53 protein-coding genes and 2 pseudogenes (2 of these 55 cut by a window edge) are annotated in these 56,013 nt (G+C 71.8%); 22 read left to right on the forward strand and 33 right to left on the reverse strand.

From position 1 onward, the window contains the following. On the forward strand, positions 1-512 hold the 3' portion of the coding sequence (locus ACFY5B_RS30730; RefSeq protein ID WP_389975600.1) for a hypothetical protein. Its footprint begins 136 nt before the window's first position; 512 of the gene's 648 nt are visible here — the last part of the coding sequence; its start codon lies beyond the left edge, outside the window; the stop codon is at positions 510-512. Positions 513-617: 105 nt separating this feature from the next. Here ACFY5B_RS30730 and ACFY5B_RS30735 read toward each other — a convergent pair whose 3' ends face one another. Beyond that, positions 618-1,007 carry a DUF192 domain-containing protein gene (locus tag ACFY5B_RS30735; protein ID WP_389975603.1) on the reverse strand — a complete coding sequence of 130 codons (390 nt, stop codon included), beginning with the start codon at positions 1,005-1,007 and terminating at the stop codon, positions 618-620. Positions 1,008-1,319: 312 nt separating this feature from the next. Between ACFY5B_RS30735 and ACFY5B_RS30740 the strand changes: the two genes are divergently transcribed. The 4 genes from ACFY5B_RS30740 (at position 1,320) to ACFY5B_RS30755 (ending at position 5,101) form a co-directional block, all read left to right on the forward strand. Continuing rightward, the gene (locus tag ACFY5B_RS30740) at positions 1,320-1,979 is read left to right on the forward strand and encodes a hypothetical protein (protein WP_389975606.1); all 660 of its coding nucleotides are present in this window, start codon (positions 1,320-1,322) and stop codon (positions 1,977-1,979) included. Between the two features lie 11 nt (positions 1,980-1,990). Then, on the forward strand, positions 1,991-3,004 hold the full coding sequence (locus ACFY5B_RS30745) for a hypothetical protein (protein WP_389975609.1): 1,014 nt from the start codon (positions 1,991-1,993) through the stop codon (positions 3,002-3,004). A 258-nt stretch (positions 3,005-3,262) separates the two neighbouring features. After that, on the forward strand, positions 3,263-4,141 hold the full coding sequence (locus ACFY5B_RS30750) for an LLM class flavin-dependent oxidoreductase (protein WP_389975612.1): 879 nt from the start codon (positions 3,263-3,265) through the stop codon (positions 4,139-4,141). 66 nt (positions 4,142-4,207) lie between these two features. Further along, entirely contained in the window at positions 4,208-5,101 is an 894-nt protein-coding gene (locus ACFY5B_RS30755; RefSeq protein ID WP_389975615.1) for a methyltransferase domain-containing protein, read from the forward strand. An 18-nt stretch (positions 5,102-5,119) separates the two neighbouring features. On the opposite strand, the gene ACFY5B_RS30760 is transcribed toward ACFY5B_RS30755, so the two are convergent. Beyond that, positions 5,120-6,280, reverse strand: coding sequence for a winged helix DNA-binding domain-containing protein (locus ACFY5B_RS30760; protein ID WP_389975618.1), 1,161 nt, complete (start codon positions 6,278-6,280; stop codon positions 5,120-5,122). 842 nt (positions 6,281-7,122) lie between these two features. On the opposite strand from ACFY5B_RS30760, the gene ACFY5B_RS30765 reads away from it, so the two are divergent. The 4 genes from ACFY5B_RS30765 (at position 7,123) to ACFY5B_RS30780 (ending at position 12,141) form a co-directional block, all read left to right on the forward strand. Continuing rightward, a complete protein-coding gene (locus ACFY5B_RS30765; protein WP_389975621.1) occupies positions 7,123-7,896 on the forward strand; it encodes an isoprenyl transferase in 774 nt (257 codons plus the stop codon). Positions 7,897-8,250: 354 nt separating this feature from the next. Then, the gene (locus ACFY5B_RS30770) at positions 8,251-9,576 is read left to right on the forward strand and encodes a PhoH family protein (RefSeq protein ID WP_389975624.1); all 1,326 of its coding nucleotides are present in this window, start codon (positions 8,251-8,253) and stop codon (positions 9,574-9,576) included. Positions 9,577-9,995: 419 nt separating this feature from the next. Next, positions 9,996-10,697 (forward strand): transglycosylase SLT domain-containing protein, encoded by a 702-nt coding sequence (locus ACFY5B_RS30775; protein WP_389975627.1) that lies wholly within the window; start codon positions 9,996-9,998, stop codon positions 10,695-10,697. A 136-nt stretch (positions 10,698-10,833) separates the two neighbouring features. Then, positions 10,834-12,141: an AI-2E family transporter gene (locus ACFY5B_RS30780; RefSeq protein ID WP_389975630.1), complete on the forward strand. Its 1,308-nt coding sequence runs from the start codon at positions 10,834-10,836 to the stop codon at positions 12,139-12,141. 73 nt (positions 12,142-12,214) lie between these two features. Here ACFY5B_RS30780 and ACFY5B_RS30785 read toward each other — a convergent pair whose 3' ends face one another. Both ACFY5B_RS30785 and ACFY5B_RS30790 read right to left on the reverse strand, forming a co-directional pair. Continuing rightward, positions 12,215-12,748, reverse strand: coding sequence for an alkyl hydroperoxide reductase (locus ACFY5B_RS30785; protein ID WP_031103031.1), 534 nt, complete (start codon positions 12,746-12,748; stop codon positions 12,215-12,217). Between the two features lie 6 nt (positions 12,749-12,754). Beyond that, positions 12,755-13,309 (reverse strand): peroxiredoxin, encoded by a 555-nt coding sequence (locus ACFY5B_RS30790; RefSeq protein WP_030842656.1) that lies wholly within the window; start codon positions 13,307-13,309, stop codon positions 12,755-12,757. 133 nt (positions 13,310-13,442) lie between these two features. On the opposite strand from ACFY5B_RS30790, the gene ACFY5B_RS30795 reads away from it, so the two are divergent. Next, a complete protein-coding gene (locus ACFY5B_RS30795; RefSeq protein ID WP_389975634.1) occupies positions 13,443-14,393 on the forward strand; it encodes a LysR substrate-binding domain-containing protein in 951 nt (316 codons plus the stop codon). 146 nt (positions 14,394-14,539) lie between these two features. On the opposite strand, the gene ACFY5B_RS30800 is transcribed toward ACFY5B_RS30795, so the two are convergent. The 5 genes from ACFY5B_RS30800 to ACFY5B_RS30820 form a co-directional block, all read right to left on the reverse strand. Next, positions 14,540-16,873, reverse strand: a complete 2,334-nt coding sequence (locus ACFY5B_RS30800; RefSeq protein ID WP_389975637.1) for an ABC transporter permease — start codon at positions 16,871-16,873, stop codon at positions 14,540-14,542. Further along, entirely contained in the window at positions 16,870-17,559 is a 690-nt protein-coding gene (locus tag ACFY5B_RS30805) for an ABC transporter ATP-binding protein (RefSeq protein ID WP_352095684.1), read from the reverse strand. Before ACFY5B_RS30805 ends, ACFY5B_RS30800 begins: the two co-directional genes overlap by 4 nt. Continuing rightward, positions 17,556-18,080: a PadR family transcriptional regulator gene (locus tag ACFY5B_RS30810; RefSeq protein WP_361946296.1), complete on the reverse strand. Its 525-nt coding sequence runs from the start codon at positions 18,078-18,080 to the stop codon at positions 17,556-17,558. Before ACFY5B_RS30810 ends, ACFY5B_RS30805 begins: the two co-directional genes overlap by 4 nt. A gap of 239 nt (positions 18,081-18,319) precedes the next feature. Next, positions 18,320-18,580, reverse strand: a complete 261-nt coding sequence (locus tag ACFY5B_RS30815) for a hypothetical protein (protein WP_389975642.1) — start codon at positions 18,578-18,580, stop codon at positions 18,320-18,322. Then, positions 18,577-19,512 (reverse strand): SPFH domain-containing protein, encoded by a 936-nt coding sequence (locus ACFY5B_RS30820; protein ID WP_389975645.1) that lies wholly within the window; start codon positions 19,510-19,512, stop codon positions 18,577-18,579. The genes ACFY5B_RS30815 and ACFY5B_RS30820 overlap by 4 nt, the downstream gene beginning before the upstream one ends. Before the next feature lie 261 nt (positions 19,513-19,773). On the opposite strand from ACFY5B_RS30820, the gene ACFY5B_RS30825 reads away from it, so the two are divergent. Next, positions 19,774-22,062 carry a transglycosylase domain-containing protein gene (locus ACFY5B_RS30825; RefSeq protein ID WP_389975648.1) on the forward strand — a complete coding sequence of 763 codons (2,289 nt, stop codon included), beginning with the start codon at positions 19,774-19,776 and terminating at the stop codon, positions 22,060-22,062. A 71-nt stretch (positions 22,063-22,133) separates the two neighbouring features. Here the strand turns inward: ACFY5B_RS30825 and ACFY5B_RS30830 are convergent, their stop codons facing one another. The 4 genes from ACFY5B_RS30830 to ACFY5B_RS30845 form a co-directional block, all read right to left on the reverse strand. Continuing rightward, positions 22,134-24,278: a SpoIIE family protein phosphatase gene (locus ACFY5B_RS30830; protein ID WP_389975651.1), complete on the reverse strand. Its 2,145-nt coding sequence runs from the start codon at positions 24,276-24,278 to the stop codon at positions 22,134-22,136. A gap of 322 nt (positions 24,279-24,600) precedes the next feature. After that, positions 24,601-25,293: a DUF402 domain-containing protein gene (locus ACFY5B_RS30835; RefSeq protein ID WP_389975653.1), complete on the reverse strand. Its 693-nt coding sequence runs from the start codon at positions 25,291-25,293 to the stop codon at positions 24,601-24,603. An 83-nt stretch (positions 25,294-25,376) separates the two neighbouring features. Further along, positions 25,377-26,780, reverse strand: a complete 1,404-nt coding sequence (locus ACFY5B_RS30840; protein WP_389975655.1) for a class II fumarate hydratase — start codon at positions 26,778-26,780, stop codon at positions 25,377-25,379. A gap of 77 nt (positions 26,781-26,857) precedes the next feature. Then, complete coding sequence (locus tag ACFY5B_RS30845) at positions 26,858-28,552, reverse strand: fumarate hydratase (RefSeq protein ID WP_389975657.1); 1,695 nt, start codon at positions 28,550-28,552, stop codon at positions 26,858-26,860. 164 nt (positions 28,553-28,716) lie between these two features. On the opposite strand from ACFY5B_RS30845, the gene ACFY5B_RS30850 reads away from it, so the two are divergent. Together ACFY5B_RS30850 and ACFY5B_RS30855 are read left to right on the forward strand one after the other, a co-directional pair. Then, positions 28,717-29,427, forward strand: coding sequence for a DUF1707 domain-containing protein (locus ACFY5B_RS30850; protein ID WP_389975659.1), 711 nt, complete (start codon positions 28,717-28,719; stop codon positions 29,425-29,427). Positions 29,428-29,540: 113 nt separating this feature from the next. After that, positions 29,541-29,918 carry a WhiB family transcriptional regulator gene (locus ACFY5B_RS30855; protein ID WP_389975661.1) on the forward strand — a complete coding sequence of 126 codons (378 nt, stop codon included), beginning with the start codon at positions 29,541-29,543 and terminating at the stop codon, positions 29,916-29,918. 169 nt (positions 29,919-30,087) lie between these two features. On the opposite strand, the gene glpX is transcribed toward ACFY5B_RS30855, so the two are convergent. Beyond that, a complete protein-coding gene (glpX, locus tag ACFY5B_RS30860) occupies positions 30,088-31,122 on the reverse strand; it encodes a class II fructose-bisphosphatase (protein ID WP_344458566.1) in 1,035 nt (344 codons plus the stop codon). Between the two features lie 127 nt (positions 31,123-31,249). Here glpX and ACFY5B_RS30865 point away from each other — a divergent pair, with 127 nt between their 5' ends. After that, entirely contained in the window at positions 31,250-31,774 is a 525-nt protein-coding gene (locus ACFY5B_RS30865) for a DUF4245 domain-containing protein (RefSeq protein ID WP_389975664.1), read from the forward strand. A 67-nt stretch (positions 31,775-31,841) separates the two neighbouring features. On the opposite strand, the gene ACFY5B_RS30870 is transcribed toward ACFY5B_RS30865, so the two are convergent. The 4 genes and pseudogenes from ACFY5B_RS30870 to ACFY5B_RS30885 all read right to left on the reverse strand — a co-directional run. Next, a complete protein-coding gene (locus ACFY5B_RS30870) occupies positions 31,842-32,432 on the reverse strand; it encodes a malonic semialdehyde reductase (RefSeq protein WP_389975667.1) in 591 nt (196 codons plus the stop codon). 147 nt (positions 32,433-32,579) lie between these two features. Beyond that, entirely contained in the window at positions 32,580-32,825 is a 246-nt protein-coding gene (locus tag ACFY5B_RS30875; RefSeq protein WP_389975670.1) for an exodeoxyribonuclease VII small subunit, read from the reverse strand. 9 nt (positions 32,826-32,834) lie between these two features. Next, positions 32,835-34,043: an exodeoxyribonuclease VII large subunit gene (gene xseA, locus ACFY5B_RS30880; RefSeq protein ID WP_389975672.1), complete on the reverse strand. Its 1,209-nt coding sequence runs from the start codon at positions 34,041-34,043 to the stop codon at positions 32,835-32,837. 55 nt (positions 34,044-34,098) lie between these two features. Then, a pseudogene (locus ACFY5B_RS30885) lies at positions 34,099-34,358 on the reverse strand (amino acid permease); the annotation flags it as partial. Between the two features lie 176 nt (positions 34,359-34,534). Here ACFY5B_RS30885 and ACFY5B_RS30890 point away from each other — a divergent pair. Together ACFY5B_RS30890 and ppgK are read left to right on the forward strand one after the other, a co-directional pair. After that, a complete protein-coding gene (locus tag ACFY5B_RS30890; RefSeq protein ID WP_352095700.1) occupies positions 34,535-35,560 on the forward strand; it encodes a 4-hydroxy-3-methylbut-2-enyl diphosphate reductase in 1,026 nt (341 codons plus the stop codon). A gap of 91 nt (positions 35,561-35,651) precedes the next feature. Then, positions 35,652-36,398, forward strand: a complete 747-nt coding sequence (gene ppgK, locus ACFY5B_RS30895; protein WP_344458571.1) for a polyphosphate--glucose phosphotransferase — start codon at positions 35,652-35,654, stop codon at positions 36,396-36,398. Positions 36,399-36,557: 159 nt separating this feature from the next. Here the strand turns inward: ppgK and ACFY5B_RS30900 are convergent, their stop codons facing one another. Beyond that, positions 36,558-37,151, reverse strand: coding sequence for a DUF6542 domain-containing protein (locus ACFY5B_RS30900; RefSeq protein WP_389975676.1), 594 nt, complete (start codon positions 37,149-37,151; stop codon positions 36,558-36,560). 197 nt (positions 37,152-37,348) lie between these two features. On the opposite strand from ACFY5B_RS30900, the gene ychF reads away from it, so the two are divergent. Then, positions 37,349-38,437 (forward strand): redox-regulated ATPase YchF, encoded by a 1,089-nt coding sequence (ychF, locus tag ACFY5B_RS30905; protein WP_389975679.1) that lies wholly within the window; start codon positions 37,349-37,351, stop codon positions 38,435-38,437. A 229-nt stretch (positions 38,438-38,666) separates the two neighbouring features. Here the strand turns inward: ychF and ACFY5B_RS30910 are convergent, their stop codons facing one another. The 6 genes from ACFY5B_RS30910 to ACFY5B_RS30935 all read right to left on the reverse strand — a co-directional run bounded on the left by ACFY5B_RS30910 (position 38,667) and on the right by ACFY5B_RS30935 (position 41,981). After that, the gene (locus ACFY5B_RS30910) at positions 38,667-38,930 is read right to left on the reverse strand and encodes a type II toxin-antitoxin system RelE/ParE family toxin (protein WP_389975682.1); all 264 of its coding nucleotides are present in this window, start codon (positions 38,928-38,930) and stop codon (positions 38,667-38,669) included. Next, positions 38,923-39,192, reverse strand: a complete 270-nt coding sequence (locus ACFY5B_RS30915; protein ID WP_069977861.1) for a type II toxin-antitoxin system Phd/YefM family antitoxin — start codon at positions 39,190-39,192, stop codon at positions 38,923-38,925. Before ACFY5B_RS30915 ends, ACFY5B_RS30910 begins: the two co-directional genes overlap by 8 nt. A gap of 181 nt (positions 39,193-39,373) precedes the next feature. Then, on the reverse strand, positions 39,374-39,757 hold the full coding sequence (locus tag ACFY5B_RS30920) for a hypothetical protein (RefSeq protein ID WP_389975686.1): 384 nt from the start codon (positions 39,755-39,757) through the stop codon (positions 39,374-39,376). After that, positions 39,745-40,458, reverse strand: coding sequence for a class F sortase (locus ACFY5B_RS30925; protein WP_389975689.1), 714 nt, complete (start codon positions 40,456-40,458; stop codon positions 39,745-39,747). Before ACFY5B_RS30925 ends, ACFY5B_RS30920 begins: the two co-directional genes overlap by 13 nt. Continuing rightward, positions 40,451-41,278, reverse strand: coding sequence for a DUF4397 domain-containing protein (locus ACFY5B_RS30930; RefSeq protein ID WP_389975692.1), 828 nt, complete (start codon positions 41,276-41,278; stop codon positions 40,451-40,453). Before ACFY5B_RS30930 ends, ACFY5B_RS30925 begins: the two co-directional genes overlap by 8 nt. 97 nt (positions 41,279-41,375) lie before the next feature. Next, complete coding sequence (locus tag ACFY5B_RS30935) at positions 41,376-41,981, reverse strand: sigma-70 family RNA polymerase sigma factor (RefSeq protein WP_389975695.1); 606 nt, start codon at positions 41,979-41,981, stop codon at positions 41,376-41,378. 161 nt (positions 41,982-42,142) lie between these two features. Here ACFY5B_RS30935 and ACFY5B_RS30940 point away from each other — a divergent pair, with 161 nt between their 5' ends. The 3 genes from ACFY5B_RS30940 (at position 42,143) to ACFY5B_RS30950 (ending at position 45,524) form a co-directional block, all read left to right on the forward strand. Continuing rightward, a complete protein-coding gene (locus ACFY5B_RS30940; RefSeq protein WP_389975698.1) occupies positions 42,143-43,360 on the forward strand; it encodes a MerR family transcriptional regulator in 1,218 nt (405 codons plus the stop codon). 206 nt (positions 43,361-43,566) lie between these two features. Further along, a complete protein-coding gene (locus ACFY5B_RS30945) occupies positions 43,567-44,796 on the forward strand; it encodes a lycopene cyclase family protein (protein WP_389975700.1) in 1,230 nt (409 codons plus the stop codon). Beyond that, complete coding sequence (locus tag ACFY5B_RS30950; RefSeq protein WP_389975703.1) at positions 44,793-45,524, forward strand: class I SAM-dependent methyltransferase; 732 nt, start codon at positions 44,793-44,795, stop codon at positions 45,522-45,524. The genes ACFY5B_RS30945 and ACFY5B_RS30950 overlap by 4 nt, the downstream gene beginning before the upstream one ends. Here ACFY5B_RS30950 and ACFY5B_RS30955 read toward each other — a convergent pair. Further along, positions 45,499-45,747: a hypothetical protein gene (locus ACFY5B_RS30955; RefSeq protein WP_389975706.1), complete on the reverse strand. Its 249-nt coding sequence runs from the start codon at positions 45,745-45,747 to the stop codon at positions 45,499-45,501. The two genes, ACFY5B_RS30950 and ACFY5B_RS30955, sit on opposite strands and share 26 nt — an antisense overlap. 46 nt (positions 45,748-45,793) lie before the next feature. Between ACFY5B_RS30955 and ACFY5B_RS30960 the strand changes: the two genes are divergently transcribed. Then, positions 45,794-47,302 carry an FAD-dependent oxidoreductase gene (locus ACFY5B_RS30960; protein ID WP_389975847.1) on the forward strand — a complete coding sequence of 503 codons (1,509 nt, stop codon included), beginning with the start codon at positions 45,794-45,796 and terminating at the stop codon, positions 47,300-47,302. 239 nt (positions 47,303-47,541) lie between these two features. Here ACFY5B_RS30960 and ACFY5B_RS30965 read toward each other — a convergent pair whose 3' ends face one another. From ACFY5B_RS30965 to ACFY5B_RS30995, 7 genes and pseudogenes are all read right to left on the reverse strand, one after another. After that, on the reverse strand, positions 47,542-48,564 hold the full coding sequence (locus ACFY5B_RS30965; protein WP_389975709.1) for a DUF5914 domain-containing protein: 1,023 nt from the start codon (positions 48,562-48,564) through the stop codon (positions 47,542-47,544). Continuing rightward, positions 48,557-49,537, reverse strand: coding sequence for a phytoene/squalene synthase family protein (locus ACFY5B_RS30970; RefSeq protein ID WP_389975712.1), 981 nt, complete (start codon positions 49,535-49,537; stop codon positions 48,557-48,559). The genes ACFY5B_RS30965 and ACFY5B_RS30970 overlap by 8 nt, the downstream gene beginning before the upstream one ends. Next, positions 49,524-51,086 (reverse strand): phytoene desaturase, encoded by a 1,563-nt coding sequence (locus ACFY5B_RS30975; RefSeq protein ID WP_389975715.1) that lies wholly within the window; start codon positions 51,084-51,086, stop codon positions 49,524-49,526. Before ACFY5B_RS30975 ends, ACFY5B_RS30970 begins: the two co-directional genes overlap by 14 nt. After that, positions 51,083-52,240 (reverse strand): polyprenyl synthetase family protein, encoded by a 1,158-nt coding sequence (locus tag ACFY5B_RS30980; protein WP_389975718.1) that lies wholly within the window; start codon positions 52,238-52,240, stop codon positions 51,083-51,085. The genes ACFY5B_RS30975 and ACFY5B_RS30980 overlap by 4 nt, the downstream gene beginning before the upstream one ends. Before the next feature lie 170 nt (positions 52,241-52,410). Then, positions 52,411-53,784, reverse strand: coding sequence for a cryptochrome/photolyase family protein (locus ACFY5B_RS30985; RefSeq protein ID WP_389975721.1), 1,374 nt, complete (start codon positions 53,782-53,784; stop codon positions 52,411-52,413). 4 nt (positions 53,785-53,788) lie between these two features. After that, complete coding sequence (locus ACFY5B_RS30990) at positions 53,789-55,372, reverse strand: SDR family oxidoreductase (RefSeq protein ID WP_389975723.1); 1,584 nt, start codon at positions 55,370-55,372, stop codon at positions 53,789-53,791. Positions 55,373-55,484: 112 nt separating this feature from the next. After that, a pseudogene (locus tag ACFY5B_RS30995) lies at positions 55,485-55,770 on the reverse strand (MMPL family transporter); the annotation flags it as partial. A 218-nt stretch (positions 55,771-55,988) separates the two neighbouring features. Here ACFY5B_RS30995 and ACFY5B_RS31000 point away from each other — a divergent pair. Beyond that, positions 55,989-56,013, forward strand: partial view of a septum formation family protein gene (locus ACFY5B_RS31000; protein WP_389975726.1) — the beginning only. The gene runs 1,133 nt beyond the window's last position; only the first 25 of its 1,158 coding nucleotides appear in the window; it begins with the start codon at positions 55,989-55,991; its stop codon lies off the right edge, out of view.

The raw sequence follows: 56,013 nt of genomic DNA on the forward strand, positions 1-56,013 counted from the left end.
ACCCGGCACTGACCCCGCAGGTGCCTCAGCCGCCGTCGCCCGGCCTGCTGTGGCACGTGTGGGAGGACTTCCACCGAACCGTCGGGGAGCGCATGCCCGGCCCGGACCAGGTGACCTGGTCCGGGGTGGACGACCTGGTCCGCGAGTGGCGGGCACTGCGGACGCAGCTGTCTCCGCTGCATCGGCACGTCGTGCGGCACGTCGAAGCGGCGATGCCGGCCATGGTCCCGATGCTGCGGGCCGACATCGCCGACTCGGTGTTCCGGTGGCTGGCCCTCGACCCTGATCCGGGGCGCTTCGCCCCCTGGGCGGTGGATTTGGCCGAGCGGTGCGTGATCGCGGACCTCGGTGCCGACTCGGCGATCGAAGCGCTGGGCGCGATGGCCGGGCCGGCGGCCAGGGCGGCATGGGAACGCCTGTCGGTGAAGCCGGGCGGCCCGGCGAGCTGGGCCAACGCGGAAGCGGCCCAGAGCATGCTCTTCGACTTGGGCGGCGAGGGAACGAGCCTCTAGCGGGACCGGATCATGCGAAGCCCCGCGAGGACGGTCCCGTGGCGCCCCCGCCAGGCCTCACCCCGAGGCGCCCCGCTGGGCCTCCCTCCGAGGCGCTGACGCCCCTCACTCTCCCTCCCTCACTCCTGACACGACGACCTCAACCCGAGCCCATTCCCGCACCCCCCACCCACCCATCGCCCCGGCCTCGGCCTCCACCACATGCCGGGCCCGCAGCCGAGGCATCCCCAGCCGCCCGGGCCGCATGGTGCGTACGGCGACGACGCGAAGGTGCCGATCGAGATAGGCGACGTCGATCGCCATGCGCATCCGAAAGGTGTGCACACTGTTGGCGGGGGAGAGCAGGATCGCCCCGTCGAGGGAGTCCCGCCCCAGCAGCCCCCTGGTCCGGGCCCGATAGGAGGCGGCGATCTCCAGCGGCACCCGGACGGGCGCCTCGCCCACACCCCCGTGCACGACCAACTCCCCACGCCCGTCCCGCCAGCGCCGCCCCATCCGGACCCCCTCCGACCGTGCCGCATGCCAACGGCTCTCCGCCCCCGAAGGTATCCGCAGGCAGCAGCCCACACATGGGCCCACGGACCCACGTCCTTTGCTGATTCCTGACTGAAACGCCGTACAGGTCACCACTGTTGGCGTTCGCCCATGGCGCGTTATGCAACCGTTACGGCTCGAACCGGACGACGAAACGCCGATTCCTCCCCATTCACCCCGCCAGTTGACAACCTTCACCCTGGTGCGGCCGCACCCCGCTGTATAGCTTTGGTTCGCTCAAGAGAAGCCCTCGCCACCTCCCGGGAGCCGACCGTGACCCGCCGCCCCACCCTCCTCGCAGCGCTCACGCTGACCGCCGCAGCGGCCCTGACGCTGTCCGCGTGCGGGAGCGATGACAGCTCCAAGGGCAAGGACAACGACAAGATCGCGGGAGCGGACACGGGGGACAAGGCATCCGCCTCCCCTTCACCGAGCGCCGCGGACTCGGCCGACCGGCCGAAGATCGACCCGCCGTCTGACCTCTCCTACACCTTCGACTGGCCCGAGACCGGAGACAAGGACAAGGACGCGATCCTGCGCGACGGCGAGCAGTCGATCAAGGCCGTCGACCTCGCGATCGTCAACCAGAACGCGCTCGACAAGGCGTACATCTACTACTACGAGGGCGAAGCCGCCGCCAGCACGCAGAAATTCATTCAGAACTACGTCGACCACAAGGCAGCCATCACGGGCGCATACCGGTTCTACGCTCCGCAGGTGGCAGTGGACAAGGACGGCACGGCGTCCTTCAGCTACTGCGAGGACCAAGGCAAGGCGTATGTGAAGGACCTCAAGACCAACAAGGCCAAGAAGACTGAGGTCACTGCCAAGAGCTACGTCATCTACCACACGTCGCTCAAGAAGAACGACAAGGGTGTCTGGGTGATCCAGAAGATGGTCTCGCAGAGTGGGAGTCCCAAGTGCCAGCCATGAAGCGTTTCTGGATGACGCTCACTTCGGTGGTTCTGGCCGGTACGTGCTGCTCGTTTCTGGCCCTTCCCGGAGTAGCGACCGCTGATGACACCTTGGGTGGTGACACGCAGGGCACCAAACAGGAGGCCAACGCAGGCGATGACGGCACCGTCTCCGTCACCGTAGGCGGCGTCGTCTTCGACCGTTCGAAGAACGGCAGCGGCAACTCCGCCGGTGCGCTCACGTCGACCACGTCCTGGTCCCCGCCCCCCTGCTGGTACGCCCCGAAGTACACCCCGGACCAGCTGAAGAAGTACCTCGAGCCGACCTGGGAGGCCGGTTCAACGGGCTACGAGTGGGACGCCGAGCAGCGGGACCGCTACGTCAACGGGCACCCGTACAAGGACTTCAACAAGGACAAGACCGGCAAGGGCTACTTCTGGGACTCCTTCGTCAACAAGGACTTCCCCCCGGGGTGGGACTCCTGTACGAAGCCCATCTTCTGGGTGGACCAGGGCGACCCCCCGCCCGCGGACATCGAGAACGCCGTCACTCCGAAGGTGCTCGCCGAACTCGCCTACGCCGAGATCCGCGTCCCCAGCACCAAGGTGACCCTGGCCCCCGCCGCACAGACCAAGGTCAACCTCCCGACCTGGGCCTGGCTGGACGCCGCCGACTTCAAGCCGGTCTCCGTCACCGCGTCCGTACCCGTGATCGGCATCAGTGCGACAGCGACCGCGACACCCGAATCCCTCCGCATCGAGCCGGGCACGAAGGACGCCGTCACCTACCCGGCCTCCGGCGTCTGCGCGCTCGACAACGACCGCATCGGTGAGCCCTACGCCCCAGGCAAGGCCGACCGCACTCCACCCTGCGGCGTGAAATACCTCCGCTCCTCGGGCGACGGCACGTACCCGCTCCAGGCCACCGTCACCTGGAAGATCACCTGGACCGGCAGCGGTGGTGCAAGCGGGGACCTCACCGACGGCTCCTTCGGCGCCACCCAGGACGTGGTCGTACAGGAGATCCAGGCCGTCAACCGCTGAGCCGAGCCACAGCTCCGACCGGCGAGCGGCCACCCGTGCGGGTGGCCGCCCTGTCCGCTCACAAGCGGCGCGGAGAGGCACTTGGGGTCATGCCCGACGGGTCACCGCCCTGCTGCGGCGTCTCGGAGGCGACTGCGCGGCGTCGGCTCCCAGATCCGGTCCAGAGCCGGGGTGGGGCCGGCTGCATGACAACGGTCTTCACCGGCTCGACCACCAAACGTGTTGCCCGTCGTGCCCAGACCTGGGTAGGAAGCCCTCATGACTCCTCTAGGCGCAGTGTTCCGCCCCCAGTTGGCCCCCGAGCGGCTTCGGGCCGTTTGTGACGTTGCTGAGGGGGCCGGGCTCGAAGAGCTCTGGCTCTGGGAGGACTGTTTCAGAGAAGGCGGGATCTCCACCGCCGCGGCCGCTCTCGCGTGGACCGAGCGGGTGCGGGTCGGGGTCGGGCTGTTGCCCGTGCCCTTGCGGAACGTTGCCATCACCGCCATGGAGGCCGCCTCCCTGCACCGGATGTTCCCCGGGCGGGCGATCCTCGGTGTGGGCCACGGCGTGCAGGACTGGATGGGGCAGGTCGGCGCCCGGGTCGAGTCGCCCCTCACCCTGCTGCGGGAGCATCTCCTCGCGCTCCGGGCCCTGTTGGGCGGCGAGCGCGTCACCGTCGACGGACGGTACGTCAAGCTCGACGACGTCGCCCTCGACTGGCCGCCGGACGGCCCGCAGAGCGGTGTGCTGGCCGGGGCCACCGGGCCGCGGTCGCTGCGGCTCAGCGGAGAGGCCGCCGACGGCACCCTCCTCACCGCCGCCACCGACGCCGAGGGAGTCCGCCGAGCACGGCAACTCGTCGAGGAGGGGCGCGCGGCGGCCGGCCGTGAGGCCGGACCCCACCCCCTGGTCGTCTATCTGCTCACCGCCACCGGTCCCGACGCCGCCGCCCGCCTGCGCGCCGAACTCGTCGACGAAGGGCTCGCCTCCGTGCCGGACCTCGGGGTCGCAGGAGACGCCAAGGCCGTGGCCGATGCCGTCGCGCGACTCGTCGAGGCCGGCGCCGACAGCGTCGTACTCCAGCCGACCGCGGACGAGCCCGACCCGGAGGGGTTCGTGCGGTTCACAGCCGAAGAAGTGCGTCCCCTCGTCCCGTGAGTGCCCGGGCGGCCGCCGACACACAAATGCCGAGCGCCCCCGCCCGTCCGATGCCACCATCGCCCCATGTCAGAACTCCTGGAACCGGAACCGCACCCCTCGCGCCCCGCCACCTACCAAGAGCTGCTCGCTGAAGGCGCCTCCGTCCCGACCGAAGGCTGGGACTTCTCGTGGTTCGAGGGGCGGGCGACGGAAGCGCGCCCCTCCTGGGGGTACGCCGTGTCGATGGCCGAGCGGCTGGGCCGGGCGAGTGCGGCGCTCGATGTGCAGACCGGGGGCGGAGAGGTGCTGGACTTCGCCCTCGCCAGGATCGCCCACGACGCCACCGTCAAGGACGCCCCCGACGCCACCCCCACCCCCGACGCCACCCCCACCCCCGACGCCGGCACCGCAGCCCTCAAGCCACCCCTCCTCACCATCGCCACCGAAGGCTGGCCGCCCAACGTCGCCAAGGCCACCGCCCTGCTTCGTCCGCGCGGCGTCGGCGTCGTCGCCGCTGCCGACGACGCCCCCCTGCCCTTCGCCGACGGTGCCTTCGACCTGGTCGTCAGCCGCCATCCCGTCCGTCCCCAGTGGGACGAGATCGCCCGCGTCCTCCGGCCCGGCGGGACGTACTTCGCCCAGCACGTCGGCCCGCGCAGCGTCTTCGAACTCGTCGAGTACTTCCTCGGGCCCCAGCCGGACGAGGTGCGCGGCGGCCGCCACCCCGACCGTGAGCGTGCCGACGCCGAAGCCGCCGGGCTCGACGTCGTCGGTCTGCGGGCGGAGCGGCTGCGCATGGAGTTCCACGACATCGGCGCCGTCGTGCACTTCCTGCGCAAGGTGGTCTGGATGGTCCCCGGCTTCACCGTCGAGGCGTACGAGCCACAACTCCGAGAACTGCACGAGCGCATCCAGGCCGAGGGGCCCTTCGTCGCCCACAGCACCCGCCACCTCTTCGACGCACGCAAGCCCGGCTGACGCACACCCAGCCGGTGATCAGGCGTGCGGACCCACCGTCACCTCTCCCACCACCAGCTCCGGCGTAGCCTCCAGCACCTCGCCCACCCGCTCCACCTGCTCGTCCAGCTCCCGCCGCTGCCGTGCCGTCAGCCGTACGAGCGGCTCGACCGTGACGGTCGTACGGCGGCCCCTGCGCCGCTGGTGCCACACCCCCGCCACCACACCGTCGACGAGCAGCACCGGGTAGTTGCCCGCCTGGCCACCCCCGAGGGCGCGCGCGTACGCCGCCCCGGGGAACAGCCGCTCGCGGGGCTGCCCGGCGATGACATACGCGTCGAAGTAGGGGAGCAGGCGCACACCCGGCGGCGGGCCCTGCGGGAAGTCGGTGTCGTCCGCCGCCACCCACGCCGGTGTTCCCTCGAACAGGACCTCCTCGATACGGCCCGCTGCGGCCAACTCGCCGAACAGCGCCGTGGCCCAGCCGGGCGGCGCCGCCAGCCACCGCGCGAAGTGCTGCGGCGTCGCCGGCCCGTACGCGTGCAGATAGCGGCGGACGAAGGCAGCCAGTGCGTCCCCCGGGTCCGCCTCCGGGCCCTCGGGCAGCGGCCGCGTGTACGTAGCCTTGCGGCCGCGGTTCGGGCCGAAGCACAGGGCGCCCGCCCACCCGGCCCGGTGCATCACCTGGCGCCAGCGCGGCCACAGGTCCTGAAACGCCGGCATCACGCGCTCACCGGCCCAGGGGCCCGTGCGGGCGACGACCTCCTCGGACAGCTCGTCAAGGGTCAGGTACCTGCCGTCGAGCGCGTCACCGATCGCCGTCACGACCTGGTCCGCCTGCTCTCCGGTGAGCCGCACATCGGGCGGGAACGGGCTCGGCCCGGTCGGTACCGCGCTCAGGGCCGCCGAGAAGAGGGGGAATTCACGGGCCGGGAGAAGGTGGACCGTGCCGCGTGGGCCGTACGTCTTGATCAGGGTCCGGTCGTCCCAGAGCGCGGCCCGTACGTCCGCCCGTGTCACCGCGTCCTTCCGCATCCCCACCGACAGCTCGGCCGCGGAGAGCACCTGCGCGTGCGCCCCCAGCATCGCGCCCACCACGTCGGCGACCGGCGTACCGGTCGCGGCCGGCCTGGTCAGGAACTGCCGCCGCGCCCGGCGCGCACTCGCGGCGTCCCACGTGATCCTCACGGTCGTCGTCATAGAACGACGTTAGACGTGAACGAGGACAGTTTCCGTCCTAGATCTCCTTCTGGATCGTCGTCCTGGAACCCTGCCCCCCACCCGGCCCCACCCCGCCCCTTCCACTCACCGCACTTGCGCATCATCCGACGAGGGTTTTCACATCGTTATCGCCCGCAGCTCGCCTCCGTGCGGCCACTCACGTAAATTCGGACGAGGGTTATTCGCGTGAGCAAAGCTGCGCGGGCGGTACCGCGCAGTGGAGGGGGCTGCGCGGTGCCAGGGACCATCCGTCGAGCCGCAGCGCATCGACGTCCCGGCGGCAAAGCATCGGCGGGCGGGCGGCACGCGGGCGATGCGCGGCCGTTCCCCGGTCAAGCGGGCGTTCACATGCGCGTCACCCGTCGGGGGGGTGTCGGGACAAGTCGCCCGAGTGGGCGTGAGGTGCGGCAAATCCTCCGGTTCCCGGCCGCGGAACGCCTGATTCCCCAGGTTATGCGCCAAGTTTCGGCGAGAGGCGAGCTCTGAATGAGGGACTCCGCTTGCCTCACCGCGTCGCCGGGTGGCTCCGGAGAGTAGTTGTGGCCCGCCGATGCACGCAGCAGCACTCACGAAGGGTTATGGTGGAAACCCCCCCTCGGGCCGGTCCGTCTCCCCCCCACGGACCGGCCCGTTTTTCTTGCCCCGCCCGGCGGCTCGAACCATCGGCCGGAACCGTTCGTTCCGCCCCCGTGGGCGGCCCACGGCCGTGGCGAGGGTAGGCTTCGCCTTCGGGGACTGCCATACGGGCAGGGACCGCCCGCGGCCACGACCGGGCCGCAAGCCGCGGCCTGTCCGATCCGTACGGAGGGGCTGACAATCACGTGAACCTGCGCGACAAGCTGCGTGGCCTGCTGGTCAGGCTGTACGCACGCCGGGTGGAAGGTCACCTGGACCACGCTCAGGTGCCCAAGCACATCGGCGTCATCATGGACGGCAACCGGCGCTGGGCGAAGGCCGCCGGTTCCAGCACCGTCGACGGCCACCGGGCCGGGGCCGGGAAGATCGAGGAGTTCCTCGGCTGGTGCAGTGAGACCGACGTCGAGGTCGTCACCCTCTGGCTCCTGTCCACGGACAACTTCGACCGCCCGCAGGAAGAGCTCGTCCCCCTGCTCGGCATCATCGAGGACGTCGTGCGCACCCTGGCCGCCGACGGCCGCTGGCGCGTGCACCACGTCGGCACGCCCGACCTGCTGCCCTCGGGGATGCAGACGATCCTCAAGGAGGCCGAGGAGACCACCGCGCACGTCGACGGGATACTGGTCAACGTCGCCATCGGCTACGGCGGCCGTCAGGAGATCGCCGACGCCGTGCGCTCGATGCTGCTCGACGCCCGGGACAAGGGCACCTCGATGGAGGAGCTCGCCGAGGCCGTCGACATCGACATGATCGGGCGTCACCTCTACACCAGCGACCAGCCCGACCCCGACATCGTGATCCGCACCAGCGGCGAGCAGCGGCTGTCCGGATTCATGCTCTGGCAGACCGCCCACTCGGAGTACTACTTCTGTGACGTGTTCTGGCCGGCGTTCCGCAAGGTCGACTTCCTGCGGGCCATGCGCGACTACGCGGCCCGCCACCGGCGCTACGGCGGCTGACGTACCCCCAGACGGGCACCCGGACGCAGGACGTCCCACGTCACAACACCTCCCGGTACCCCCTTGGCGACGCCTGTAACGCCGAGTTCACCGGCTCGCCGTCATATGCCGTGGCATGGCGACGCTCGTTCGAGGGCATAACCCAGACAGGTCGACGCCCGAACCACGGGTGTCGGATCTCAGCGGACGGCACGGGGCCGTCCGCCCGGGAGGCCCTTTGCACCAGCCCGATCGTGCGGTCACAGCACGGACGAAGAGGCGGAGGGCCGGTTCTCGGCCCGCGCAGGGCGGCCGACGACCGGTCCAGCTCCATACCGTCGCTCCCCGACCTCATCCGAGGGGGTACGTCCTTCCGTGGTGACCAGCACAAAGCGCCACAAGCCCGACCGGCGCACCTATGTTCTCGACACCAGCGTCCTGCTGGCCGACCCGCACGCCCTGAACCGCTTCGACGAGCACGAGGTCGTGCTCCCCATCGTCGTGGTCACGGAGCTGGAGGCCAAGCGGCACCATCCCGAACTCGGCTACTTCGCCCGGCAGGCCCTCCGCCTGCTCGACGAGTTGCGGGTCCGGCACGGTCGCCTCGACGCACCCATCCCGACGGGAGACCTGGGCGGGACCGTCCGTGTCGAGCTCAACCACTCGGACCCCAGCGTGCTGCCCAGCGGCTACCGCCTGGGGGACAACGACTCCCGCATCCTCGCGGTCGCCCGCAACCTGCAGGCCGAGGGTTTCGACGTCACCGTCGTGTCCAAGGACCTCCCGCTCAGGATCAAGGCGTCGTCCGTCGGGCTCCTCGCCGAGGAGTACCGCGCGGAACTCGCCATCACGGACTCCTCCGGCTGGACCGGAATGTCCGAACTGACCCTGCCCGGCGAGCAGGTGGACATCCTCTTCGAGGAGGGGCACGTCCATGTCCCCGAGGCCGCCGACCTCCCGGTGCACACAGGCCTGACCATCCAGTCGGAGCGCGGCAAGGCGCTCGGACGGGTCACGCCCGAGGGCAACATCCGGGTCGTGCGCGGGGATCGTGAGGCGTTCGGCATCAAGGGCCGCAGTGCCGAGCAGCGGATCGCGCTCGACCTGCTGCTCGACCCGGACGTCGGGATCGTCTCGATGGGCGGCCGGGCCGGCACCGGCAAGTCGGCGCTGGCGCTGTGCGCCGGTCTGGAGGCGGTGCTGGAGCGCCGTCAGCACCAGAAGGTGATGGTCTTCCGTCCGCTGTACGCGGTGGGCGGGCAGGAGCTGGGGTACCTGCCCGGCTCCGAGGCCGAGAAGATGAGCCCCTGGGCGCAGGCCGTCTTCGACACGCTGTCGGCGGTCACGTCCCGCGAGGTCATCGAGGAGGTCACCGCGCGCGGGATGCTGGAGGTCCTGCCGCTCACCCACATCCGGGGACGCTCGCTGCACGACGCGTTCGTGATCGTGGACGAGGCCCAGTCGCTGGAAAGGAACGTGCTTCTTACCGTTCTGTCCAGGATCGGGGCCAATTCACGGGTGGTTCTCACCCATGACGTGGCCCAGCGGGACAACCTCAGGGTCGGCCGGTACGACGGTGTCGTCGCCGTCGTCGAGAAGCTGAAGGGGCATCCGCTCTTCGCCCATGTGACCCTGACGCGGTCCGAGAGGTCCCAGATCGCCGCCCTTGTGACCGAAATGCTCGAAGACGGGCAGATCTGACCGGCCGCGGTAAGTAGTAGCGCTTATGCGATAGTTGGCGCCGTCCGGAAAAGGCCAAGAGCCTAGCCGGGCGGCGCCTTCGCGTGTGGCCGTTCCGTGGAATTACCTGCGCCAAACGGGATGTGAGCTTTCACACGCAACTCGGAATTGCCTTGCCCCGTCGTGTTACGGCAGAGTCTCACTCCTGTCAGGCCCCGCATACGACACACCTGTACCCCCAGCGGTACGGCACCACAAAGCAACAGCACCAACTGCATAGCGATGTCGTATGCCGCCCGAGCGATACGCGGCGCTCCCCCCGGGGGAGTTGCCCACCGGGCCCGCGCCTCCCGTGACCCCGCAGTTGGGGAGGCCAGTGCCAGGGGCACGATTGCGTCCGCGAGGGTCACCGAAGCGGGCGATGCTGGAAGGAAAACCGTGTGAGCCGGATCTCGGTCCGGGGATTCGCAGTGGCTTCGGCCACGGCGGTCACCGCTGTCGGAAGCGTCGTCGGTGTTGCCTCGGGCAGCACCGCGCAGAACAACGACGCCGAAGCGGCAGCCAGCGGCGCCACCCTGCTCGCGGACATCCCCGCGGGCCAGCAGGCCCAGGTGCAGACCGCGTCCCTGACGCAGCAGGCCGACGCACAGGCCATCCAGGCGGACGCGAGCGCCAAGAAGGACGCCGAGGAGGCAGCCCGCAAGGCCGCCGCCGAGACGGCCATCGCCAAGAAGGAAGCCGCCGAGAAGGCCGCCAAGGCCGCCGAGGAGGCAGCCAAGGAGCGCGCGGAGGTCAAGGCCGCCGCCAGCCGCTCCAAGGACATCTCCGACTTCCCCGTCGCGAGCTCCTACAGCATCGCCCAGATCCAGGCGATGGCGAGGCAGCTGGTGCCGTCGGGCCAGTTCCAGTGCTTCAGCAACATCGTGGACCACGAGTCCGACTGGAACTACAAGGCCGTCAACCCCTCCTCCGGGGCCTACGGCATGTTCCAGGCGCTGCCCGGTTCCAAGATGTCGTCCGCCGGCGCCGACTGGCAGACCAACCCGGCCACCCAGATCAAGTGGGGCCTCAACTACATGAACGACCGCTACGGCAGCCCGTGTGACGCCTGGTCGTTCTGGCAGGCCAACCACTGGTACTGAGCCGACCGGCCCCCGGCCGATCCCGCACTTCGCGAGAGCCCCGCACCGTCGTCCGGTGCGGGGCTCTCGCCATGTACGGTCGGACGGACGGCTCCCCGGGGGAGTGGCGCGCCAAGACGGGGGAAAAGGACGGATCATGTCGCGAGTGCCAGGGTGGCTCGGCCGGCTCGGTGCCGGGCTGACCGAGATGAGCGAGCGGTACAACGAACGCCGCGCCGAGGCCGAACGGGAGCAGGACGACCCCGAGCCCGGGACGCTCGCCGGTGACCACGTGCCGCCGCCCCCGGACTACGCCCCCGACGTCGCAGCCCGCCCCGATCCCGCGCTGGCCGTGCCGTGGGGGGTGCGGGTCGCGGCCGAGGCCGGCTGGCGGCTCCTCGTCCTCGCGGGCACCCTCTGGGTGCTGATGCGGGTCATCAGCGCCGTCCAGCTCGTGGTGCTCTCGTTCGTCATCGCGCTGCTCATCACGGCGATCCTGCAGCCGACGGTGGCCCGGCTGCGGCGCCACGGTGTGCCGCGGGGGCCGGCGACCGCGCTGACGGCCATGTTCGGCTTCATCGTCATCGGCCTCATCGGCTGGTTCGTGACCTGGCAGGTCATGGAGAACATCGACGACCTCTCGGGCCAGATCCAGGACGGCATCGACGAGTTGCGGAACTGGCTGCTGAACAGCCCCTTCCACGTCACGGACAAGCAGATCAACGAGATCGCCACGAACCTGCGCGAGGCGGTCGGGGCGAACACCGACCAGATCACCTCCGCGGGCCTGGAGGGCGTGACGGTCGTCGTCGAGGCGCTCACCGGGATCCTGCTGTCGGTCTTCTGCACGCTGTTCCTGCTCTACGACGGCAAGCGGATCTGGGAATGGACGCTGAAGCTGGTGCCGACGGCGGCGCGGCCGGGGGTGGCCGGGGCCGGTCCCGCGGCGTGGCGGACGCTGACGGCGTATGTGCGGGGCACGGTGATCGTGGCGCTGATCGACGCGATCTTCATCGGTCTCGGCATCTACTTCCTCGATGTGCCGATGGCCGTGCCGCTGGCGGTGTTCATCTTCCTGTTCGCGTTCATCCCGCTGGTGGGCGCGGTGGTGTCCGGGGCGCTGGCGGTGGTCGTCGCGCTGGTCACCCAGGGGGTGTTCACGGCCGTCATGACGCTGGTGGTGGTGCTCGCGGTGCAGCAGATCGAGGGCCACATCCTGCAGCCGTTCATCCTGGGGCGGGCCGTGCGGGTGCACCCGCTGGCGGTGGTGCTGGCGGTGGCGTGCGGGGGAATGGTCGCCGGAATCGGCGGTGCGGTGGTCGCCGTGCCGCTGGTGGCGGTGACGAACACGGTCGCCGGGTATCTGCGGTCGTACTCGCAGAAGTCGGCGCTCCGGCACTCGGTGCGGCCCCGCGGGGCCACGGCGGTGAGCTCGGAGCCGACTCCGCAGACGCCGTCGGAGTAGCCGGAACGCCCACAGGGCCCCGTCCACCGGTCAGGTGGGCGGGGCCCTGTGAGGTGAGGCGGGCGGCCGGGGGTTACTCGGCCAGAACCGCCTCGGCGTCCAGCGTGACGCCGACCGCCTGGATCACGGAGGCGATCTTGAACGCCTCCTGGACGACCTCGCGGTCGAGGCCCGCCTTGCGCAGGACCTGCTCGTGGGAGTCCAGGCACATGCCGCAGCCGTTGATGGCCGAGACGGCGAAGGACCACAGCTCGAAGTCGACCTTGTCGACGCCCGGGTTGCCGATGACGTTCATCCGCAGACCCGCGCGCAGGGTGCCGTACTCGTGGTCCGACAGCAGGTGACGGGTGCGGTAGAAGACGTTGTTCATCGCCATCACCGCGGCGGCGGCCTTGGCGGCCGTGTACGCCTCCGGCGACAGGTTCGCCTTCGCCTCCGGCTCCAGTTCGCGGAGCACGATCGGGGAGCGCGAGGCGATCGCCGTCGACAGCACCGTGCCCCACAGCTGCTGGGCCGGCAGGTCGGAGTTGCCGATGACCGAGCCCAGGTTGAGCTTCAGGTCCTTGGCGTAGTCCGGTATGGCGGACTTCAGGGCATCCAGCGACATGTCAGATCACTCCCCGGAGAGCAGCGCGACCGGGTCGAGGGTCTCGTCGCCCTTCGACCAGTTGCAGGGGCACAGCTCGTCCGTCTGGAGCGCGTCCAGGACCCGGAGGACCTCCTTCGGGTTACGGCCGACCGAGCCCGCGGTCACCATGGAGAACTGGATCTCGTTGTTCTGGTCCACGATGAACACCGCGCGCTTGGCGAAGCCGTCCTCGCCCTCGATGCCGAGGTCGCGCATCAGCTCGTGCTTGGAGTCGGCCATCATCGGGAACGGCAGGTCGCGCAGGTCGTCGTGGTCCTTGCGCCAGGCGTGGTGGACGAACTCCGAGTCACCGGAGAAGCCGAGGACCTGCGCGTCGCGGTCCGCGAACTCCTCGTTCAGCTTGCCGAAGGCGGCGATCTCGGTCGGGCACACGAAGGTGAAGTCCTTGGGCCACGCGAAGATGACCTTCCACTGACCCTCGTAGGTCTTGTGGTCGATCTGCTGGAACTCCTTGCCCTTCTCCAGCGAGACGCAGGCGGTCAGGTCGAACTCGGGGAACTTGTCACCGACGGTGAGCACACACACTCCTTGCAGCGAAGAAACTCCCGGATCGCGGGGGTTTCCCATGGGTTGGACTGTGTTGATGTTGGCACAGGCTCGATTGATTACGGAAATAGCTACACTCGGTCGGGTTGATCGGAGGTAGTTATCAGTGACTGTCGGTAATAAGCGCAGGCGGCCCAGTCTCGCCCAGCTCCGTGCCTTCGCGGCGGTCGCCGAGCACCTTCATTTCCGCGACGCGGCAGCGGCGATCGGCATGAGCCAGCCCGCCCTCTCGGGCGCCGTGTCGGCCCTGGAGGAAACACTCGGAGTGACGCTCCTCGAGCGTACGACGCGCAAGGTGCTGCTCTCGCCCGAGGGGGAGAGGATCGCCGTACGCGCCAAGGCGGTTCTGGGGGAGGTCGAGGCGCTCATGGAGGAGGCCGAGGCGGTCCGGGCGCCCTTCACCGGGGCGCTGCGGCTCGGCGTGATCCCGACGGTCGCGCCCTATCTCCTGCCGACCGTGCTGCGGCTCGTCCACGAGCGGTATCCGCACCTCGACCTCCAGGTGCACGAGGAGCAGACCACCAGCCTGCTCGACGGTCTGACGAGCGGGCGGCTCGACCTGCTGCTGCTCGCAGTGCCGTTGGGTATGCCGGGCGTCCTCGAACTGCCGCTGTTCGACGAGGACTTCGTGCTCGTCACGCCGCTCGACCACTGGCTCGGCGGGCGGGAGGGCATCCCGCGGCAGGCACTGCGCGAGCTGAACCTGCTGCTGCTGGACGAGGGGCACTGCCTGCGTGACCAGGCCCTCGACATCTGCCGGGAGGCCGGCCGCGACGACGTGCCGGTCACCACGACCGCCGCCGGGCTGTCCACGCTGGTGCAGCTCGTCGCGGGCGGACTCGGCGTGACGCTGTTGCCGCGCACCGCACTGAAGGTGGAGACCTCCCGCAGCAACCAACTGCTCACCGGGTACTTCGCCGACCCGGCCCCCACGCGCCGGATCGCACTGGCGATGCGGGCGGGGGCCGCGCGCGGCGCGGAGTACGAGGAACTGGCGGCCGCCCTGCGGCAGGCCCTGCGGCCGCTGCCGGTACGGGTCCTGGATTGGGACGGCTGACGGCACGGGCCCCGGGCGGGGCCCGTGCCTTGACGGGATTCGCCCCGGCCGGGGCCCGCGCCTTGACGGGATTCGCCCCGGCCGGGGCCCGCGCCTTGACGGGATTCGCCCCGGCCAGGGCGCCTGAGCCCGTGCCGGACCCGGTCCTACTCGGTCCGCAGCCCGTCCGGCCGCAGCAGCTTCAGCAGCGGCGGCAGGCTCAGCAGAGTCACCACCAGGACGACGCCCGCTCCGATGCCGGTCATCGACAGCACGCTCGGCCAGTCCACCCGGACCGACGTGCTGGTCATCCGCAGCAGCACCGCGCCCAGGGCCATGCCCACCGTCGCGGCGAGCAGCAGACCCAGCCCGATGGGGATCGCCGTCTGCCACAGCACCGACAGGCCGAGGGTGCGGCGCCGGGTGCCGAAGGCGACAAGGGACGACAGCAGCTTGCGGCGTTCGCGCAGCTGCTCCAGCTGCGAGACCAGCAGGCTCGCCCCGATCAGCGCCAGCACGCAGGCGGCGCCGACGGACAGGCCGGTGCGGATGGTGGCGTAGCGGTCGTTGCTCTCGACGCTGTGCCAGGTCATGGGCTGGACCACCGGGTCCAGCCGCGCCGCCGTGTTGCGCACATGGTCGTACGCGTCCGGCGCCGAGGGGTCCAGGCTCAGGAAGAGCCGCGTGGAGATGAGCGTCTTGAGCTTCCCGGGCAGCGCGCCGGGGGTGATCAAGATGCCGCCGCGCTCGTAGCCGGTGGGGTCCTCGCGGGACTCGGCCTGCCGGATGCCCCGCGGAACGGTCCAGGAGACCGTACGGTCGCCGGCGCGGCCGGATTCCTCCGATTCGGCCCACAGGGGCGTGCCGGGCACGGCCAGGCGCTCGCTGTCGCTGTCGTACTCCGAGTCCTTGGCCGCGAACACGTCACCGTCGCGGCAGTCGGGGAGCGTTGCGACCTCACGCAGCGACACGCAGTCGGCCACGGTGATCTGGATGAGGGCGTCCGCCTCGCGCCGGTCGCCGAGATGGAAATCCGACAGGACGGTGACCTTGCGCACGCCCTCGGTGTCGCGGTACTTCCCGATGACGGCCGCGGCGTCGGCGCCGTCCGGCACGTCCGCGCTCATCTGGGCCCGGGAGACGTCGTACTGTGACGCCTTGGTGTAGTTGCCCTCCACCCCGGCGAACAGCATCTGCAGGGCGATCGCCCCGGCCACCGCCACCGCGATGCCGTTGACCATCCGGGCCGCCGCGCCACTGCTCAACTGAAGCCTGCGCACGGCCAGTTGCCAGGCGACCCCACCCGATCCGAGCCGGGCCACTACCGTCTCCACCACCCAGGGGAGCAGTGCCGTGACGCCGACCAGCAGGAGCATCACGCCGCCCACGACGAGGTACTGGTTGAAGTCCCCGCCGTCGTCGCCCTGCCCGATCATCGGGTAGAGCATCGCGAGCCCGCCCAGCGGCAGCAGCAGCCGCCACCACAGGCGGCGCCGCGAGGGCTTGGCCGTGCGCACCACGCCGAGGGGCTCGATGACCACGCCGCGCAGGGCGAGGATCGTCACCAGGACCGCGGCCGCCGGCACCGCCAGCGCGATCAGCACGGCCAGCAGGGGAGAGGGGTTCAGATAGCTCGGGAACACGCTGACGCGGAACACCTCGACGGACGCCGCCAGTTGCCGGCCGAGCAGGAAGAACCCGGTGCCGAGGACGAGCCCCAGCACGGAACCGGCGAGCGCCTCCCCGGCGGCGATCCGCCGGGTCATCCGGCTGTCGGAGCCGACCAGCCGCAGCGCCGCGAGCCTGCGGTCGCGCCGCTCGCCCCCGAACCGCACGGCCGCGGCGATGAACACGGCGACCGGCATCAGCAGCACCACGAAGACGACCAGGACCAGCAGGAGCAGCACCGGGTCCCACGGGTCGGGCGACCCCAGGTCGTCGTTGCCGAAGTGGTCGATCCGGGCGCCGCTCGCGGCGCCCTCCAGCAGCTTCGCCAGCCCCTTGCCGCCCGCGAAGTACGCGAGCTCGTGGGAGCCGACGAGCCCCTGCTCGCCGATGGTGCCCGCGATGCGGTAGTCCAGGCGCTCCCGCAGCAGCTTGCCGTCGTCGGAGGCGAGCAGTTCCTTCAGCGCGGGGGAGACGACCATCTCGCCCACTGCCGGGAACGCCGAGACCCCCGGCGGCAGCGGCGCCCGCGGGCCCTCCGCCTCCAGCATCCGGCCGCGCACGTCCATGTCGCGGAACGTGGTGTCCGCGTCCACGACGATCAGGGTGTCGTCGGCCTTCGGTATCTGCTGGCCGAACGTGTGGTCGCTGCGGGCCTTCTCGCGCCGGTCGCGTTCCGCCAGTGCGCCCGGGATGGCGGTGGTGAGCAGCAGCAGCGCCACTCCGAGCCCGACACCGACGGCCGTGAGCAGCGCCCGGGTCCACCCCTCGCGTCCGCCGGCGAAGGCGAACCGGGCCCCCATGGACAGGTCCCGGCTCCACTGCCCGAGGCTCATACGACGCGCTCCATGTCACGGGACTTGCCGTCCCGTACGACGATCTCGCGGTCGGAGTACGCGGCCACCCGCGCCTCGTGCGTGACGAGCACCACGGCCGCGTTGGCGGACCGGGCCGCGTCCGTCAGCAGCTCCATCACGCGCTCGCCGTTGAACGAGTCGAGCGCGCCGGTCGGCTCGTCGGCGAACACCACCCGAGGGTTCGTCACCAGAGAGCGGGCGACGGCGACCCGCTGCCCCTGACCGCCAGACACCTCACCGGGCCGCTTCTTGCGGAGGTCGTCGACCTCCAGGCGTTCCATCCAGGCCAGCGCGGTCCGCTCGGCCTCCTTGCGGGAGGAGCCGTTCAGCCGCAGTGGCAGGGCGACGTTCTCCACGCAGGTGAGTTCCGGCACGAGCTGCCCGAACTGGAACACGAAACCGAACTCCGAGCGCCGCAGCGCACTGCGCTCGGCGTCGCCCATCGCGGTCACTTCGCGCCCGTTGTACGTGATCGAGCCCGAGTCGGGCATGACGATCCCGGCGAGGCAGTGCAGCAGCGTCGACTTGCCTGACCCGGACGGCCCCATCACGGCGACGACCTCGCCCGGGTGGATGGAGAACTCCGCGCCGTCGAGCGCGGTCGTCGGCCCGTACGCCTTGCGCAGGTCCTGGGCGGTGAGGAGCGAACCGGCGGGAATCGTCATCGGGCCACCGCCTCACGGAGCTTGTCCAGACGCGCCGCCGTCAGCTCCAGCCAGCGCAGGTCCGCCTCCAGGTGGAACAGCGCGTGGTCGCAGATGAGCTGGTCGGCCAGATCGCCCTTGCGCTTGCGGTCGGTGAGGATCCGCATGCTGCGCAGGTGCTCCGAGCGCTGGGTGTCGAGGATGTCACCGGCGTCGCGGTGGGTGAGCAGCGCGAGGACGACTTTGGTGTAGAGGGTCGACTGGAGGTACGGCTCCGGTTTCTCGGGTGTGGCGAGCCAGCGCGCGACGTCGGTGATGCCGGCCTCGGTGATCGCGTACCGCTTGCGCTCGGGACCGCCGCCCGCCTCGATGCCGTCGACCTCGACGAGACCGTTCTTCAGCAGCCGGGACATCGTCGAGTAGACCTGGCCGTAGTGGAGCGGCCGGTCGTGACCGAACTTCTCGTCGAAGGCCCGCTTCAGGTCGTAACCGTGGCGCGGGCCGGACTCCAGGAGTCCCAGGAGAGTGTGACCGATGGACATGAACAGGACTGTACACGGTGTGTATACGCCGTATGTATACGCGGGGTGTGCAGGTCGTGGCCCGGTGTGCGGGAGCGCAGGTCGAGGCTCGTTGTCACGGTTCCGCAACAGCCGTCGCTCCTGCTCCGGCCGGGACTGCGCCATCCGGCCGTCCGGCGCCCGGGGGCGGGGCCGGTCAGGCCGGCGGGGGCCCGGGGGTGGAGCCGGTCAGGCCCGCGTGGGCCCGGGGGTGGGGCCGGTCAGGCCGGCGGGGGTCCGGGGGTGGAGCCCCCGGGGGGCCGCCCGCGCCGGGGCAGTGGTCCCGTGTCCCGCGGCAGACGCCCCGCCTCCGCCAGCGCCTTCCGCAACAGGAACTCGATCTGCGCGTTGGCCGACCGCAGTTCGTCCCCGGCCCACCGCGCGAGTGCCTCGTACACCGCGGGGTCCAGCCGCAGCAGCACCTGCTTGCGCTGCTGCTGCGGCCGGCGCCGCGGGCCCTGGCCTTCGGGAGGGACCGTCACTGGTAGAGGGACCCGGTGTTGAGGACCGGCTGCGCGGCCCGGTCACCGCACAGCACCACCATCAGGTTGGAGACCATCGCCGCCTTCCGTTCGGAGTCCAGCTCCACGATGTCCCGCTCGGTGATCCGGGCGATCGCGGCCTCCACCATGCCCACCGCACCGTCCACGATCTGCCGACGCGCCGCGACCACCGCTCCGGCCTGCTGCCGCTGGAGCATCGCCGAGGCGATCTCGGGGGCGTACGCGAGGTGCGTGAAGCGGGACTCGATGATCTGCACCCCGGCCGCCTCCACGCGCGCGTGCAGTTCGACGGCGAGCTTCTCGGTGATCTCCTCGGCGTTGCCGCGCAGCGAGAGGCCGTCCTCCTCGTGCGCGTCGTAGGGGTACTCGATGGCGATGTGCCGCACGGCCGCCTCGGTCTGGGTGGAGACGAACTCGATGTAGTCGTCGACCTCGAAGGTGGCCTGGGCGGTGTCCTCGACGCGCCAGACCACGACCGCGGCGAGCTCGATCGGGTTGCCGTAGGCGTCGTTGACCTTGAGGACGGCGGTCTCGTGGTTGCGGACCCGCGTCGAGATCTTCGTGCGCGAGGTGAAGGGGTTCACCCAGCGCAGGCCGTCCTGCCGGATGGTGCCCCGGTACCGGCCGAAGAGCTGGACGACCCGGGCCTCGCCGGGAGCCACCATGTTCAGCCCGCACATGGCGAGGAACGCCGCGAGCGCGATCAGGATGCCGCCGATGATCAGCCCGGCCTGTGCGCCGGTCGGCTGCACGGTGGTGGCGGCCGCGATCAGCCCGGCGCCGGCCAGCAGTCCGAGCAGTCCGAGCAGCAGGGCGAGCCCGCCGCCGATGCTGTGGGCCGCGAACTCCCGCACGCGGGGTGCCGGCATCTCGGGCACGTCGGGCGTGACCTGCGGTTCCGGTGTGGACATGGGTGAGCCCCCGTTTCTCGGGGAAGCCGCTCCTGCTTGGCTTCCGTCTATCTAAGTGATATCACTTTTCCGGCTCCTGGCAACCCTGTGGGTGTCTCGAACGTCGGTTCCGTTGGGAATGGGTGCTGATTGTCACGTCCGCAAAGGGCCGGATCGGCTGCCCTATCTCTTATCTCCCGGTGTTAGCTTTCTGAGCTGACCTGAGCGGCGAACCTGTGTGACGCATGAGCACACATGAACGAAGCGGAGCGGATCGGACCCATGGGACGAGCGGAAGAGAGACGCGCCAGACAGCGCGGTGGGCGCCGGGCGGCACCCAAGAGCCGCCGTTCGTCGGCTGCGGCCGGGAAGAGCGGCATACGCAGGCTCTTCACCTGGAAGAAGCTCCTCGGCACCTTCCTCGGCCTGTGCCTGCTGAGCATGGGCGCCTTCGTCGTGCTGTACATGATGATCGACATCCCCGAGGGGAACGCCGACGCCAAGCGGCAGAGCAACATCTACAAGTACAGCGACGGCTCGATCATGGCCCGCGACGGCAAGGTCAACCGCGAGAACGTCGATCTGTCCCGGGTCCCCAAGGACGTGCGGCTGACCTTCGTCGCGGCCGAGAACAAGACCTTCTTCAAGGACTCCGGCGTCGACTTCAAGGGCACCGCCCGCGGCCTGTTCAACACGCTGTCGGGCCGGGGCGCGCAGGGCGGTTCGACGATCACCCAGCAGTACGTCAAGAACTACTACCTGACGCAGGAGCAGACCGTCTCGCGCAAGCTGAAGGAGATGGTCATCTCGCTGAAGCTGGACCGGGAGGAGTCCAAGGACTACATCCTGGCCGGCTACATCAACACCAGCTACTACGGCCGCAACGCCTACGGCATCCAGGCCGCCGCTCAGGCCTACTACCGCAAGGACGCCGAGGAACTCACGGTCGCGCAGGGCGCCTACCTCGCCGCACTGCTCCAGGCCCCCAGCCAGTACGACTGGGCCGTCGCCTCCAAGGACGGTAAGAGGCTGGTGAAGGCGCGCTGGAACTACGTCCTCGACAACATGGTCGACGAGGGCTGGCTGAGCGCGTCCAAGCGGGCCGACATGAAGTTCCCGACGCCGGAGGAGCCCAAGCCCGCCCCCGGCATGGAGGGTCAGAAGGGCTACCTGGTCAACGCGGCCAACGCGGCACTCGAGAAGCAGCTCGTCGCCGATGGCACCGCCGACAACACCAAGGAAGCCGAGGCGTTGGTCAACGCCGGCGGCTGGACCCTCACGCTCAACATCGACAAGAAGAAGCAGGCGGCGCTGGAGAAGTCCGTCCGGCAGCAGCTGACCAGCAAGCTCGACCCCGCCAAGCGCAAGGTGGACGGAGACGTCCAGGCCGGTGCCGTGTCGGTGAACCCGAAGACCGGCGCCGTGGTCGCGATGTACGGCGGCGAGGACTACTTCAAGCACTACACCAACAACGCCACCCGCGCCGACTACCAGCCCGCCTCCACCTTCAAGCCGGTCATCCTGGCCGCGGCCCTGGAGGAACAGGCGAAGACGCAGGACGGCAAGCCGATCAACGCGAACACGATCTACGACGGCACGAGCAAGCGCCAGGTCGTGGAGAACGGCACCAAGGTCGGCTTCGCCCCCGAGAACGAGGACGACCGGAACTACGGCCCGATCTCCGTCCAGACGGCGATGAACAAGTCCGTCAACTCCGTCTTCGCGCAGATGGGCGTCGACGTCGGCATGTCCGAGGTGGTGAAGGTCGCCGGCAAGCTCGGCATGGACACCGACAACATGGAGGCCGTGCCCGCGCAGACCCTGGGCAGCATGGGCGCCAGCCCCCTGCAGATGGCCGGTGTCTACGCGACCCTCGACAACCACGGCAGGAAGGTCACCCCGGCCATCCTGAAGTCGGCGGAGCACCTCAACCAGAACCCCACCATGCCCGACCCGGTCGGCGACCAGGTCATCAGCCGGGAGGCCGCCGACTCGGTCACCTCGGTGCTGACCGGCGTGGTCGACGACGGCACCGCCCAGGCGTCCGTGCGCAACAACCCCCTGCGCGACGGCCAGCAGGTCGCGGGCAAGACGGGTACGTCCGACAACAACAAGTCGGCCTGGTTCACCGGCTACACGCCGAAGCTGGTCACCTCGGTGGGCCTGTTCGGCGAGGACGCCAAGACCCATGCCCAGGTCCCGATGTACAAGGCGGTGGGCGAGCCGCGCATGAACGGCGGTGACTTCCCGGCGCGGATCTGGGCGGCGTACACCTTCGGCGTGATGGGCGGCGTCAGCAAGTTCGACCTGGAGACCCAGCAGGGCGCCGCCGTCCAGCCGACCTGGACGCCGACGCCCACGCAGGAGCCGACCGAGGAGCCGACGAAGGAGCCGACGACCGAGGCACCGTCGTCGTCCCCGCCGCCGACGACGGAGGAACCCTCGTCGTCCCCGCCGGCCACCCCGTCGACGAACCCGCCCAGCTTCTCCCCGCCCACGACCCCGCAGACGACACCGCCGGGCAGCGGCGATCCGTTCGACCCGATCAGGCCGGGCGACGACGACCAGTAGGGGACGGACCGGCAGCAGACGCCGAAGGGCGCCCGGTGGACACCGGGCGCCCTTCGCCTGTCCTTGGCCGTTCAGCCGCGGTTCAGCTCGAACCAGACCACCTTGCCCGTGCTGAGCCGGGTCGCGCCCCAGCGCCGGGCCAGCCGGTTCACCAGGTACAGCCCGCGCCCGCCCTCGTCGGTGGCGCGTGCCTGGCGCAGCCGCGGCAGTTGCGGCACGTCGTCACCGACCTCGCAGCGCAGCACGTCCGTGCGCAGCAGCCGCAGCGTCACCGGCCGCGAGGCGTAACGCACGGCGTTCGTCACGACCTCGCTGACGAGCAGCTCGACGGAGTCGCTGAGCTCCTCCAGCCCCCAGCGCTGCAACGCGCGCCGGGCCAGCCGGCGGGCCCGGCCGGGAGCCGCGTCCTCCGGCTCCAGGAACCAGTACGCCACGTCGCTGGGCGCGATCCCGTCGAAGCGGGCGGCGAGCAGCGCGATGTCGTCGTCCCGGTCGCCCGGACCGAGCATGTCGAGCACCTCGTCGCACAGCGCCTCCAAGGGCGGCGGGTGGTCCGGCCCGGTGAGCTGCGCCACCGCGGCGAGCTTCTCCCGAAGCTGCTCGATGCCGGTCCACACGTCACGCAGCCGGGACTCGACCAGGCCGTCGGTGTAGAGCAGCAGCGTCCCGCCGGCGGGCGCGTCCAGCTCCACCGCCTCGAAGTCCACGCCGCCGACGCCGATCGGGGCGCCGGCGGGCACGCGCAGCACCTCGGCGCGGCCGCCCAGGTGCAGCAGGACGGGCGGCGGATGACCGGCGTTGGCGATGGTGATGCGGTGCGATACCGGGTCGTACACGGCGTAGAGGCACGTCGCCATGCGGTCCACGCCGAGGCGCTGGGCCTGTTCGTCGAGGTGGTGCAGGACCTCCTGCGGCGGCAGGTCGAGGCCGGCGAGGGTCTGGGCCGTGGTGCGCAGCTGGCCCATGATGGCGGCCGAGGTCATGGAGTGGCCCATGACGTCACCGACGACCAGGGCGACCCGGCTGCCGGGCAGCGGGATCGCGTCGTACCAGTCGCCGCCCACCCGGGCCGTCTCCGCCGCCGGCAGGTAACGGGAGGCCAGCCGCACGCCCGTCGGGCGGGGCAGCGTCTCGGGCAGCATGGTGCGCTGCAACTCGTCCGCGATGTAGGCCTCGCGGCCGTACAGCACGGCCTTGTCGATGCCGAGGGCGCTGTGCGTGGCGAGCTGGGCGGCGACCAGGAGGTCGTCCGGGTCGAACGCGATGCGCTCGGGACGGCGCAGGAACAGGGCGGCGCCGATCACCCGGCGCCGTCCGCGCAGCGGGGCGAGGATCGCGCGCTGCCCGTCCGGCACGGCGAACTCGCCCTCCTCCCCGAGCAGTTCCGGCAGCGCGGCGCGGGCCGCGGGGGCGTCGGTGAACACCGGGCGCACCCCCCGCAGCACCTCGGCGAGCGCACTGCCGGGCCGCACCTCGCACAGTTCGGCGCCGACCGTGTCCAGTTCGTTCGGCTCGGGCTGCGCGGCCGGCAGGAAGCCGTTCTCCGTGTCGCGCTCCGCCGGTATCCGGTCGGTGCGGCGCAGCCGCAGCACCAGCGGGCCGGTGGGCCGTTCGTCGCCGACGGGCAGCGGATCGCGCAGATAGACCAGGATCGCGTCGGAGAAGGTGGGCACGGTGGCGCGGCACAGCCCCATGACGATCTCGTCGAGGTCGATGCCGCGGGCGATCCGCCGGGTGGCGGCCCCCACGAACCTGAGCCGGTCGCCGTCCCGCCGCATCGGCGTGGGGCGGCCGGGCGGCAGACTCTGGCCGCTGCGGCGCTCCTGCCCGTCGTTGTTCACCGGCGGCCGGTCCTGTTCGTCGGCCGGCTGGACCGGAATGCCCTCGGGGGCGGGGCGCGGCCGAGGCGTCTCGCGCTCGGTGGTCTGCTCGGCACCCGGCTGGGAGTGCTCGGAGGCGGGGTCGCTCACGGTGTCCTTGCCCTTGCCGAACGGCGTGGAGGTGCCCGGCTCCGACGTGCCCGGCGTGCTGTGTGCCGTCGTGACCGGAACGCTGACGTCGCCGCCGGGGCGGCCCTGTACCGGTAAGGTGCCGGCGCCGGGCGCACGCGCCGGTGCCGGGGTATGCACGAAAGCCCCGCGGGGGTCCGCGGGGTCGACGCCCGCCTGGGGGCGTTCGAACGAGGTCGGCTGCTCCGTCACGCGCGTCGAATCCATCCGTCCGGGGCTGCGCGCCGCGCGCGCAGTTGGTCCCGCCGAAACTCCGATACCCGGATTACGTGCCCCAGGAACGGAATTCCCGCGTGGTCAGAGGTTGTTCCTGTGCCACCGGCGGACCGTCTGCGGTCCCCGGGGGCCTTCCGACGGCCCCTGGGGCCTGTGGCGCAGGCCCTGCCGGTGTTGCCCTCGTACCCCTCGCTCACGTCCTGCCGCCCCTCGGTGACGATCGGTCAAGCCCAGCGCGTGTTCCGGTAGTTGCCGCCGCGCGCCCTTGCGGAGGACGATCCTACGTTTCTTGCCCGGGGGCGCATCAAGGGTCTCATGAGGACAGTTGCGCGGGCGTACGATCCCAGTCCTCCGGGAGTGACGGTACAGCCCAGGAGGGATCCGGGCGCCAGTGCTGCCAGCCTTCCGAGAACGGCGGCCCCCAGGCGCGGATCACCTCCACCGCTTCCCGTCCCGCCGCCTGTACCTTTTCCGCCAGTTGGTCGTCCATCAGCCCGTCCCGGCGGGCCTGGGCGAACTCGTCCTCGTCCCGCCAGTGCCAACTGCGGTCGGGATGGACGGAGATGTCCAGGAAGTGGTCGACGGAGTCGACACCGGCGGCCCATCGGGCCAAGGGCTCCTCCAGGTTCACGTACCAGTTCTTGAACTGCCAGCCCGGCTCCCAGAACAGCCACACCGACCAGGGCTCGCCGGGCCGGGCCAGCTTCAGCACGCCCGTGCCGAACCACCGGTCGCGCTGCACGGTCCGCGGCTTGGTGTAGCGCGACTCCAGCGGCTCCACGTGTACGGGCGTGCCGTCGGCGAGCACGGGCTTCACACACTCGGTGCCGGGCGCCAGCCACACGGCGAGCAGGTCCGCGTCGTCCCGGACGACGGTGACGGGACGCGCGATGTGCACCTGCGTGCCGCCGTTCTCCCGGTACCGCCACAGGATCCGGCTCCCGGGCGCCCAGAAGCCTGCCGCACCACCCGTTTCCACGCGTCTCATCGCATCACCGTCTGCCATGACCAGATATTAGGTGCCGTAGGCATACGACGCTGCGGCGCGTGTCACGGTTCACGCGCCGGGCACACGAACGAGCCCCTTTGTCACGGGTGCGTCATCCGCAGGACATCGAGCGCCTCGTCGAGCTGCTCCGCGGTCAGGTCCCCACGCTCCACGTACCCGCCGTCCAGCACGACCTGACGGATCGTCTTCCGCTCGGCCAGCGCCTTCTTGGCGACCTTCGCTGCCTCCTCGTACCCGATGTACTTGTTCAACGGGGTCACGACGGAGGGGGAGGACTCGGCGTACTCCCGCGCCCGCTCGCGGTCGGCGGTGATGCCGTCGACGGTGCGGTCGGCGAGCAGCCGCGTCGCGTTGGCGAGCAGCCGGATCGACTCCAGCACGTTCTTGGCGATGACGGGCAGCATCACGTTGAGCTCGAAGTTCCCCGCGGCGCCGGCCGTCGCGACGGTCGCGTCGTTGCCCACGACCTGGGCGGCCACCATCAGCACGGCCTCGGGAATGACCGGATTCACCTTGCCCGGCATGATCGAGGAGCCGGGCTGGAGATCGGGCAGGGCGATCTCCGCGAGACCGGTGCGCGGCCCGGAGGACATCCAGCGCAGGTCGTTGGCGATCTTCGTCAGCCCGACCGCGATGGTCCGCAGCTGCCCGCTGGTCTCGACGACGCCGTCCCGGGCGCCCTGCGCCTCGAAGTGGTTCCGGGCCTCGGTGAGGGGCAGCCCGGTCGTGCGGGCGACCTCCTCGATGACGGCGGCGGAGAAGCCGGGCGGGGTGTTGATGCCGGTGCCGACGGCCGTACCGCCGAGGGGCAGTTCGGCCAGCCGGGGGAGGGAGGCCTCAAGACGCTCGATGCCGTACCGCACCTGGGCCGCGTACCCGCCGAACTCCTGGCCCAGCGTCACGGGCGTGGCGTCCATCAGGTGCGTACGCCCCGACTTCACGACGTCGGCGAACTCCTCCGCCTTGCGCTCCAGGGAGGCGGCGAGATGTTCCAGGGCCGGGACGAGGTCGCGCGTCACGGCCGCCGTGGCGGCGATGTGGATCGAGGAGGGGAAGACGTCGTTGGACGACTGGGAGGCGTTGACGTGGTCGTTCGGATGTACGGCGCTGCCCAGCCGCTCGCTCGCGAGGGTGGCGATGACCTCGTTGGTGTTCATGTTGGACGAGGTCCCGGACCCGGTCTGGAACACGTCGACCGGGAAGTGCTCGTCCCACCTGCCCTCGGCGACCTCCCCGGCCGCCTCCTGGATCGCCTGCGCGATGTCCTTGTCCAGGACCCCCAGCTCGGCGTTGACCTTGGCAGCCGCGCCCTTGATCCGGGCCAGCGCCTCGATGTGCGCACGCTCGATGCGCTGCCCTGAGACCGGGAAGTTCTCCACGGCCCGCTGGGTCTGGGCACGCCACTTGGCGTGCGCGGGCACCCGCACCTCGCCCATGGAGTCGTGCTCGGTGCGGTACTCGGTCCTGTCCTGCTCGTCGGTCATCGACGATCACCTCCACGTGTCACAGCGTCAGCGCCGCGACCACTGTTCCCCGTGAAGGCGAATCATCACCGGCCTTGTCAGGCGAGTCCGGGGCCGCGTACCGGAATGGACGTGAACGTCGGCGCCGGCGCCGGGTCCTGGAAGAAGTCGTTGCCCTTGTCGTCGACCACGATGAAGGCCGGGAAGTCCTCGACCTCGATCTTCCAGACGGCCTCCATGCCGAGCTCCTCGTACTCGACGACCTCGACCTTCTTGATGCAGTCCTGGGCGAGGCGGGCGGCCGGGCCGCCGATGGAGCCCAGGTAGAAGCCGCCGTGGGCGTCGCACGCGTCGGTGACCTGCTTGCTGCGGTTGCCCTTGGCGAGCATCACCTTGGAGCCGCCCGCCGCCTGGAACTGCTCCACGTAGGAGTCCATCCGGCCGGCCGTCGTCGGGCCGAAGGAGCCCGAGGCGTAGCCCTCGGGCGTCTTGGCCGGACCGGCGTAGTACACCGGGTGGTCCTTCAGGTACTGCGGCATCTCCTCGCCCGCGTCCAGCCGCTCCTTGATCTTGGCGTGCGCGATGTCACGCGCCACGACCAGCGGGCCGGTCAGGGACAGCCGGGTCTTCACCGGGTACTTGGTGAGCTCCGCGAGGATCGTCTCCATCGGCTGGTTCAGGTCGATCTTCACGACGTCGCCGCTCTCGTCGAGCTGCTCGTCGGTCGTCTCCGGCAGGAACCGCGCCGGGTCCGTCTCCAGCTGCTCCAGGAAGACGCCCTCGGCCGTGATCTTCGCGACGGCCTGGCGGTCCGCGGAGCAGGACACCGCGATGGCCACCGGGCAGGACGCGCCGTGCCGCGGCAGGCGCACCACGCGCACGTCGTGGCAGAAGTACTTGCCGCCGAACTGCGCGCCGATGCCGATCTTCTGCGTCAGCTCGAAGACCTTTTGCTCCAGCTCCTTGTCCCGGAAGCCGTGCCCGAGCTCGGAGCCCTCGGCGGGGATCTCGTCCAGGTAGTGCGCGGAGGCGTACTTGGCGGTCTTCAGCGCGTACTCGGCGGACGTACCGCCGACCACGATCGCCAGGTGGTACGGCGGACAGGCAGCCGTGCCCAGCGAACGGATCTTCTCCTCCAGGAACTTCATCATGGAGGACTCGTTCAGGACGGCCTTCGTCTCCTGGTACAGGAACGACTTGTTGGCCGAGCCGCCGCCCTTGGCCATGAAGAGGAACTTGTAGGCGCCGCCGTCGGCCGCGTACAGCTCGATCTGCGCGGGGAGGTTGGAGCCGGTGTTCTTCTCCTCCCACATGGTGAGCGGAGCCATCTGGGAGTAGCGCAGGTTCAGGTTCTGGTACGCGTCGTAGATGCCGCGGCTCAGGGCCTCCTCGTCGCGGCCCTGCGTCAGCACGTTCTGGCCGCGCTTGCCCATGACGATCGCCGTGCCCGTGTCCTGGCACATGGGCAGCACACCGGCCGCCGCGATGTTCGCGTTCTTCAGCAGGTCCAGCGCCACGAACTTGTCGTTGCCCGACGCCTCGGGGTCGTCGATGATGCGGCGCAGCTGCGCGAGGTGGGCCGGACGCAGGTAGTGCTGGATGTCGTGGATGGCCTCCTCGGCGAGCTTGCGCAGCGCCTCCGGCTCCACCTGCAGGAAGGTCCGCCCGTCCGGCCCCTCGACCGTGGAGACACCCTCGGAGGTCACCAGCCGGTAGGGCGTGGTGTCCTCTCCCTGGGGGAGCAGATCGGTGTACGCGAACGCAGGGTTGGGTGGGGGGGAATTACGCGGCATCTCAGCCCATTCCTCACTCGACGGACGGGGGCCCGCCTCCGTTGGCGAGCGCCCACCAGCGTAGAACCTGCCGCTGACAGCGAGCCTGTGAGGTAAGGCTCAGTTCGTCACTCGCCCGTCGAGCGGGGGTGTCGCGATCTATCGTGTGTGGGTACGCTGCTGCCGTGGACCTTCAGAAGCAGGACCTCCAGAAGCCGGATCTCCGGCAGCAGGGCGCGCCCGCCGCCTCCGAGCTCCGCGCCTCCGACGCCGAGCGCGACCGCATGGCCGACCTCCTGCACGACGCCCTGGCCGAGGGCCGCCTCACCGCGGACGAGCACGCCGAGCGCGTCGAGGGGGTGCTGCGCGCCAAGACCGTCGGCGAGCTGGAGGTCTTCGTACGGGACCTGCCCGCGGCGCACCGTCAGGGCCCGGCCCACGCCCCGGCCCCCTGGCGTCCCACCGCCGGCGCCATTCCGATCGACCCGGACGACAACGTGGTCGCGGTGTTCAGCGGCGCCGTCCGCAAGGGCCGCCGGCGCACGGGCCGCCGTATCCACGCGTACGCGATCTTCGGCAGCGTCGAGATAGACCTCAGCGAGGCTCTTTTCGACCACCAGCAGGTCGTCGTCAAGTCCTTCGCGATCTTCGGCAGCGTCGACATCCGCGTCCCGGAGAACGTCTCGCTGCGCGGCATGGGCGGCGGCGTCCTCGGCAGCTTCGAGGTGGCCACGCTCGACTCGGACGAACCGGAGGCCCCCATCGTCTACGTCGACGGCTGGGCCGTCCTGGGCAGCGTCGAGGCGCGGCCGAAGCGGGGCAAGACCGTCGCGGACATCCTGGACCGGGTGCGGCGCAAGGCCGACGGGGGTTTGCGCAAACACCTGGGGCATTGACAGCCGCGAATCCCCGAAACCGGCGGTTCGGAACTCAGTGCATAGGCGCGCGTACAGCGGGTAGGCCTTGCTGCATCGTCTCTCGCTCGCGAAGCCGTCGTCAGGAGTAGACCGTGCTGCAACCGCCGCATTCGTCCCTGCAGGTCGCTGCCGTTCCGGCCCCGCGGCTGCCAGCGCGAGACAGGGACCAGGACGCCCCGTGGCACACCGAGGCGGTGTGCCGCCGCGACGAGGCGGGCCTGTTCTTCGCCCCCTCCAAGGAACCGACCGCCGCGAGGCTGTCCCGGGAGGAAGCGGCGAAGCGGGTCTGCGCCCGCTGTCCCGTGATGGTCGAGTGCCGCGAACACGCCCTGCTCCAGCCCGAGCCTTACGGCGTCTGGGGCGGCCTCACCGCCGCGGAACGCCGCGTGGTGCTGGCCCGGCGGCGCCGCCGCGAGATGGAGCTGAAGAAGACGGCCCGCCCGGCGGACCGGATAGCCGCGGCCGGCTGACGGCCGAGCAGCACGAAAGGGCGTCCCCACCGCACCGGGGACGCCCTTTCCGTTCGACGGCCTCAAGGGGCGCGGGGCTGTATCGACTTGCGGCTCCGCCGCGCGGGCGCGGTCAACCACGGCGGACCCGCACTCGCCGGCGATCCGCAGTCCCCACCTCTTCGGCGCGCTACTTCCCCTTGTCGAAGTCGATCGCGCTGTAGGCCCGCAGCTTGCTCAGCCGGTGCTCGGAGGAGATCCGGCGGACCGTGCCCGACCGCGACCGCATCACGATCGAGTCGGTCGTCGCGTTCTCCGCCCGGTAGCGCACCCCGCGCAGCAGCTCGCCGTCCGTGATGCCGGTCGCCACGAAGAACACGTTCTCGCCGGTGACGAGGTCCTCGGTCGTGAGCACGCGGTCGAGGTCGTGCCCCGCGTCGATCGCCCGCTGCCGCTCCTCGTCGTCCTTGGGCCACAGCTTGCCCTGGATCGTGCCACCCAGGCACTTCACCGCGCAGGCCGAGATGATGCCCTCGGGCGTACCGCCGATGCCGAGCAGCAGATCGACCCCGGTGCCCTCCCGCAGCGCCAGGATCGAGCCGGCCACGTCGCCGTCGGAGATCAGCTTGATGCGCGCCCCGGTGTCCCTGATCTCCTTGATGATGCCCTCGTGCCGCGGGCGGTCCAGGATCACCACCGTCACGTCCTCCGGCGCGGACCGCTTCGCCTTGGCGACCCGGCGGATGTTCACCGACACCGGGGCGTTGATGTCGACGAAGTCGGCCGCCTCGGGCCCGGTGACGAGCTTGTCCATGTAGAAGACCGCGGACGGGTCGAACATGGACCCGCGCTCGGCGGCGGCCAGCACCGCGATCGCGTTCGTCATGCCCTTCGCGGTCAGCGTGGTGCCGTCGATCGGGTCGACGGCGATGTCGCACTCGGGCCCGGTCCCGTCGCCCACGCGCTCCCCGTTGAACAGCATCGGGGCTTCGTCCTTCTCGCCCTCGCCGATGACGACGACGCCGTTCATCGAGACGGTGGAGACGAGGGTCCGCATGGCACGCACCGCGGCACCGTCGGCGCCGTTCTTGTCACCCCGCCCGACCCAACGGCCCGCGGCCATCGCCGCCGCCTCGGTGACCCGGACGAGCTCCAGGGCGAGGTTGCGGTCGGGGGCCTCGGAGGGCACATCGAGTTCGGACGGCAAATGATGATGCTCGGTCATCGGAGCGCACCTTTCTGTACGGCGACGGCCGGATGAGGGTGTTGTCGCCCGACTCTATCCCCGAGCCCGCAAAATGAGCAGGGGCCCCCACGGATGAGCGCGGCAGGGACCTGCGACGATAGGGGGCGTGGCAGGCGAGAACGGCAAGCAGAAGACGGCGCGGGACATGATTCTCTCGATGGGGATCATCATCCTGGTGGCGGGCTTCGTGTACCTCTTCATCCCGCACGACGACAGCGCGCCCGACGTCAAGGCCGTCGACTACCGGGTCGAGCTGCTCACGGCACGCCGCGCCGCCTCCTACCCCGTGGCCGCGCCCGAGGGGCTGCCCGACGCATGGAAGGCCACCTCCGTCCGCTTCCGGGGCGACGAGTTCGACGCCTGGCACCTCGGCTTCCACGATCCCGAGGGGGAGTACGTGGCGGTCGAGCAGTCCACTCAGCGGCGCCCCGTCTTCCTGGACGAGGCGACGCAGGGCGCTCACGAGACCGGGAAGACCGAGAAGATCGCCGGTGAGACCTGGACCCGTTACGAGGGCGGCCGCTACGACGCGCTGGTCCTGGAGGGCACCAAGGGCTCGACGACGGTCGTGACGGGCACCGCGTCGTTCGCGCAGCTGACGAAGATGGCCGAGGCGCTGCAGACGAAGTGAACGCACATGAGGAAGGCCCCCGGCGCTGGTGCCGGGGGCCTTCCTCATGTGCGTCCGCGGGGGCGGCTCAGACCGTCGTGACGACCTGGTCGAACTCCAGGCGCGGGGAGCGCGGGTACCAGGCGTCCGGGCCGGGGCGGCCGATGTTGACGACCATCAGCGGAGTGTGGTCGTCGTCGAGGAACTCCTTGCGGACACCCTCGAAGTCGAAGCCGGTCATCGGGCCGGCGGCGAGACCGGCGGCGCGGACACCGACGATGAAGTACGCGGCCTGGAGGGCGGCGTTCAGCGCGGCGGCGTTCTCGCGGACCGGGCGCTCGGTGAAGAAGATGTCCTTGATCTGCGGGGCGGCCGGGAAGAGGTGCGGCAGCTCCTCGTGGAACTCGTTGTCCGCGGAGAGGATCGCCACCAGCGGGGCGCTCGCCGTCTTGGCCCGGTTGCCCTCGGCCATGTGCGCCACCAGGCGCTCGCGGGCCTCGGGGGAGCGGACCAGGGTGATGCGCAGCGGGGTCTGGTTGAAGGCGGTCGGACCGTACTTGACCAGGTCGTAGATCGCCTGCACCTGCTCGTCGGTCACCGGCTCGTCGGTGAAGGTGTTGGCGGACCGGGCCTCGCGGAACAGCAGGTCCTGGGCGGCGGGGTCAAGAACGAGGGACATGGATCCACTTTCTCGTGTCTGGTCCGGAAGATCGGCTGACGTCTTCGACCGTACGCCAGTGAAGTTCAACGTTCAACTAATATGGGGGTGTCGTGTGTCACCCCGAACGAGGGGGTGGGGTGCGTCACCCCGAACGAACGGTCCCGGTTACTCCGCGCCCTCGTCCTCCACGGCCTGCTCCGCCAGCGCCGCGTCCAGCCGCGCCCGGGCCCCGTCCAGCCAGCGCCGGCACACCTTGGCCAGCTCCTCACCCCGCTCCCAGAGCGCGAGGGACTCCTCCAGCGTCGTACCGCCCGCCTCCAGGCGACGGACGACCTCGATCAGTTCGTCCCGCGCCTGCTCGTACCCGAGCGCCTCGCCGGCGCCCGGTGTCTGCTCAACCTCGCTGGTCATCCACTCACCCTATGTGTCCACTCGTACGGAGAACTCACCCTCGGAGACCCGCGCGCGCAGGGCCTCACCGGGCGCCACCTCACCCGGGTCGCGGACGGCGTGCCCGTCCGCCTTCTGCAGCACGGCGTACCCGCGCTTCAGGGTCGCGGCGGGGGAGAGGGCCACCACGCGCGCGTGCGTGTGCGCCAGCTCCGAGTCCGCCCGGTCGAGCTGGTGCCGCAGACACCGCCGGCCCCGGTCGAGCAGGTCCGCCACCTGGTCGGCCCGCACATCGATCATCCGGTGCGGATCCTCTATCGACGGCCGCGCCAGCGCGTGCGCCAGCCCGCGCTCCTCGCGCTCCACCAGCGCCGCCACACACCGCCGCGCCCGGTCCCGCAGCAGCCGCACCCGCTCGTACTCCTCGCCGACGTCCGGCACGACCTTCTTGGCGGCGTCGGTCGGCGTGGAGGCCCGCAGGTCGGCGACCTGGTCCAGCAGCGGGTTGTCCGGTTCGTGCCCGATGGCGGACACCACCGGCGTACGGCACTGCGCGACCGTGCGGATCAGCTGCTCGTCGGAGAACGGCAGCAGGTCCTCCACGCTGCCGCCGCCCCGGGCGACGATGATCACGTCCACGTCGTCGATCGCGTCGAGCTCCTTCACGGCCTGCACGACCTGCGGCACGGCGTGCACACCCTGCACGGCGACGTTGCGCACCTCGAAGCGGACGGCGGGCCAGCGGTGCCGGGCGTTCTCCAGGACGTCGCGCTCGGCGGCCGAGGCCCGTCCGCAGACCAGGCCGATCATCTGCGGCAGGAACGGCAGCGGCTTCTTGCGCTCCGGCGAGAACAGCCCCTCCCGCGCGAGGGCCTTCTTCAGCTGCTCCAGCCGCGCCAGCAGTTCACCGACCCCGACGGGCCGTATCTCGGCGGCCCGCAGCGACAACTGCCCCCGTGGGGCGTACCACTCGGGCTTCGCGAGGACGACGACCCGGGCGCCCTCGCTCACCACGTCCGCGACGGCGTCGAACACCTGCCGGTAGCAGGTGACGCTGACGGAGATGTCGTACGAGGGGTCCCGCAGTGTCAGGAACACCACACCGGCGCCCGGCCGCCGCGACAACTGCGTGATCTGCCCCTCGACCCACACCGCCCCGAGCCGGTCGATCCAGCCCCCGATGAGCCGCGAGACCTCGCCGACGGGCAGCGGGGCTTCCGGAGTCGTGTTCACAGCCATGCCCGCGAGGGTAGTGGGCACCGCCGACAACCCGGCTCAGCCGCCCTGCGGAACCGGCGCTTCCCGCCGCGGGCGCCAGCACATGCCGCCACCACCCCGGCGTCTCACCGCGAAACAGCCCACCACGCTCGCGTGCAGCAGAGTGAAGGCGGTCAGCGCTCCGATGTCGACCACCGACACCAGCTGGTCCATGCCGTCGTCCCGGCGGGCCGCCCACACGGCCGCCACCAGCGTCACGACGGCCGCGCACAGCAACGCCACCCGCGGCACCCCGTCGCTCGTCCGGGACAGCACCCGGGGCAGCCGCCGGTCGCGCGCGCCGAGCCCGCCTGGGGGACCACCACCCGCACCATCTGGGCGTAGCTGAACGCGGTGAACGCCATCGCGATCGTGGTGACCAGGTAGACCAGCGCGACTCGTGTCGCGCCATGTCAGTCTTCCCGGGGCCGGTGCGCACACGCGATCTCCGACCCGGCGAACGCGGCCTTACGATGGGACGCATGTCTGCTTCGCCTGGCCGCCGTGTCCTGCTCGCCGCCCCCCGTGGCTACTGCGCGGGTGTGGACCGCGCCGTGATCGCCGTCGAGAAAGCCCTGGAGCAGTACGGCGCTCCGGTGTACGTCCGGCACGAGATCGTCCACAACAAGTACGTCGTGCAGACCCTGGAGAAGAAGGGCGCGATCTTCGTCGAGCAGACGGAGGAAGTGCCCCCGGGGAACATCGTCATGTTCTCCGCGCACGGCGTGGCCCCCGTCGTCCACGAGGAGGCCGAGCGCGGCAAGCTCGCCACCATCGACGCCACCTGCCCGCTGGTCACCAAGGTCCACAAGGAAGCCGTCCGCTTCGCGAACGAGGACTACGACATCCTCCTGATCGGCCACGAGGGCCACGAGGAGGTCATCGGCACCTCCGGTGAGGCCCCCGACCACATCCAGCTCGTCGACGGGCCGGGCGATGTGGCGAAGGTCGAGGTCCGTGACCCGTCCAAGGTCGTCTGGCTCTCCCAGACGACGCTGTCCGTCGACGAGACCATGGAGACCGTCGACGCCCTGAAGGACAAGTTCCCGCAGCTCATCTCCCCGCCGAGCGACGACATCTGCTACGCCACGCAGAACCGCCAGCTGGCCGTGAAGCAGATGGGCGCCGAGTCCGACCTGGTCATCGTGGTCGGCTCGCGCAACTCCTCCAACTCCAAGCGGCTCGTCGAGGTCGCCAAGATCGCGGGTGCCCGCGAGGCCTACCTCGTGGACTTCGCCGACGAGATCGACGAGGCCTGGCTGGAGGGCGTGAGCACGGTCGGTGTCACGTCGGGCGCCTCCGTCCCGGAGATCCTCGTCGAGCAGGTCCTGGAGTTCCTCTCCCGCCGCGGCTTCGAAGACGTCGAGATCGTCAAGGCTGCCGAGGAGTCCATCACGTTCTCCCTGCCCAAGGAACTGCGCCGCGACCTGCGCGAGGAGGCCGCCGCCCTGGCCGCCGAGCGGGGTGGCGCCGGGACCGGTGAAAATTCCGGGGAGTGATCGGGGAGTGATCGGGGAGTGATCGGGGACAGGCCGGGCAGCACACGCTGTCCGGTCTGTGACTGTCAGTCGTTCGTCGTAACGTAGGGCCATGCAGATCTTCGGAGTGGACATCGGCGGATCCGGGATCAAGGGCGCGCCGGTGGACCTGGACAAGGGCGACCTGGCGCAGGAGCGGCACAAGGTCCTCACCCCCCACCCGGCCACGCCCGACTCGGTGGCCGACGGCGTCAAGCAGGTCGTCGACCACTTCGGCTGGACGGGCCCGGTCGGAGTGACCTTCCCGGGCGTGGTCACCGACGGAGCCACGATCCGCACGGCGGCGAACGTCGACGACAGCTGGATCGACACCGACGCCCGCGCGCTGCTCGGCGAGCGGCTGGGCGGGCTGCCGGTGACGGTGGTCAACGACGCGGACGCGGCGGGCGTCGCCGAGATGCACTTCGGTGCCGGCCGCGACCGCCGGGGCACGGTGATCCTGCTGACCCTCGGCACCGGCATCGGCAGCGCGGTCTTCGTCGACGGCGTCCTCGTGCCCAACACCGAGCTCGGCCACCTGGAGCTCGACGGGCACGACGCGGAGAAGCGGGCCTCCAGCAAGGCCCGCGAGGACCACGACATGACGTGGGAGCACTGGGCTGTGCACCGCGTGCGCAAGTACCTCGCCCACGTCGAGATGCTGTTCTCGCCGGAGCTGTTCATCATCGGCGGCGGGGTCAGCCGCAAGTCCCACAAGTTCCTGCCCCACATCGAGGGCATCAAGGCGGAGATCGTCCCGGCGCAGCTGCAGAACAACGCGGGCATCGTGGGCGCGGCGATGCGGGCGACCGGACACTGAGGCGGCTTCGGGCCGCGGGTGGCATGAGACCGGCGCGGACGGCGCGAGGGCTGATCCGGGCCGGGTGGTGTCGGATCGGCGGTCGGAGTGAGGGCTGTTCCGGGCCGGGTGGCGTGAGACCGGCGCGGTCGGCGTGAGGGCTGTTCCGGGCCGGTGGTGTCAGATCGGCGGACGGGATCCTGCCGTCCGCCGTCGGTGCACCAGGCGGATCCGCCGGACGATCACGATGAGCCCGGCGGTCAGCGTCCCTCCGTACAGCCAGCCGGCCTGTGTGGCGAGCGCCGTCACCAGACCCATCAGCGTGCCGCCCGTCCCTCCCTCACCGTCGGCCCCCGGCAGCAGCCCGACAGCGAACGCGATCGGCACCACGACCGGCGCGGTCATCAGGTCCCCCGGGCGCACCCAGAGGGCGGTCAGCGCGCACACCGGCAGGAACAGCACGCCGTACGCCGTCAGGGACGCCCCGAACAGCGCCGAGCAGAGCACGCCGAGCAGGAACATCACCACCGTGCAGAACAGCCCGCTGCCCAGCCCGGTCAGCCGGGGGTTCGGCAGGCCTCCCGCGGCGGGCGCCGGTGCGGGCGCGGGCCGTCGTACCGGCGCCGGGCGGTGCTGCCGGCCGGGCGGCCGTGCCGCGCGCACGGGCTCACCTCCCGCCCCCCGTCCCGCCTGAGACGGCAGGGGTTGCCGGGGCGGCCTGGGCCGGTCCCGTCGCGGTCCGTACCGGGGAGATCGCGTCCTGTATTGCTCCACCGCACCAACTTAGGTCGTTCAATATGCCGAATGGCCCTTCAGACACACCGTCGGCCGAGCTTGGCCAAGCGTTCGATACGTCGCCGGGTCGGTTCCGGACACGCCGTAGACTGGTGGATCGGCCGGTCCCCTGGCCCCCTGGCCCTGCACTCACGGGAAACCGGCCCCCTGGCCCTCCACTCACGGGAAGTCGCAACGTGTCGCTCACGATCGGAATCGTCGGTCTGCCGAATGTCGGCAAGTCGACCCTGTTCAACGCCCTGACCAAGAACGACGTGCTGGCGGCCAACTACCCGTTCGCCACCATCGAGCCGAACGTCGGGGTGGTCGGCGTCCCCGACCCGCGCCTCACCAAGCTGGCCGAGATCTTCTCCTCGCAGCGAGTGCTCCCGGCCACGGTCGACTTCGTCGACATCGCCGGCATCGTGCGCGGCGCGTCCGAGGGCGAGGGCCTCGGCAACAAGTTCCTCGCGAACATCCGCGAGTCCGACGCGATCTGCCAGGTCATCCGTGCCTTCAAGGACGAGAACGTCGTGCACGTGGACGGCAAGGTCTCGCCCAAGGACGACATCGAGACGATCAACACCGAGTTGATCCTCGCGGACCTGCAGACCATCGAGAAGGTCCTGCCGCGCCTCCAGAAGGAGTCGCGCATCAAGAAGGACGTCGCGCCGAAGGTCAAGGCCGTCGAGGAGGCGAAGGAGATCCTGGAGAAGGGCGACACGCTCTTCGCGCACGGTCTCGTCCAGGGCAGCGAGCGCGCCGAGCTCCTGCACGACCTGCACCTGCTGACCACCAAGCCGTTCCTCTACGTCTTCAACGTCGACGAGGACGAGCTGACCGACGAGGACTTCAAGAACGAGCAGCGGGCGCTGGTCGCCCCGGCCGAGGCGATCTTCCTCAACGCCAAGCTGGAGGCGGACCTCGCCGAGCTCGACGAGGACGAGGCGCTGGAACTCCTCCAGTCCGTCGGCCAGGAGGAGCCGGGCCTGGCGACCCTCGCCCACGTCGGCTTCCGCACCCTTGGGCTCCAGACGTACCTGACCGCCGGCCCCAAGGAATCCCGAGCCTGGACGATCAAGAAGGGCGCCACGGCTCCCGAGGCCGCGGGCGTGATCCACACCGACTTCCAGAAGGGCTTCATCAAGGCGGAGGTCATCTCCTTCGACGACCTGGTGGAGACGGGGTCGGTGGCTGAGGCCCGTGCGAAGGGGAAGGCGCGCATGGAGGGCAAGGAGTATGTGATGCAGGACGGGGATGTGGTGGAGTTCCGCTTCAACGTGTGAGCGGATGAAATACCACCACGTCGCTGACCTGGCAGGCATACAGGTCAGGTGGGGTCGGCTCCTCCGAGGGTCGGCCCCTTTGTCCATCCCGTGGATCGGTGCTGGACGCTCTGACGTTCAGTCACCCTTGCTGGGCCCTGCCGATGGAACCGCTGTGACGACCTGATCGATTGCAGGCACGCCCCAGCTGGACCCTGTGCTGGATGTTCAGACGCTGGATTAGTCGGCATCAGGTGTCGTAAACGGTGGAGCGATGCCCGACGTGGACGACCCACACCACGAGCTCTCCGTTGTCGATCGTGTAGACGACCCGGTAGCCGCCGACCCGCAGTCGACGGCGTTCTGGCTGTGACACGAGCGCGGTGGTGTTGAAGCCGAAGGGGTTGCTCTCCAGCTCGGTCAGTTTGGCCAGGATGCGTAGGGCCATGTCACGAGGGACCTTCCGGAGCTCGGCCTGTGCCTCTGGCCGGAAGACGGCTCGGTATTCACTCACCGCGCGCCAGCGTCTCCCTCATGATGTGCTCGATCGGGATGCCGGGTGCCGGGTTGGCCATGCGTTCGTCGATGATCCGGTTGATCTCGCGTTCTTCCCACTCCTGATACTTGCGCAGCACCTCGATGGAGACGACGGCGGCAACCTGCTTGCCCCGTCGGGTGATCACGGTGGGCACGTCATCTCGATCGGCGCGCTCCACGACCTCGGCCAGGTGTGCACGTACGTCGCGGATGGACTCTATGGGGAGCGGCTGCGTCATGCGCTCAAGCGTACCGAGTGTTCCATGTGTACACAATCGCTCAGGTAGAGCTGGTTGTGTCCCGCTGGATGTGCTGGGTGACTTCTCTCGACTACCTGCACGCCTACAGGTCACACGGGGGCCGGACCGTTTGAGTCGGGCTCCCTGCGTGGTTCCCGGTCCCGGACGACCCCGTCTCGCGCTAGCGGATGATCCCGCCCCGCACGTACTTCGACCGCTCGTGCAGGCACCGGTGGGCGGCGGCTGCGCCGGCGGCGGCCGCGAGGGCGAGCAGGGCGAGGAGCGCTCGCTTCCTGGGGGCCGGAGTGCGTGGCGGTGGCCCGGGAGCGTCCGTCTCGGGGGAAAGGTCTCCGCTGATCCGCCGCCAGACGCGTTCCGGGGGTGCTGTCGGCAGGTCCACCAGGTGCGCGGTGCGCGCCGCGGTCACCAGGCGGGTCAGGGCGCGGAGGTCGTCACCGCAGCGGTCGCACTGCTCGATGTGGCGCAGGGCCTCGGCGTCCGCGTCGGTCGGGCCGGCGTTGCGCAGCGCCAGTTCCACCAGGTGAGCGGGCTCTACGTGGGCCACTGCGCCCTCCCGGGCTGCACGGGCTCCGCCGTGACGACGAGGTTGGACAGGTAGCCACCCCGCTCGGGGACGAACGGGGGCGCGCAGGTGATGAGCGTGAGGGCCGGGGCGCCGGATCGGCGGAACGCCGAGGACGGCAACTCGTCCTTGGGGACGGTGACGCGTGAGACGACGCGGTACCGCACCGGTTCCGCCCCGGTCCGCCGCACCTCCACCCCGTCCCCGCGCCGTACGTCGTACAGCGCGGCGAATTCGCCGATGGCTCCGGTGTCGCCGTCCACGTGTCCGACGAGCACCGCCGAACCCGAAGCGCTGCCCGGCGCCGGGCCGTAGCGGTACCAGCCCGCCACGGACGGCTCGTCGGGGACCGCCATCTCGCCGCGGTCCGTCACGCCCACCGGAGTGACCCGGGCATCGAGACCCGTGCGGGGCAGCAGGACGCGGCGGGGCGGCGGAGCCGGTGCCGTGCTCGGTGCCGCCTTCGTCGTCGAGCCGGCCGTCCGCCCGGAGGGTGCGGTCGTCGAGTCGGCCGTGCGTCCGGAGGGTGCGGTCGTCGAGTCGGCCGTGCGTCCGGAGGGTGCGGTCGTGAAGTCGGGGGGCGGCGCGGCCGGTTGCGACGGCCGGGCCGGAAGACCGAGGACGGCTGCCAGAGCGGCAGCCGCCAGCATCGGTCCCGTCAGCCGTCGCGTACCGTCAGCCACGTCGGCGGGCGACCCGGCGGGCCACCAGCACGCCCGCCACCGCGACCGCTCCGGCCCCGGCGGCCCAGGCCGGGTTCAGGTCGGAGGAGTTCGGTGCGACGGCGGCACCGCCGCCACCCGCGGGAACGCCGCGCGGCGACGACGCCATGCCGCTGAACGTCTGGGTCGCCAGGGCCAGGTTCTTGTCGTCGGCACTGCCCCAGGCGTAGACGACGTTGCTGGTGCCTTCGGCGAGCTTCAGGTCGGCCGGGCCGATGGCCACCGTGTCCGTACCGGCGAGCACCACATCGGTGTTGAGGGTGCCCGCGTCGACCTCGGCGGTGTCCTCCTTCGGGTTGGTCAGGTTGCTGAAGACGGGCTGTCCGCCGGCCCGGACGTCGACGGCCGGGGCAGCCGCGACATGGCGGACCGTCAGACGGGCCTTGCCGGCGTCCACCTGGGAGACGTCGTCGGTGAAGGCCGTCAACTCCGGTGTGCCGTCGGCGGAGAGGTGGGCGGCGACCGTGGCGTTCGCGCCCTCGGGCACCTCGATCTTCTTCTCCAGGGCCGGAGTTCCGCCGGGACCCTTGCCCGCTTCGAAGATCTGGATGTCGTAGGTGCCGGCGTCGAGGGACTTGGGGTCCGTCACCGTGCCGGGCTTGAAGTCGCCGATCAGTTCGTCGCCGTTGGCGTACACGTCCACGGTCATGCCGGGGATGCCGTGGAAGACGGACACCATGGCCTGCTCCTGCTGTTCGGCCAGGGCGGGAGCGGAAACGCCGAGGGCCAGGGCGCAGGCTCCGGCCGAGGCGGCGATGGCGAGGCGGGTGTGGGAGGTCATGGGAATCATCCCTTCGAACGGAGTCTCCGTACGGTGCGGAGTCTCGGTCCTGTTTTCAGGTGTGGGGGGCGCAGTGGATGCGCGTACGGCGGCACCGCTACAGGTCCGTGTCGGCGGCCGAGGGCTGCTCGATCACCGTGCGCAGCCGGTGCAGGCCGCGACGGGCGTGGCTCTTGACTGTTCCCAGAGGCATCCCGGTCCGCTCCGCGATCTGCGCCTGGGTCAGGTCCTCGTAGAAGGCCATGCACAGCACCTCCCGCTGATGGCGCGGCAGCCGAGCCAGGGCGTCGACCAGCAGCACCCGGTCCAGGACGCGGTCCGGTGCCGCCTCGTCGGAGCCGGTGGTGTCCGCGTCGCGGCCGGCCGAGTCGATGAGCGTAAGCCGTCGCGTCCGGGCCGCCAGCGCGTCGACGATCTTGCGGCGCGTGATGCCGACCAGCCAGGCGCCGAGCGGACCCCGTTCGGGGCGGAAGCCCGCCCGGCCGTGCCAGGCGCCGAGGAAGACCTGCTGGGTCACGTCCTCCGCCTCGTGCGTGTCACCGAGCAGTCGGGTGGCCATGGTGTGGACGAGCGCGCCCCAGCGCCGGTAGATCGCGGCGAAGGCCTCCTCGTCGGCGGCGACGAGGCCACGGGCCAGCTCCTCCTCGTACCGCGTTTCCTCCGCGGGTGCGGCGGGGGCGGTGAGTCGCGTGTTCGTGATCATGGCCTGGTTCCTCCTGCAGTGCGTCGTGCGGGGACGGAAGGCCGTCTGCCGAACCGCACCGGTCGCGCTGTGAGAGCCGCGCCCATGCGCTCCAGGCCAGTGTTCGGTGCACAAACGACGCGGCTCAACATGCGTCGTTTATGCGTCGTACAGTCGGAGGTATGGGTGCACACGAACGGGACAGCGAACGCCGCGGACGCGAGGGCGGACACCTCGGTGGCGGGCCGCTCGGTGGGGGACCGCTCGGTGGGGGACCGCCGGGAGGTGGGCCGCTCGGTGGTGGGCCGCTGAGGGGTGGGCTCGGGGGTGGCCTGACCACCGGCGAGGTGGCCAGGCGGCTGGGGGTGGCGCCCACCACGGTCCGCACGTGGGACCGCCGCTACGGTCTCGGGCCCGACGCGCACACCGGTGGCCGGCACCGGCGGTGGACCCCGGCGGACGTGGCCCGGCTGGAGCGGATGTGCGCCCTGACCGCGACCGGGATACCGCCCGCCGAGGCGGCCCGCGCGGTGCTCGGCGAAACGACGCAACAGGCACCCCCGGCCGGGCCGGCTGCCCCGGCGCCCCCGGAAGCGACCCCCACCCCGGCCCGACGGGACGCCGGGGCGTCACCGGGCCCGGCGGACCCGGGTCGGCCGCCCGTCGGCACACCACCGCGACCGTCGGATCGCACCCCCACCCTGACCCCCACCCCCACCCCCACCCCCGCCCGCAGCCGCGCGGGCAGCGGGCTGCGCCTCGGTGACGTGCGTCAGGAATGCAAGGGCATCGCCCGTGCCGCACTGCGCCTCGACGCCCCCGCTCTGGACGACCTGCTCCAGTCCGCGATCGCCGAGCACGGGCTGGTCGCCGCCTGGACCGAGGTGATCATGCCGACCCTCCAGGCGGTCGGCCGCAAGTGGGAGAGCTCGGGCGAGAAGTACGTCGAGGTCGAGCACTTCCTGTCGTGGCACGTCTCCGGCGCGCTGCGGCGGGGCGCGCCGCCCGCGGCCCCCGACCGCCCGGGGGCGACCGTCGTGCTGGCCTGTGTGCCGGGGGAGAACCACACGCTGCCCCTGGAGGTGCTGGCGGCCGCACTGGCCGAACGCGGTGTTCCGGTGCGGATGTTCGGCGGTGCCCTGCCCGTGGAGTCTCTCGTCACCGCCGTCCGCAGAACGGGGCCCGCGGCGGTGGGGCTGTGGGCGCAGTCCCGGACGACCGCCAGCCGACCGCTGGCCCAGCACGTGGCCGCGATGGAGTGGGGGGTGCGCGGGGCCCGCCGCAAGCCCGTCGTCCTGACGATAGGGCCCGGCTGGACCGGCCGGACCGTCGCCGGACTGCCGCGTCCGGCGGGGCTGGCCGAGGCCGTCGCCGTTCTGGAGTCGGTCGTGTCGCGGTGACTCCGGGCGACTGCATCCACCTGCATTCACGGCACCTACCTGCATTCATCGTGCATCTGCCTGCATTCACCGTGCATCCGCCTGCATCAACGTGCATCCGTCTGCATCCGAACGCGGGCGCCGACCGGAAGCGGTGAACGGACAGAACACAGTCGACGAGGTGGCCGGGAACGGGGTGCGGTGATGGGCGGCGTGTGGTGGGCCCGGTGAGCCAGGGGCCCGTCGGCGCGCCGGACGTGGTGATCCTCGGGGGCGGTGCCGCGGGCCTCAGCCTCGCGTACCGGCTGGTCGAGACGGCCGTCGCGACCGTGACAGTGGTGGAGCCTCCGGACGGTCCCGCACGCCCGGCGGAGCGGACCTGGTGCTATTGGGACCAGGGCGTCGGAGACGGCGATCCCGACGGCTTCGGCGAAGCCGTCGCCGCCACCTGGCCGCTGCTGCGGGTGCACGACCGCGACGGCAGCCCGCTCACCGTCGATCCGGCCCCCGCCCGCTACCGCATGGTGCGTTCCACGGCGTTCGAACGGCTGGTGCACGCGCGGCTGGCGCGATCGCCCGGCGGACGGCTGCTGCGCGCGACCGCGGACACGGTGCGCGACGTCCCCGGAGGCGCCGAGGTCCGCTGCACGGAGCCCGGCGGCCGGACCCTGACGCTGCGCGCGGGGCTCGTGTTCGACTCGCGGCCCCTGCGCGCCCTGCCACCGGCCCGGACGCAGTTGTTGCAGCACTTCCGTGGCTGGTTCGTGCGTACCCGCACCGACCGGTTCGACCCGGCGGTCGCCGACCTCATGGACTTCCGGGTGCCTCAGCCGCGACACGGCCTCGCCTTCGGCTACGTCCTGCCGCTGGCCCCGGACCGGGCGCTCGTCGAGTACACCGAGTTCTCCCGGAGCCCGCTGACGACGGCGGCGTACGAGGTGGCGCTCGGTCACTACGCCCGTGAGGTGCTGCGCCTGGGCGAGTTCGCCGTGGAGACGGCCGAGCAGGGCGTCATCCCCATGACCGACGCCCGCTTCCCCCGGCGGACCGGTACGGCCGTCTTCCGCATCGGGACGGCGGGGGGCGCCACCCGCCCCGCCACCGGCTACACCTTCGCGGCCGTACAGCGGCACAGCCGGGCCGTCGCCGCCGCCCTGCGAGACGGCCGCGCCGTCGTGCCCGCGCCGCACGGACGGCGGGCGCTCGCCATGGACGCGGTGCTGCTGCGGGCCCTGGACACCGGCCGGATCGACGGCCCCGCGTTCTTCACCGGCCTCTTCCGCCGGACCCCGACGCACCGCCTGCTGCGCTTCCTGGACGGCGCCACCTCGCTCCGGGAGGAGTGGGGCATCGGATTGCGCACCCCGGTGGGCCCGATGCTGCGCACCGCGCTAGAAGTGCCCTTCCTGCCCCGCCGCAACCACCCCACCCCAGGAACCGGAGAGAGCCCTCGATGACCCTGCTGCGCGACCGCGACCTGGCACGCGCCTTCGACCACGCGTCCCGCACCTACGACCGCCTCACCGGCCTCAACCCGGGCTACCGCGCCGACCTGCTGCGCTCGGCCCGCCGGCTGAGGCTCCCCGGGGACGGGGCCGGGCTGCACCTGCTCGACCTGGGCTGCGGCACCGGCGCCTCCACCCGGGCCCTGCTGCGGGCCGCCCCCCGTGCGCGGATCACCGCGGTGGACGCCTCCGCCGGCATGCTGCGGCGGGCACGGACCAAGCCCTGGCCCGACACCGTGCGCTTCCTGCACCTGAGCGCCGAGGAGCTCGCGACGTCCGGCGAAGGGCCTTTCGACGCGGTCTTCGCCGCCTACCTGTTCCGCAACGTCTCCGACCCGGACGGCGTCCTCGGCGCGGTGCGCGGAGTGCTGCGGCCGGGCGGGCGCCTCGCCGTCCACGAGTACAGCCTCGGTGGCTCGCCCGGGCACCGGGCGCTGTGGACGGCCGTGTGCCAGGGGGTGATCATCCCGGCCGGGACGCTCACCGGGGACCGCGCCCTGTACCGGTACCTGTGGCACAGCGTCCTCGACTTCGACAGCGCTTCCGACTTCACCGGGCGGCTGACGCGGGCCGGGTTCATGGGCGCCCGTGCCCTGCCCCTCGCGGGATGGCAGACCGGCATCACGCACACGTTCGTCGCCCGCAACGGATCGGTCACGGCGGGGGAGGCCACCCGATGAGTCCCCCGAGGAGCACACCGGAAAGCACACCGAAGAGCACGACGGAAAGCGCACCGAGGAGCACGACGGGAAGCGCACGGAGGAGCACACCGGAAAGCACACCGAGGAGCACGACGGGAAGCGCATCGAGGAGCACGACGGGAAGCGCATCGAGGAGCACGCCGGGAAGCGCATCGAGGAGCACGACGGAGCGACGCACGACGAAGAGCCGCCCGACGAGCACCCGCGTGGTCGCCCGCCGCGGCCGGGACCGCAAGGCCGAGGTCCTGATGCCGGAGCCCGGCCGGGACCGGTTCGCGCCCGGGGACGCACCGTCCGTCGCCGTGGTGGGCGGGGGCATCGCCGGACTCGCCGCGGCGACCGGACTGGCCGAACGCGGCGCCCGGGTGACCCTCTACGAGCGCGAGGACTCCCTGGGCGGCCGTCTGGCCGGTTACCGCACCCGGCTGGCCGACGGCTCCGAGGTGACCATGAGCCGCGGCTTCCACGCCTTCTTCCGGCAGTACTACAACCTGCGCGGCCTCCTGCGGCGCACCGACCCCGCCCTCGCCCGCCTCACCCCCCTGCCCGACTACCCCCTGCGGCACAGCGGCGGACTGACGGACAGCTTCGCCCGCGTCCCGCGCACCCCTCCCCTGAGCGCCCTCGGCTTCGTCGCCCTCAGCCCCACCTTCGGCTGGCGCGACCTCACCGCCCTGGACGCCCGGGCGGCGCTGCCGCTGACGGACGTGCGCGTGCCCGACGTGTACACACGCTTCGACGGGATCAGCGCCACCGCCTTCCTGGAACGCGTCCGCTTCCCCGAGGCCGCGCATCACCTGGCCTTCGAGGTGTTCTCACGCAGCTTCTTCGCCGACCCGCTCGAACTCTCCGCCGCCGAACTGATGCTGATGTTCCACATCTACTTCCTCGGTTCCTCGGAGGGGCTGCTCTTCGACGTGCCCGACGAGCCCTTCCCGCAGGCCCTGTGGGAGCCGCTCGGCGACTACCTCCGGCGGCTCGGCGCGAACGTCCGCACCGGCACCCCCGTGCACGGCGTCGACCCCGTCGGCACCGGCGGAGCCGAGGTGCGCACCGGCACGGCCACCGACCGGCACGACGCGGTGGTGCTCGCCCTCGACACCGGGGGACTGCGCCGGGTCGTCGCCGCCTCTCCCCGCCTGGGCAACGCCCCCTGGCGCGACGGCATCGCCGCCCTGCGCACCGCCCCGCCGTTCCTCGTGTCGCGGCTCTGGCTCGACCGGCCGGTCCGCGCCGACCGCCCCGGCTTCCTCGGCACCAGCGGCTACGACGGCCTCGACAACATCAGCGTCCTGGAACGCTACGAGGGCGAGGCCGCCCGCTGGGCCGAGAAGCACGGGGGTTCCGTGGTGGAACTCCACGCCTACGCCGTCACCCCCGGTGCGGACCCCGGGGCCGTGCAGGAGGCGCTGCTGGGGCAGTTGCGCCGGGTGTACCCGGAGACCGGACGGGCGCGGGTCGTCGACACCCGGCACGAGTGGCGCTCGGACTGCCCGCTCTTCCCGGTCGGCACCCATCATCGGCGCCCCACGGTGAGGACCCCGCACCCGTGGCTGACGCTGGCCGGCGACGGGCTGCGCTGCGACCTGCCCGTGGCCCTGATGGAACGCGCCGCCACCACGGGCTTCCTGGCGTCCAACACCTTGCTCGCCGGGTGGGGCGTCCGCGGCCAGGTGCTGTGGACCGTGCCACGGGCGGGCCGCTCCCCGGTGCTTCGGGCACTCGGCGCGCTCGCGGGCCGTCCGGCACGCCGATGACGCCGATGACGCCGATGACGCCGATGCCGCGGATGCCGCGGATGCTGCGGATGACGCCGGGCCGCCGGGCCGCCGGGCGGCCAAGCCGCCGGGTCGCCAAGCCGCCGGACGAGCCCGGGCCGCTCCGCGCAGGCCCGTCCGGCGGGGTCATTCCAGTCGGTGCGACGCCCTGCGCCGCGCTACCCGGTTCACGTCATCCGGACAACCGCCCGGTGCCACGCGGCCGGCTTCACTGCACGTCACCCGGGGAACCGCCCGGTGCTGCGCAACTCCCACCGTCTCTCGGCGTAGGCGAGGTCGTCGCGCCACAGGCGTCCGGCCGTCTGCCGCATCAGGGGACGCAGCACGGGGGCGGCGGCGCGGGCCAACGCGAAACCGGGCCGGTCCGAAGCGGCGACGACCGCCTCGATCACGGCCGTCCGCGGCTGCTCGGCGTCCACGGCGGTGAGCGGCGTGGCATGGGTCTCCACCACGGACGTGGCGCCCTCGCCGTCGGTGATGCGCATGACGACGGTGCGCGGCTCCGGCGCGGTGAACTCGGCCCGCACGGGCACCACCAGACGGCCCGCCACCCGGAAGGAGACCTCGACCTCGAAGGCGTCGCCCCCGTCGCCCCAGTCGCCCCCGTCACCCCCCGGCTCCCGCACGACCGTCAGATCGACGAAGGAATACGGGTGGAACCAGGACCCGTGCCACGGGTCGAGCCGGTTGGCCACCACGTCCTGCGGTTCGCACCGCCCGGCCGCCGTGAACACGGCGTCCACGCCGCTGCCCGGTGCGGGCCGGGCCGGGACCACGGGCCGCTCCGACGGCTCCTCACCGCCCACCGCGTCCAGCCGTACCCACACCAGCACGCCGTCGTCGTGGGCCGGATAGGGCTGCCAGCCGGCGAAGGCGGAGCCGTCCAGGGCCAGTCCGTGCCAGTGGCACACCAGCGTGCCGCACACCACCCGGCTGTCCCGCAGCGGGGCACCGAGGTGCGGGCAGGCGCCCGGACCGGCCCGGAGCCCACCGGCCGGGGAGCGCCACAGCACCACTTCCACACCGCCGACGGTCCTGCCGTAGGGACGGCCGGGGCGCACGTCCCGGGAGGCACCCACCACGAACCAGTTGCCGGACGGCCGGGCGGACGCCCGTTTGAGGGTGTCGGCGATCAGTGCGGGCCGGGCCGCGCGCCAGGTCGGCGTCTGTTCCGCCCAGCCGGGGCCGCGGCGCCGCCGCAGCGGTGACGTCCAGCGCGCCTTGTCCGCTCGGTCAGCCACGGCCTCGTCCCTTCCGTTCCGATGCGGCCGGAGCCGTCGCGTGCGCCGCCCAGCGCGCGCGGGCCACCCTCAGGACACCGGCCGTGGCGGTGGCCGCCCGCCGGCGCCGGGGCACCACGGCACGGCGGTGCAGCACCGTGTAGTCGTGCCGCGCGATCGCGTCGAGGATGCCGCCGTACAGCGTGAACGCGGTCCTGATGCAGGGGCGCACCCGCGGGTCGAGCATCGCGATGCCCGGTTCCGCCGCCCGGTACACGTCCCTGGTCAGGGCCTCGGCCGCGACGAGTGCCGACCGGATGCGGGGGTCGCGGCGGCCGCTGCGCCGGCTCCACTCCAGGAGCGGCCGGTCCACGCCGTGGGCGGCCAGCAGGTCCGCCGGCAGGTAGACGCGACCGCGGTCCAGGTCCTCGCCCACGTCCCGCAGGAAGTTGGTCAGCTGGAACGCCACCCCGAGGGCCGCCGCGTGCGGTGCCGCCGCCTCGCGCGGGACGACCGTGCCGAGCACGGGCAGCATCTGCAGGCCGATCACCGCGGCCGAGCCGTGCATGTAGGCCCGCAGGTCGGCGTAGGTGGGGTAGTCCGTGACGGTCAGGTCGGCGCGCATCGAGGCGAGGAAGTCGGCGAACAGATCCACCTCGATGCCGTAGCGGTCGGCGGTGTCGGCCACGGCCCGGACCACCGGCTCGTCCCCGCCGCCGGTGCGCAGCGCATGGGCGAGGTCCTCCTCCAGCCGCTTCAGCATCAGGTCCCGCTCGTCGGGGGTCAGGCGCCGGTCCAGGTCGTCGACGATGTCGTCGGCCCAGCGGGCGAAGCCGTACAGCGCGTGCATGGCCGTACGGCGCTCCAGCGGCAGCAGGCGCGTGGCCAGGAAGTAGGTCCGGCCGTGGCGGGCGTTGAGCTGCCGGCACCGGCTGTAGGAGGTGCGCAGGCCGGGGTCGGTGATCCCGGCGGCGTCCAGTTCACGACGGGTCATGGGCACCTGCTCCGGTCGGGGTGGGCGGGCGGCGGTATTGGGCCCGGCCGGCCCTGGGTGCTCGGGCGCTGCCCCCGGTGACGCGGGCGGCGGCGAGCTTCCCGCTGATGAGCACGGTCGGTACGCCGACACCGGGTGTGGTCCCGCAGCCGGCGAGCACCACGTTGTCCAGCCCGCGGACGAGGTTGCGCGGCCGGAAGGGCCCGGTCTGGGCGAAGGTGTGGGAGACCGAGAAGGGACTGCCCGCCGCGTGGCCCTGGGCCGTCCAGTCGAGCGGGGTCACCAGCAGTTCCTCTTCGACGCTGTCCGCGAAGCCGTCCAGGCCCCGGCGTTCCAGCTCGGCGACCAGGCTGTCGCGGTAACGCGGGCCGAGGTCGCGCCAGGAGGTGGCGGAGGGGCCGACGGCGGTGTTGGGGCAGGGAGCCAGGACGTAGTGGAGGTGGCGGCCCGGCGGCGCGAGCGAGGGGTCGTGCGTCGTCGGACGGGTGATCAGCAGCGACGGGTCGCTCATCAGCGCTCCTGAGCGGGTCAGTTCCTCGAAGGTGCGCTCCCACGCGGCGCCGAAGGACAGCGTGTGGTGGGCGAGCCGGGCCCAGGTGCGGTCGGTCCCGGCGTGCAGGACCACCGCGGACGGTGAGTGCCGGAGCGGTACCGGACGCCGGGGTGCCCGGCCCAGGAGACGGTGTGTGGCGGACAGTTCGCAGGTCAGCACCACCGCGTCGCACGGGATGCGCTCACCCGAGGCGAGCCGGACCGCCCGCACCCGTCCGCCGGAGCGTTCCAGCGCGCTCACCCCGGCCGACCAGCGCAGCTCCGCACCGGCACCGGCCGCCACGTCCGCCATCGCCCGGGGCAGCGCGTGCATGCCGCCCTTCGGGAACCAGACACCGGCCACGGTGTCCATGTAGGCGATCACCGCGTAGGCCGCGAGCGCCCGGGCCGGCGCCACACCGGCGTACAGGGCCTGGAAGGAGAAGACCCGGCGCAGTCGGGCGTCGGACAGGAAGCGGCCGATCCGGCCGTCCAGCCGCCCGAAACCGCCGAGGGCCGCCAGCCGAGCCAGATCCGGGTGCGCGAGCTGGAACGGCGAATCGAAGTTGGTGTCGATGAAACGGCGCATCTGCGCCCGGTACAGCAGCTCCAGCCACTCCCGCAGCCTGCGGTAACCCGCCGCCTCCGCCGGTCCTGCGAAGCGCCGCACCTCCGCCTCCATGGCGTCGCCGTCGGTGTGCACGTCGAGCGAGGACCCGTCGGCGAAGCCCGCCCGGTAGGCGGGGTGCAGGGCCACCAGCTCGACGTGCCGGTCGAGACGCTCGCCGACCGCCGCGAACGCCTCGTCGGCCAGATGCGGCATCGTCAGCACGGTGGGCCCGGTGTCCACCAGATAGTCGCCGAGCCCGACCCGCCCGGCCCTCCCGCCCGGCCCGGCGTCGCGTTCCACGAGCGTGACCCGCCGTCCGGCGCCCAGCAGGTGCAGGGCGCACGCCAGTCCGGACAGGCCGGCGCCGACCACGACGACATGGTCCGTCGGGCCCGTCACCGTCCTCATACGAGCTCCTCCGCGTGCTGCGGGGCGGCGCCCGACGCCCGCTCGACCAGGGCGGCGAACTCCCGCTGTACGGCGGGGGCGGCGCCGGTCGCCTCGAAGCGCCGCAGACCGGCGGCCGCCAGGTCCGCGATCCTCGCCTCCACTTCGGCCCGGGCGCCCGTCCGCTCCAGTGCCGCCCGCATCCGCTCGACGGTGTGCCCCGGCAGGGCGTCCGCGTCCGGGGCGAGCACGGCCGCCGCGTCCTGGTCGTCGCCGGCCTCCGCGAGCCGGACGGCGACGGCGAGCAGAGGGGTCAGCTTGCGGGAGCGCAGGTCCTCGTCGGCCGGTTTGCCGGTCAGCGCCGGGTCCCCGAACGCGCCGAGGAGATCGTCGCGCAGCTGGAAGGCCAGCCCCGCGCACCGGCCCGCCGCCCGCAGCGCGCCCAGGGTCCGCGCGTCCGCACCGGCCAGGGACGCACCGAGCGCCAGGGGCCGCGCGACGGTGTACCGGGCGCTCTTCAGGACGGCGATGGTCAGCGCCTCCTCGGTCCCGGACGAGCCGCTCGCCTGCGCGCGCAGGTCGCGGTACTGCCCGGCGACCATCTCGGTGCGCATGGCCCGCCACTCGTCGTGCAGCCGCGGGCCGTACGGCGAGGCGAGCGCCGTCTCGGTCAGCAGGTCGTCCGCCCACGCCAGCGCCAGATCGCCCGCGAGCACGGCCGCCGACGTCCCGAACGCCTCGGCGGACCGGTTCGGCCGGCCGTTCCCCGTCCGGCCGGGCCGGTGCCCCTGGGCGAAGTCCACGTGCATCGCGGGCCCGCCCCGGCGCAGCGGTGATCCGTCCATCACGTCGTCGTGGACGAGGGCGCAGGCCTGGAGCAGTTCGAGGGCCGCCCCGGTACGCAGAACGGCGTCCGCGTCGCCGGAGCCGCCCGCGGCCCGCCAGCCGCACCACACGAACGCCGTCCGCAGCCGCTTGCCGCCCCGCCGGACGAACGCGGCGACACGCTCGGCCATCTCGTGGGTGAACACCGCATCCGTGTCGCGTGCCTGCCGCAACCGCGCCTCGAGCACCCGCTCGAGGACCGCCTCCATGGCACGCGTGGCCCCGGGAGCCGTGAGCGGGGCGTCGTCCGTCTCCGCCGGTCCGGCCACCGTCGGCCGCGGTCCAAGCATGCGCAACCCCTTCTCGCTTCCGGTCATCCGCACTTCAGTGCTTCCGCGGGGAGCGGTGTTTCGGATGCGCCGGGTTCCGGGCTGTCGGCGGCGCCCTTGGCCTCGGCTCAGCCGCGCCCCCGGCTGAGCCGTGCCCCTGGCCTCTGCTCAGCTGCGCCCTCGCCCCCGGCTCAGCCGTGCTCCCGGGCCTGCCGGAAGCGGGCCAGGCCCTCGCCGAGGTCGAGGAGCGGCGCCGGATAGCGCAGCAGGGCCCGCTCGTCGTCCGGCAGTCGCCAGGGTTCGTGCACCGCGGCGCCGGCGACGTCCGCCAGTTCCGGCACCCAGCGGCGTACGTAGGTGCCGTCCGGGTCGTGGCGCTTGCCCTGGAGGACGGGGTTGAGGACGCGGTGGGGGCGGGTGTCGGTGCCGGTGCCCGCGACCCACTGCCAGTTCAGCTGGTTGTTGACGAGGTCGCCGTCCACCAGGTACCGCAGGAAGTGCCGGGCGCCGATCCGCCAGTCCACGTAGAGCGTCTTGGTCAGGAAGCTCGCCACCACCAGCCGCGCCCGGTTGTGCATCCAGCCCTCGTGGCGCAGTTGGCGCATGCCCGCGTCGACCACCGGGTAGCCGGTGCGGCCCTCCCGCCACGCGGCGATGTCCTCGGCGGCCTCCTCCTCGCCGCGCCACCGGTCGCCCCGGGAACGGTAGTCCCGGACGGACGCCTCGGGCCGGGCCGCGAGGACCTGGTGGTGGAAGTCGCGCCAGCACAGCTGACGGACGAACGCCTCCGCCCCGGCACCGCCCCGCTCGCGGGCTCGCCGGACGACCTCCACCGGCGAGAGCGCCCCGAAGTGGAGGTAGGGCGACAGGCGTGAGGTCGCGTCACCGGCCAGGTCGTCGTGCCGCTCCTCGTACCGGGAAAGGCCGGTGTCCGCCCACCGGGCGAACCGGTCGCGCCCCGCCGACTCCCCGCCGGGCGGGAGGTCCGGTGACAGGTCCGTCGCCTCAGGGCGCGAGGGCGGGTCCTCGCCACGAGCCGCGTCGGGGACCCGCACCGCACGCGGCACGGGCAGGAGGTCGCGCAGCGGCTCCCTGGACCAGCGGCGCATGTAGGGGGTGAACACGGCGAAGTGGTCCGAGCCGAGCGGTGTCACGGCCCCCGGCGGGACGGCGGTGATGACGCTGTCGTGCACCCGCAGCGCGACCCGGTCGGCTTCGAGTTCCTTGCGCAGCCGCTCCTCACGGCGGTGGGCGTAGCCGGTGATCCCCGCCGCCATGTGCACCTCCGTGGCACCGCACGCGGCGGCGACCGCGCGGACCTCGCGCGCGACCGGCCCGGCGCGCACCACCAGCCGTCCGCCCAGGCGACGCAGCGAGGAGTCGAGGTCGGCCAGGCAGTCCGCGAGGAAGGCGGCGCGGTTGGGCACGTCGAAGCCGGCGGCGTGCACGGCGGGGTCGCGGACGAACAGGGGCACCACCTCGTCGGCCGAGTTCAGCGCGGCGTGCAGGGGCGGGTGGTCGTGCAGACGCAGGTCCGAGGTGAACAGGACGACCGCGACGGTCATGGTGTCACTCCTGGTGCGGCGGTGCGGATTCCGTTCGTTGCTGCCGGACACTTCGCCGCTCGCGGGCCCGCCGGATGCGCGAGGCCCTGCGGCGCCCGCCGGTGCCCTCGGACGCGGCCCGGGCGATGTTGCGCGCCATGCCGCCGAACACGGCGGAGTGGAAGGGGGCGACGCTCCACCAGTAGGCGTGGCCCAGCAGGCCGCGCGGATGGAACAGGGCGCGCTGCCGGTAGCGGGTGCGGCCGTCGTCGTCGGTCTCGGCGTACATCTCCAGCCAGGCGAGTCCTGGCAGCCGCATCTCGGCGCGCAGCCGCAGCAGATGACCGGGTTCGAGCTCCTCCACCCGCCAGAAGTCGAGCGAGTCACCGACCCTCAGGCGCTCGGTCTCCCGCCGTCCGCGGCGCAGTCCGACCCCGCCCGCGAAGCGGTCCAGCCACCCCCGGACGGCCCAGGCGAGCGGGGAGGAGTACCAGCCGTTGTCGCCGCCGATGCCCTCGACGACCTTCCACAGCGCCGCCCGGGACGCGTCGACCGGCCGGTGCCGTTCGTCCTGGTAGAGGCTGCCGCCCGCCCAGTCCGGGTCCGTGGGCAGCGGGTCGCTGGGCGCTCCGGGCACCGAGGCCGAGGACCAGCGCGTGGCGACCTGCGCCTCGCGCACCTTGCGCAGCGCCAGGGACAGCGCCTCGTCGAACGGCAGGGGGCGGCCCGGGGTGTCCGGCACGTACCGGGCGATGTCGTGTTCGCGGCAGACGACCTCGTGCCGCAGCGACTCGGTGAGCGGCCGGGCAAGGGAGGCGGGCACCGGGGTGACCAGGCCGACCCAGTGGCTGGACAGCCGTGGGGTGAGGACCGGGACCGGCACGATGAACCGCCGCGGCAGCCCGGCCACGGCGGCGTAGCGCAGCATCATGTCCCGGTAGGTGAGGACGTCCGGCCCGCCGATGTCGAAGGCCCGGTCGACGTCGTCCGGCATGGTGGCCGAGCCGACGAGGTAGCGCAGCACGTCCCGCACCCCGATGGGCTGGGTGCGCGTGTGCACCCAGCTGGGGGTGACCATGACGGGCAGGCGTTCGGTGAGGTAGCGCAGCATCTCGAACGACGCCGAGCCGGAGCCGATGACGACGGCGGCCCGCAGCACCGTCGCGGGGACGGGGCAGTCGAGGAAGATCTGTCCGACCTCGGCCCGGGACCGCAGATGCGGGGAGAGCGAGGCTTCCGGGACACCGCGGGGAGTGAGCCCGCCGAGGTAGACGATCCGCCGTACGCCCGCGGCCCGGGCCTGCTCGGCGAAGACCCGGGCGGCGGCGCGGTCGGTGTCCTCGAAGCGGGAGCCGGAACCCAGGGCGTGCACCAGGTAGTAGGCGACGTCGACACCGCGCATCGCGGCGGCGACCGACTCCGGGTCCGTGACGTCCCCGCGAACCGTCTCCGCGTGCGCCGCCCAGGGGTGGTCGCGGAGTTTGCCGGGGGAGCGGGCCAGACACCGGACGCGATGCCCTTCCTGCAGCAGTTCCGGCACCAGGCGCCCGCCGATGTATCCGGACGCCCCGGTGACCAGGCAGTGCAGCCGTCGCCCGTCCGTCGTCATACGCGTACCTCCCCGGCGTCCCGCACCGCTGCCGTGCGGCCGGATCGAGACCGGCCCTGACGGGAACACTTCCGGCTCGGCGGCCTCGGCGGATGCACCTGTCGGCACCGCGGGCGGCTGGGTCCTCCCGGCGGGCGAGAACGCTCGGCCCCCACACCCGGGGCCCTATGTCGATCACCAGCACGGGCATCGGCAGGGACCGGACCGCGAGCGTGTCGAGCAGCACCCCCGAAGGCCACGATGAACACGACCCGCGCCAGGAACGCCGGGGGGATCACCATCGGCGCCGCGAACGTCGCGGCGAGCACCACGCCGGCCGAGGTGATCACGCCGCCTGTGGTGGTCAGCCCACGCAGCCCGCCCTGCCGGCTGCCGTGTGCGAGCGTCTCGTTGTCGACCAGGACGTCGATCCGCCCGTGCCGCGCCACGACGTCCCGTACGGCGGCCTCGGCGGCGCCGGTGTCGGCGACGTCCAGGCGCAGCGCCTCCGCCGCCCGTATCGCCTCGTCCGTCGCCCGCATTCCGCCCCCGTGACCCCGCCGCCTACGATGCGCCCAGCCGTACGTCGGTTTCGGACGGCCGCTCTCTCACCGCCTCAGCCAGGAGCACCGCACCCGTGTCGATACCCCCGCCCCCCGGGC

It is taken from the genome of Streptomyces sp. NPDC013187 (assembly GCF_042899705.1).
Lineage (GTDB): Bacteria > Actinomycetota > Actinomycetes > Streptomycetales > Streptomycetaceae > Streptomyces > Streptomyces hawaiiensis_A.

Bases quoted from the DNA above. Each gene is read 5' to 3' on its own strand.
- ACFY5B_RS30735 (WP_389975603.1), bottom strand. From the start codon at position 1,007: ATGGGGCGGCGCTGGCGGGACGGGCGTGGGGAGTTGGTCGTGCACGGG.
- ACFY5B_RS30745 (WP_389975609.1), top strand. From the start codon at position 1,991: ATGACGCTCACTTCGGTGGTTCTGGCCGGTACGTGCTGCTCGTTTCTG.
- ACFY5B_RS30750 (WP_389975612.1), top strand. From the start codon at position 3,263: ATGACTCCTCTAGGCGCAGTGTTCCGCCCCCAGTTGGCCCCCGAGCGG.
- ACFY5B_RS30755 (WP_389975615.1), top strand. From the start codon at position 4,208: ATGTCAGAACTCCTGGAACCGGAACCGCACCCCTCGCGCCCCGCCACC.
- ACFY5B_RS30760 (WP_389975618.1), bottom strand. From the start codon at position 6,280: ATGACGACGACCGTGAGGATCACGTGGGACGCCGCGAGTGCGCGCCGG.
- ACFY5B_RS30780 (WP_389975630.1), top strand. From the start codon at position 10,834: ATGTCGCGAGTGCCAGGGTGGCTCGGCCGGCTCGGTGCCGGGCTGACC.
- ACFY5B_RS30785 (WP_031103031.1), bottom strand. From the start codon at position 12,748: ATGTCGCTGGATGCCCTGAAGTCCGCCATACCGGACTACGCCAAGGAC.
- ACFY5B_RS30800 (WP_389975637.1), bottom strand. From the start codon at position 16,873: ATGAGCCTCGGGCAGTGGAGCCGGGACCTGTCCATGGGGGCCCGGTTC.
- ACFY5B_RS30805 (WP_352095684.1), bottom strand. From the start codon at position 17,559: ATGACGATTCCCGCCGGTTCGCTCCTCACCGCCCAGGACCTGCGCAAG.
- ACFY5B_RS30810 (WP_361946296.1), bottom strand. From the start codon at position 18,080: ATGTCCATCGGTCACACTCTCCTGGGACTCCTGGAGTCCGGCCCGCGC.
- ACFY5B_RS30820 (WP_389975645.1), bottom strand. From the start codon at position 19,512: ATGTCCACACCGGAACCGCAGGTCACGCCCGACGTGCCCGAGATGCCG.
- ACFY5B_RS30825 (WP_389975648.1), top strand. From the start codon at position 19,774: ATGGGACGAGCGGAAGAGAGACGCGCCAGACAGCGCGGTGGGCGCCGG.
- ACFY5B_RS30830 (WP_389975651.1), bottom strand. From the start codon at position 24,278: ATGGATTCGACGCGCGTGACGGAGCAGCCGACCTCGTTCGAACGCCCC.
- ACFY5B_RS30835 (WP_389975653.1), bottom strand. From the start codon at position 25,293: ATGGCAGACGGTGATGCGATGAGACGCGTGGAAACGGGTGGTGCGGCA.
- ACFY5B_RS30840 (WP_389975655.1), bottom strand. From the start codon at position 26,780: ATGACCGACGAGCAGGACAGGACCGAGTACCGCACCGAGCACGACTCC.
- ACFY5B_RS30845 (WP_389975657.1), bottom strand. From the start codon at position 28,552: ATGCCGCGTAATTCCCCCCCACCCAACCCTGCGTTCGCGTACACCGAT.
- glpX (WP_344458566.1), bottom strand. From the start codon at position 31,122: ATGACCGAGCATCATCATTTGCCGTCCGAACTCGATGTGCCCTCCGAG.
- ACFY5B_RS30870 (WP_389975667.1), bottom strand. From the start codon at position 32,432: ATGTCCCTCGTTCTTGACCCCGCCGCCCAGGACCTGCTGTTCCGCGAG.
- ACFY5B_RS30875 (WP_389975670.1), bottom strand. From the start codon at position 32,825: ATGACCAGCGAGGTTGAGCAGACACCGGGCGCCGGCGAGGCGCTCGGG.
- xseA (WP_389975672.1), bottom strand. From the start codon at position 34,043: ATGGCTGTGAACACGACTCCGGAAGCCCCGCTGCCCGTCGGCGAGGTC.
- ACFY5B_RS30890 (WP_352095700.1), top strand. From the start codon at position 34,535: ATGGGACGCATGTCTGCTTCGCCTGGCCGCCGTGTCCTGCTCGCCGCC.
- ppgK (WP_344458571.1), top strand. From the start codon at position 35,652: ATGCAGATCTTCGGAGTGGACATCGGCGGATCCGGGATCAAGGGCGCG.
- ACFY5B_RS30915 (WP_069977861.1), bottom strand. From the start codon at position 39,192: ATGACGCAGCCGCTCCCCATAGAGTCCATCCGCGACGTACGTGCACAC.
- ACFY5B_RS30930 (WP_389975692.1), bottom strand. From the start codon at position 41,278: ATGACCTCCCACACCCGCCTCGCCATCGCCGCCTCGGCCGGAGCCTGC.
- ACFY5B_RS30935 (WP_389975695.1), bottom strand. From the start codon at position 41,981: ATGATCACGAACACGCGACTCACCGCCCCCGCCGCACCCGCGGAGGAA.
- ACFY5B_RS30940 (WP_389975698.1), top strand. From the start codon at position 42,143: ATGGGTGCACACGAACGGGACAGCGAACGCCGCGGACGCGAGGGCGGA.
- ACFY5B_RS30950 (WP_389975703.1), top strand. From the start codon at position 44,793: ATGACCCTGCTGCGCGACCGCGACCTGGCACGCGCCTTCGACCACGCG.
- ACFY5B_RS30960 (WP_389975847.1), top strand. From the start codon at position 45,794: ATGCCGGAGCCCGGCCGGGACCGGTTCGCGCCCGGGGACGCACCGTCC.
- ACFY5B_RS30970 (WP_389975712.1), bottom strand. From the start codon at position 49,537: ATGACCCGTCGTGAACTGGACGCCGCCGGGATCACCGACCCCGGCCTG.
- ACFY5B_RS30975 (WP_389975715.1), bottom strand. From the start codon at position 51,086: ATGAGGACGGTGACGGGCCCGACGGACCATGTCGTCGTGGTCGGCGCC.
- ACFY5B_RS30980 (WP_389975718.1), bottom strand. From the start codon at position 52,240: ATGCTTGGACCGCGGCCGACGGTGGCCGGACCGGCGGAGACGGACGAC.
- ACFY5B_RS30985 (WP_389975721.1), bottom strand. From the start codon at position 53,784: ATGACCGTCGCGGTCGTCCTGTTCACCTCGGACCTGCGTCTGCACGAC.
- ACFY5B_RS30990 (WP_389975723.1), bottom strand. From the start codon at position 55,372: ATGACGACGGACGGGCGACGGCTGCACTGCCTGGTCACCGGGGCGTCC.